Origin of the sequence: Sphingomonas phoenicis, from assembly GCF_047238005.1 — a bacterium.
Lineage (GTDB): Bacteria > Pseudomonadota > Alphaproteobacteria > Sphingomonadales > Sphingomonadaceae > Sphingomonas.
The window spans coordinates 1-53,974 of sequence record NZ_JBDFMC010000004.1 but is presented as its reverse complement, the minus strand read 5'-3'; the positions used below and the strand labels follow the sequence as shown (position 1 = coordinate 53,974).

The 53,974-nt window shown below is 64.4% G+C and carries 65 protein-coding genes and 1 pseudogene (1 of these 66 cut by a window edge); 40 read left to right on the top strand and 26 right to left on the bottom strand.

Going from position 1 to position 53,974, the window contains the following annotated elements; translation table 11 throughout:
- The 10 genes from ABC319_RS18690 to ABC319_RS18645 all read left to right on the top strand — a co-directional run.
- Positions 1–469, top strand: partial view of a VirB4 family type IV secretion/conjugal transfer ATPase gene (locus ABC319_RS18690; RefSeq protein ID WP_413071785.1) — the final stretch only. It extends 1,922 nt beyond the left edge of the window; the window shows 469 of its 2,391 coding nt (coding positions 1,923–2,391); its start codon lies off the left edge, out of view; its stop codon occupies positions 467–469.
- A 12-nt stretch (positions 470–481) separates the two neighbouring features.
- Complete coding sequence (locus ABC319_RS18685) at positions 482–1,195, top strand: type IV secretion system protein (protein WP_413071784.1); 714 nt, start codon at positions 482–484, stop codon at positions 1,193–1,195.
- Positions 1,192–1,497 (top strand): hypothetical protein, encoded by a 306-nt coding sequence (locus tag ABC319_RS18680; RefSeq protein ID WP_413071783.1) that lies wholly within the window; start codon positions 1,192–1,194, stop codon positions 1,495–1,497. Before ABC319_RS18685 ends, ABC319_RS18680 begins: the two co-directional genes overlap by 4 nt.
- 29 nt (positions 1,498–1,526) lie before the next feature.
- The gene (locus ABC319_RS18675; RefSeq protein ID WP_413071782.1) at positions 1,527–2,531 is read left to right on the top strand and encodes a TrbL/VirB6 family protein; all 1,005 of its coding nucleotides are present in this window, start codon (positions 1,527–1,529) and stop codon (positions 2,529–2,531) included.
- Positions 2,532–2,749: 218 nt separating this feature from the next.
- Positions 2,750–3,619: a VirB8 family type IV secretion system protein gene (locus tag ABC319_RS18670; protein WP_413071781.1), complete on the top strand. Its 870-nt coding sequence runs from the start codon at positions 2,750–2,752 to the stop codon at positions 3,617–3,619.
- Positions 3,616–4,455, top strand: coding sequence for a TrbG/VirB9 family P-type conjugative transfer protein (locus ABC319_RS18665; RefSeq protein ID WP_041043275.1), 840 nt, complete (start codon positions 3,616–3,618; stop codon positions 4,453–4,455). Before ABC319_RS18670 ends, ABC319_RS18665 begins: the two co-directional genes overlap by 4 nt.
- A gap of 1 nt (position 4,456) precedes the next feature.
- Complete coding sequence (gene virB10, locus ABC319_RS18660; protein WP_413071780.1) at positions 4,457–5,653, top strand: type IV secretion system protein VirB10; 1,197 nt, start codon at positions 4,457–4,459, stop codon at positions 5,651–5,653.
- Positions 5,650–6,660, top strand: coding sequence for a P-type DNA transfer ATPase VirB11 (gene virB11, locus ABC319_RS18655; protein ID WP_184116729.1), 1,011 nt, complete (start codon positions 5,650–5,652; stop codon positions 6,658–6,660). Before virB10 ends, virB11 begins: the two co-directional genes overlap by 4 nt.
- Positions 6,632–8,452, top strand: coding sequence for a type IV secretory system conjugative DNA transfer family protein (locus tag ABC319_RS18650; protein WP_413071779.1), 1,821 nt, complete (start codon positions 6,632–6,634; stop codon positions 8,450–8,452). Before virB11 ends, ABC319_RS18650 begins: the two co-directional genes overlap by 29 nt.
- Position 8,453: 1 nt before the next feature.
- Positions 8,454–9,191 carry an LPD7 domain-containing protein gene (locus ABC319_RS18645; RefSeq protein WP_041043271.1) on the top strand — a complete coding sequence of 246 codons (738 nt, stop codon included), beginning with the start codon at positions 8,454–8,456 and terminating at the stop codon, positions 9,189–9,191.
- A gap of 54 nt (positions 9,192–9,245) precedes the next feature.
- Here the strand turns inward: ABC319_RS18645 and ABC319_RS18640 are convergent, their stop codons facing one another.
- The 8 genes from ABC319_RS18640 to ABC319_RS18605 all read right to left on the bottom strand — a co-directional run bounded on the left by ABC319_RS18640 (position 9,246) and on the right by ABC319_RS18605 (position 16,639).
- Positions 9,246–11,069, bottom strand: a complete 1,824-nt coding sequence (locus ABC319_RS18640; protein WP_413071778.1) for a hypothetical protein — start codon at positions 11,067–11,069, stop codon at positions 9,246–9,248.
- A gap of 59 nt (positions 11,070–11,128) precedes the next feature.
- Positions 11,129–11,617 (bottom strand): ABC-three component system middle component 2, encoded by a 489-nt coding sequence (locus ABC319_RS18635; protein ID WP_413071777.1) that lies wholly within the window; start codon positions 11,615–11,617, stop codon positions 11,129–11,131.
- Entirely contained in the window at positions 11,614–12,702 is a 1,089-nt protein-coding gene (locus ABC319_RS18630) for an ABC-three component system protein (RefSeq protein ID WP_413071776.1), read from the bottom strand. Before ABC319_RS18630 ends, ABC319_RS18635 begins: the two co-directional genes overlap by 4 nt.
- A 126-nt stretch (positions 12,703–12,828) precedes the next feature.
- Positions 12,829–13,935 (bottom strand): relaxase/mobilization nuclease domain-containing protein, encoded by a 1,107-nt coding sequence (locus ABC319_RS18625; protein ID WP_413071775.1) that lies wholly within the window; start codon positions 13,933–13,935, stop codon positions 12,829–12,831.
- The gene (locus tag ABC319_RS18620) at positions 13,935–14,459 is read right to left on the bottom strand and encodes a hypothetical protein (protein ID WP_413071774.1); all 525 of its coding nucleotides are present in this window, start codon (positions 14,457–14,459) and stop codon (positions 13,935–13,937) included. The genes ABC319_RS18625 and ABC319_RS18620 overlap by 1 nt, the downstream gene beginning before the upstream one ends.
- Before the next feature lie 240 nt (positions 14,460–14,699).
- Complete coding sequence (locus ABC319_RS18615) at positions 14,700–15,707, bottom strand: ParB/RepB/Spo0J family partition protein (RefSeq protein WP_413071773.1); 1,008 nt, start codon at positions 15,705–15,707, stop codon at positions 14,700–14,702.
- Positions 15,704–16,444 carry a ParA family protein gene (locus tag ABC319_RS18610; protein ID WP_413071772.1) on the bottom strand — a complete coding sequence of 247 codons (741 nt, stop codon included), beginning with the start codon at positions 16,442–16,444 and terminating at the stop codon, positions 15,704–15,706. Before ABC319_RS18610 ends, ABC319_RS18615 begins: the two co-directional genes overlap by 4 nt.
- A 3-nt stretch (positions 16,445–16,447) precedes the next feature.
- Positions 16,448–16,639 (bottom strand): hypothetical protein, encoded by a 192-nt coding sequence (locus tag ABC319_RS18605; RefSeq protein WP_071838550.1) that lies wholly within the window; start codon positions 16,637–16,639, stop codon positions 16,448–16,450.
- Positions 16,640–16,735: 96 nt separating this feature from the next.
- Between ABC319_RS18605 and ABC319_RS18600 the strand changes: the two genes are divergently transcribed.
- Entirely contained in the window at positions 16,736–16,936 is a 201-nt protein-coding gene (locus tag ABC319_RS18600) for a YlcI/YnfO family protein (protein WP_413071771.1), read from the top strand.
- Here ABC319_RS18600 and ABC319_RS18595 read toward each other — a convergent pair.
- The 3 genes from ABC319_RS18595 to ABC319_RS18585 all read right to left on the bottom strand — a co-directional run bounded on the left by ABC319_RS18595 (position 16,933) and on the right by ABC319_RS18585 (position 19,922).
- Entirely contained in the window at positions 16,933–17,253 is a 321-nt protein-coding gene (locus ABC319_RS18595; protein ID WP_413071770.1) for a single-stranded DNA-binding protein, read from the bottom strand. The two genes, ABC319_RS18600 and ABC319_RS18595, sit on opposite strands and share 4 nt — an antisense overlap.
- 545 nt (positions 17,254–17,798) lie before the next feature.
- Positions 17,799–18,605 (bottom strand): helix-turn-helix domain-containing protein, encoded by an 807-nt coding sequence (locus tag ABC319_RS18590; protein ID WP_413071769.1) that lies wholly within the window; start codon positions 18,603–18,605, stop codon positions 17,799–17,801.
- Positions 18,606–19,061: 456 nt separating this feature from the next.
- Positions 19,062–19,922 (bottom strand): replication initiator protein A, encoded by an 861-nt coding sequence (locus ABC319_RS18585; protein WP_413071768.1) that lies wholly within the window; start codon positions 19,920–19,922, stop codon positions 19,062–19,064.
- Positions 19,923–20,275: 353 nt separating this feature from the next.
- Here ABC319_RS18585 and ABC319_RS18580 point away from each other — a divergent pair, with 353 nt between their 5' ends.
- Complete coding sequence (locus ABC319_RS18580; protein ID WP_085809863.1) at positions 20,276–20,854, top strand: recombinase family protein; 579 nt, start codon at positions 20,276–20,278, stop codon at positions 20,852–20,854.
- Between the two features lie 11 nt (positions 20,855–20,865).
- Here ABC319_RS18580 and ABC319_RS18575 read toward each other — a convergent pair whose 3' ends face one another.
- On the bottom strand, positions 20,866–21,273 hold the full coding sequence (locus ABC319_RS18575) for a MerR family transcriptional regulator (RefSeq protein WP_041043303.1): 408 nt from the start codon (positions 21,271–21,273) through the stop codon (positions 20,866–20,868).
- A gap of 47 nt (positions 21,274–21,320) precedes the next feature.
- Between ABC319_RS18575 and ABC319_RS18570 the strand changes: the two genes are divergently transcribed.
- Positions 21,321–22,088: a glutaredoxin gene (locus tag ABC319_RS18570; RefSeq protein WP_236116207.1), complete on the top strand. Its 768-nt coding sequence runs from the start codon at positions 21,321–21,323 to the stop codon at positions 22,086–22,088.
- A 415-nt stretch (positions 22,089–22,503) separates the two neighbouring features.
- Entirely contained in the window at positions 22,504–22,725 is a 222-nt protein-coding gene (locus tag ABC319_RS18565; protein WP_058733717.1) for a hypothetical protein, read from the top strand.
- 32 nt (positions 22,726–22,757) lie between these two features.
- Here the strand turns inward: ABC319_RS18565 and ABC319_RS18560 are convergent, their stop codons facing one another.
- From ABC319_RS18560 to ABC319_RS18520, 9 genes are all read right to left on the bottom strand, one after another.
- Positions 22,758–23,198, bottom strand: coding sequence for a DUF411 domain-containing protein (locus tag ABC319_RS18560; RefSeq protein WP_058733718.1), 441 nt, complete (start codon positions 23,196–23,198; stop codon positions 22,758–22,760).
- Positions 23,199–23,257: 59 nt separating this feature from the next.
- Positions 23,258–23,632, bottom strand: coding sequence for a DUF305 domain-containing protein (locus tag ABC319_RS18555; protein WP_174236673.1), 375 nt, complete (start codon positions 23,630–23,632; stop codon positions 23,258–23,260).
- A 75-nt stretch (positions 23,633–23,707) separates the two neighbouring features.
- Positions 23,708–24,307, bottom strand: a complete 600-nt coding sequence (locus ABC319_RS18550; protein WP_201279660.1) for a DUF305 domain-containing protein — start codon at positions 24,305–24,307, stop codon at positions 23,708–23,710.
- Positions 24,308–24,354: 47 nt separating this feature from the next.
- Positions 24,355–25,086 carry a PepSY domain-containing protein gene (locus tag ABC319_RS18545; RefSeq protein ID WP_041043257.1) on the bottom strand — a complete coding sequence of 244 codons (732 nt, stop codon included), beginning with the start codon at positions 25,084–25,086 and terminating at the stop codon, positions 24,355–24,357.
- Positions 25,083–26,261: a copper resistance protein B gene (locus ABC319_RS18540; protein ID WP_174236674.1), complete on the bottom strand. Its 1,179-nt coding sequence runs from the start codon at positions 26,259–26,261 to the stop codon at positions 25,083–25,085. Before ABC319_RS18540 ends, ABC319_RS18545 begins: the two co-directional genes overlap by 4 nt.
- Before the next feature lie 23 nt (positions 26,262–26,284).
- A complete protein-coding gene (locus ABC319_RS18535) occupies positions 26,285–28,255 on the bottom strand; it encodes a copper resistance system multicopper oxidase (protein WP_058733720.1) in 1,971 nt (656 codons plus the stop codon).
- Positions 28,256–28,321: 66 nt separating this feature from the next.
- A complete protein-coding gene (locus tag ABC319_RS18530; protein ID WP_041043254.1) occupies positions 28,322–28,891 on the bottom strand; it encodes an RNA polymerase sigma factor in 570 nt (189 codons plus the stop codon).
- Entirely contained in the window at positions 28,888–29,328 is a 441-nt protein-coding gene (locus ABC319_RS18525) for a periplasmic heavy metal sensor (RefSeq protein ID WP_041043253.1), read from the bottom strand. The genes ABC319_RS18530 and ABC319_RS18525 overlap by 4 nt, the downstream gene beginning before the upstream one ends.
- Complete coding sequence (locus ABC319_RS18520; protein ID WP_041043252.1) at positions 29,325–29,597, bottom strand: hypothetical protein; 273 nt, start codon at positions 29,595–29,597, stop codon at positions 29,325–29,327. Before ABC319_RS18520 ends, ABC319_RS18525 begins: the two co-directional genes overlap by 4 nt.
- Positions 29,598–29,717: 120 nt before the next feature.
- On the opposite strand from ABC319_RS18520, the gene copC reads away from it, so the two are divergent.
- Both copC and copD read left to right on the top strand, forming a co-directional pair.
- Positions 29,718–30,089, top strand: a complete 372-nt coding sequence (gene copC, locus ABC319_RS18515) for a copper homeostasis periplasmic binding protein CopC (protein WP_041043251.1) — start codon at positions 29,718–29,720, stop codon at positions 30,087–30,089.
- Between the two features lies 1 nt (position 30,090).
- Positions 30,091–31,020 (top strand): copper homeostasis membrane protein CopD, encoded by a 930-nt coding sequence (copD, locus tag ABC319_RS18510; RefSeq protein ID WP_041043250.1) that lies wholly within the window; start codon positions 30,091–30,093, stop codon positions 31,018–31,020.
- Positions 31,021–31,056: 36 nt separating this feature from the next.
- Here the strand turns inward: copD and ABC319_RS18505 are convergent, their stop codons facing one another.
- Together ABC319_RS18505 and ABC319_RS18500 are read right to left on the bottom strand one after the other, a co-directional pair.
- Positions 31,057–31,392 (bottom strand): four-helix bundle copper-binding protein, encoded by a 336-nt coding sequence (locus ABC319_RS18505; protein WP_041043249.1) that lies wholly within the window; start codon positions 31,390–31,392, stop codon positions 31,057–31,059.
- 59 nt (positions 31,393–31,451) lie between these two features.
- Entirely contained in the window at positions 31,452–31,841 is a 390-nt protein-coding gene (locus ABC319_RS18500; RefSeq protein WP_041043248.1) for a MerR family transcriptional regulator, read from the bottom strand.
- A gap of 72 nt (positions 31,842–31,913) precedes the next feature.
- Here ABC319_RS18500 and ABC319_RS18495 point away from each other — a divergent pair, with 72 nt between their 5' ends.
- The 18 genes and pseudogenes from ABC319_RS18495 to ABC319_RS18410 all read left to right on the top strand — a co-directional run.
- The gene (locus ABC319_RS18495) at positions 31,914–32,564 is read left to right on the top strand and encodes a cation efflux transmembrane domain-containing protein (RefSeq protein WP_041043247.1); all 651 of its coding nucleotides are present in this window, start codon (positions 31,914–31,916) and stop codon (positions 32,562–32,564) included.
- Between the two features lie 65 nt (positions 32,565–32,629).
- Entirely contained in the window at positions 32,630–32,926 is a 297-nt protein-coding gene (locus ABC319_RS18490; RefSeq protein WP_041043298.1) for a hypothetical protein, read from the top strand.
- Between the two features lie 61 nt (positions 32,927–32,987).
- Positions 32,988–34,265 (top strand): TolC family protein, encoded by a 1,278-nt coding sequence (locus ABC319_RS18485; protein ID WP_041043246.1) that lies wholly within the window; start codon positions 32,988–32,990, stop codon positions 34,263–34,265.
- Complete coding sequence (locus ABC319_RS18480) at positions 34,265–35,443, top strand: efflux RND transporter periplasmic adaptor subunit (RefSeq protein ID WP_058733721.1); 1,179 nt, start codon at positions 34,265–34,267, stop codon at positions 35,441–35,443. Before ABC319_RS18485 ends, ABC319_RS18480 begins: the two co-directional genes overlap by 1 nt.
- Before the next feature lie 3 nt (positions 35,444–35,446).
- Positions 35,447–38,692: an efflux RND transporter permease subunit gene (locus ABC319_RS18475; protein ID WP_058733722.1), complete on the top strand. Its 3,246-nt coding sequence runs from the start codon at positions 35,447–35,449 to the stop codon at positions 38,690–38,692.
- A 55-nt stretch (positions 38,693–38,747) separates the two neighbouring features.
- The gene (locus ABC319_RS18470; protein WP_041043242.1) at positions 38,748–39,236 is read left to right on the top strand and encodes an SRPBCC family protein; all 489 of its coding nucleotides are present in this window, start codon (positions 38,748–38,750) and stop codon (positions 39,234–39,236) included.
- A complete protein-coding gene (locus ABC319_RS18465) occupies positions 39,233–39,607 on the top strand; it encodes a hypothetical protein (protein WP_058733723.1) in 375 nt (124 codons plus the stop codon). Before ABC319_RS18470 ends, ABC319_RS18465 begins: the two co-directional genes overlap by 4 nt.
- Positions 39,608–39,652: 45 nt before the next feature.
- Positions 39,653–39,994, top strand: a complete 342-nt coding sequence (gene fliE, locus ABC319_RS18460; RefSeq protein ID WP_058733724.1) for a flagellar hook-basal body complex protein FliE — start codon at positions 39,653–39,655, stop codon at positions 39,992–39,994.
- Positions 39,995–40,025: 31 nt separating this feature from the next.
- Entirely contained in the window at positions 40,026–40,913 is an 888-nt protein-coding gene (locus tag ABC319_RS18455) for a bestrophin family protein (RefSeq protein ID WP_071838549.1), read from the top strand.
- Between the two features lie 5 nt (positions 40,914–40,918).
- On the top strand, positions 40,919–41,302 hold the full coding sequence (locus tag ABC319_RS18450; RefSeq protein ID WP_058733671.1) for a hypothetical protein: 384 nt from the start codon (positions 40,919–40,921) through the stop codon (positions 41,300–41,302).
- A gap of 3 nt (positions 41,303–41,305) precedes the next feature.
- The gene (locus ABC319_RS18445) at positions 41,306–41,992 is read left to right on the top strand and encodes a ZIP family metal transporter (RefSeq protein ID WP_037457577.1); all 687 of its coding nucleotides are present in this window, start codon (positions 41,306–41,308) and stop codon (positions 41,990–41,992) included.
- The gene (locus ABC319_RS18440) at positions 41,989–42,597 is read left to right on the top strand and encodes a cation efflux transmembrane domain-containing protein (RefSeq protein WP_041043238.1); all 609 of its coding nucleotides are present in this window, start codon (positions 41,989–41,991) and stop codon (positions 42,595–42,597) included. Before ABC319_RS18445 ends, ABC319_RS18440 begins: the two co-directional genes overlap by 4 nt.
- Positions 42,594–45,095, top strand: a complete 2,502-nt coding sequence (locus tag ABC319_RS18435; RefSeq protein WP_058733672.1) for a heavy metal translocating P-type ATPase — start codon at positions 42,594–42,596, stop codon at positions 45,093–45,095. Before ABC319_RS18440 ends, ABC319_RS18435 begins: the two co-directional genes overlap by 4 nt.
- Positions 45,092–45,841, top strand: coding sequence for an HAD-IIB family hydrolase (locus ABC319_RS18430; RefSeq protein ID WP_041043236.1), 750 nt, complete (start codon positions 45,092–45,094; stop codon positions 45,839–45,841). Before ABC319_RS18435 ends, ABC319_RS18430 begins: the two co-directional genes overlap by 4 nt.
- Before the next feature lie 114 nt (positions 45,842–45,955).
- A complete protein-coding gene (locus tag ABC319_RS18425) occupies positions 45,956–46,411 on the top strand; it encodes an MgtC/SapB family protein (protein WP_041043235.1) in 456 nt (151 codons plus the stop codon).
- 98 nt (positions 46,412–46,509) lie between these two features.
- Positions 46,510–46,887 carry a hypothetical protein gene (locus ABC319_RS18420; protein WP_058733673.1) on the top strand — a complete coding sequence of 126 codons (378 nt, stop codon included), beginning with the start codon at positions 46,510–46,512 and terminating at the stop codon, positions 46,885–46,887.
- Between the two features lie 12 nt (positions 46,888–46,899).
- Entirely contained in the window at positions 46,900–47,508 is a 609-nt protein-coding gene (locus ABC319_RS18415) for a DedA family protein (RefSeq protein WP_041043233.1), read from the top strand.
- Positions 47,509–47,958: 450 nt separating this feature from the next.
- Positions 47,959–48,216 (top strand): annotated as a pseudogene (locus ABC319_RS18410) (SOS response-associated peptidase family protein); the annotation flags it as partial.
- Positions 48,217–48,224: 8 nt separating this feature from the next.
- Here the strand turns inward: ABC319_RS18410 and ABC319_RS18405 are convergent.
- From ABC319_RS18405 to ABC319_RS18395, 3 genes are all read right to left on the bottom strand, one after another.
- A complete protein-coding gene (locus ABC319_RS18405) occupies positions 48,225–49,517 on the bottom strand; it encodes a Fic/DOC family protein (protein ID WP_184116739.1) in 1,293 nt (430 codons plus the stop codon).
- Positions 49,518–49,519: 2 nt separating this feature from the next.
- Positions 49,520–49,777: a hypothetical protein gene (locus ABC319_RS18400; protein WP_017980819.1), complete on the bottom strand. Its 258-nt coding sequence runs from the start codon at positions 49,775–49,777 to the stop codon at positions 49,520–49,522.
- 127 nt (positions 49,778–49,904) lie between these two features.
- Complete coding sequence (locus tag ABC319_RS18395) at positions 49,905–50,291, bottom strand: DUF3768 domain-containing protein (RefSeq protein ID WP_184116738.1); 387 nt, start codon at positions 50,289–50,291, stop codon at positions 49,905–49,907.
- Between the two features lie 291 nt (positions 50,292–50,582).
- Between ABC319_RS18395 and ABC319_RS18390 the strand changes: the two genes are divergently transcribed.
- From ABC319_RS18390 to ABC319_RS18365, 6 genes are all read left to right on the top strand, one after another.
- Entirely contained in the window at positions 50,583–51,242 is a 660-nt protein-coding gene (locus tag ABC319_RS18390; protein WP_058733676.1) for a hypothetical protein, read from the top strand.
- Positions 51,243–51,311: 69 nt separating this feature from the next.
- Positions 51,312–51,794: a hypothetical protein gene (locus ABC319_RS18385; protein ID WP_058733677.1), complete on the top strand. Its 483-nt coding sequence runs from the start codon at positions 51,312–51,314 to the stop codon at positions 51,792–51,794.
- Between the two features lie 72 nt (positions 51,795–51,866).
- A complete protein-coding gene (locus tag ABC319_RS18380) occupies positions 51,867–52,199 on the top strand; it encodes an ArsR/SmtB family transcription factor (RefSeq protein ID WP_041043227.1) in 333 nt (110 codons plus the stop codon).
- Positions 52,200–52,210: 11 nt separating this feature from the next.
- Positions 52,211–52,654, top strand: coding sequence for an arsenate reductase (glutaredoxin) (arsC, locus tag ABC319_RS18375; RefSeq protein ID WP_058733678.1), 444 nt, complete (start codon positions 52,211–52,213; stop codon positions 52,652–52,654).
- 4 nt (positions 52,655–52,658) lie between these two features.
- On the top strand, positions 52,659–53,738 hold the full coding sequence (gene arsB, locus ABC319_RS18370) for an ACR3 family arsenite efflux transporter (protein WP_058733679.1): 1,080 nt from the start codon (positions 52,659–52,661) through the stop codon (positions 53,736–53,738).
- The coding region (locus ABC319_RS18365; RefSeq protein WP_459565476.1) for a GNAT family N-acetyltransferase at positions 53,735–53,974 on the top strand (240 nt) is incomplete at its 3' end. The genes arsB and ABC319_RS18365, both read left to right, overlap by 4 nt.

Below are 53,974 nucleotides of genomic sequence, written 5' to 3'. Positions count from 1 at the left end.
CGTCGACGAGTTTTGGAAGGCGCTCGGCGACGATGCGTTCCGGAGCTTCGCGCAGGACGGCTTGAAGACGTACCGGAAGCGCAACGCGATGATGGTGTTCGCCACGCAGTCGCCGGCCGACGCGCTCAAGAGCGATATTGCGCACTCGATCCTCGAACAGGTGGCGACCCAGGTGATGCTTCCCAACCCCAAGGGAGCGCGCCGCGATTATGTCGAGGGCTTCTCCCTCACCGACGCGGAATACCAGCTCATCCGCGAGGAACTGTCGCCGGAATCGCGCAAGTTCCTCGTGAAGCAGGGCCATGACAGCGTGGTGGTTGAGCTGGATCTGACCGGTCTCGATGACGAGCTGGCGGTGCTGTCCGGGCGTGCCGAGACGACGCCGATCGCGGTCCAGGCCGCGGCCGAGTTCGGCCCCGATCCCGCCAACTGGCTTCCCGTCTTCCACCAACGTCGCCGTCCAAGCTGAAGGAGAAGGGACATGCGTAGACTCAAGGCAATCGCACTCGCGCTGTCAGGATCAGCGCTCACGCTGGCCGGCTCGGCGCACGCGCAGGGCATCCCCGTCCACGACGTCGGCTCGATCCTCCAGCAGATCGAGCAGGTGAAGCAGGGCGTTCAGGTCATCCAGCAGGGCGCCGATCAAATCCGCGAGGCGCAGAAGCTCTACCAAGACCTCAACAAGATGACGGACATCGGCAACGTCGCCCAGCAGCTCAAGAACGATGTGCTGCGCACCAGCAACGTGTCGTCCAGCTCCCTCGACGGCTACACCAACGGCGATCTCAGCGTCGTTGGCGGCCTGCGGGGCAAGGCGAACGACGTCTATCAGGATCTCATCGGGCGCGGCTCGCAAACGATGACGGCCGATCAGCGTGCCGCCTACGAACAGGGTTCACGCGAGGCGGCCGTGACGACGGGCCTGGCCGGCAACGTCGGCGATGCGGTGACGAGCCGGCGCCAGGGCCTCGAGGCGCTGCGCAGCCGCCTCAACAGCGCCAGCTCGGCCGCGGAACGTGCCGATATGTCGGCGCGGCTCCAGCTCGAACAAGCGCAGATGATGAACGATCAGATGGCGCTTCAGGCGATCGAGCTTCAGCGAAGGGCAAAGGCCGAAGCCGGCTATCAACGGTCTCTGGCGTCTAATCGATCGGAAATCGACAAGCTGCGGGCTGAGGCAGGGGTCAACCCATGACCAAAGCTCTTTGGCTCTTCTCCTGCCTTTTGGCGCTGGCGGCATGTGGCACGAAGGAGTCCGACTCCGACCAAGGCAAGCTTCGATCTGACATGCCGCTGCGCACCGCCAAGTATTTCACGGAGAACCAAGGTGAGCTGGCCGAGACAGACGCAGTCTGCACAACATGGAAGGCTTCACAGCGCCCTCCTGCGTCATGGCCTGCAGTAGTCGTGAACAACTGCAACAACGTGGATACCGCAAAGACCTTGCTACGAAACAAGGCCGATACGGATAGGCTTCGCAAAGAGGCAGGCATCTGATCGAGGCTTAGATATCCGGGATCAGCGTAATGGGCTTCAATATCTATACCGCGATGTTCAACCAACTTGACGCCGCATTGGCGGGGGTGGTTGCGGCCTACGCCGGGGTCATCGGTTGGATTTCCGGTCCACTCCGGGTTGGGGTGACAATCTACATCATCCTCCTCGGCTTCGCGGTCCTGCGCGGCGCTGTCGAATATCCGTTTCGCGAGTTCGTCTATCGAGGGATGAAACTTGCCGCGCTCGTGTTCGCGGTAACGACCCTCTACGGCGCGTCAGTCGGCCTTCTCGCCATGAATGGCCTGCCCAGAGAAGTCGCGAACGCCGTAGGCGCGCAAGACGTGAACGGACTTGGCGGCTTCTTCGACGCGATACTCAAGGGTGCGGTTCGCGCCATCGCGAACATTAAAGAGATTGTTCAAACTCACACAACGGAGGAAGGGACGAACCTGGCCGGCATCCCGAATAATTGGGATGAAATCATTGTCAGTGAAATCATCAACGTCGTCATAATGCTGGCTGCGCTGCTGGCGTCGGCCCTCGGTTTCGCAATCTGCGCCTTCGCTCTATTCGCCCTTTCCTTGTTGGCTGCAGTCGGACCTCTCTTTGTCGCCGCTCTCCTATTCGACTCCACACGACCGTTCTTCTTCCAGTGGCTCGGCAGTATCGTAAATTACGTCATCCTCGTTGCCTTCGCGTTGCTAGTGACGGTTTTCATCGCCAACGCGGCCGACGCCTTCATTGACGCGATCACGCAGGATGACTCGCTGATCCTAGCGGCGGTCAAGGCGCTCGGGTTCTACGCCCTCGGGTTCTTCTTCTTCCTTCAGATACCAGGCATGGCTGCGGGCTTGGGCGGCGGTGGCGCATCACTCGCCTCGCAGTTCGCTAACGCCGCGACCGGCGGGATCGCGCCGATGATCGGTCGCGCATGGTCAAACGCTCCACAAAGGGCAGTGAATCGCTGGCAGGCAAATCGCGCCCGCCGAGCGGAAGCGCGGGCTGCCGGCGGCACCCTTTACAACAACAGCTAATCGGAGACCCGGCATGAAGCTCGGTTCGGCCTTAGCCTTTCTCGCTCTCGCGGCTCTTACTGCTCCGGTTCCATCGGTCGCTGCGAAGGACGATAAGCTGCCCCGCTGCAACGGACGGCAGAAGCGTCCTGCAAACCTCTACGGGACGGCTCTTCCATCAATCCCGTCGCGCAACGCAACGTCGGCCGCTGCAGCACCGTCCGCTGGAGGTGTGCCACGTGGCACACCTCAATCAGCCCCAGCGCCGGCGACGAACCTATTCCCACCCGATGAAGCGGCGCCAGCTCCCCGAGGGTCGGACACGTCGCAGGCCAGCAAGGTGCCGGCGATCGGCGCACTCACTCCGAGCGCCGGCCCGACTGCCGCGCTCTCAACCTCCTATGCGAGCTGCTGAGATGGCGATCGGAGTGAAGGACAAAGACGAGGATCTGAAGGCCTATTTCGCGGAAGCGGAAAGCTGGGACCGAGATCGGTTCGTGGCCGCGGTTCGCTCGCGCCGGATCGCGTGGATCGTTGCTATCGTCGCGATCGTGTTCGCGGCGATCTGCGCGGCTGCGGTGCTGGCGCTGTCGCCGCTGAAGACGGTGGTCCCCTATGTCGTCACGGTCGATCGTTCGACAGGCGCAACGGAAGTCACCCAGGAGCTGCGCGGCGACAAGACGATCACCTATGACGAGGCAATCCGTAAGTATTTCCTCGCCGACTATGTGCGCGCTCGCGAAGGGTGGATTCCCCAGGCGCGGGAGGAGTTCTTCCGCAAGGTGCTGTCGCTCTCGGCGCGGGAGGAACAGACCCGTTGGACAGCCTTCTACAAAAAGGACAATCCGGACTCCCCGCAAAACCAGTTCACCGCCAATGACGCGGTGTTCGTGGCGATCCGCTCGGTCGCGTTCATCTCGCCGAACGTCGCGCAGGTTCGCTTCATCAAGAGGCTCCAGCGCGATCAACAGGTGATCGAGACGCCCGCTATCGCGACCATCACATTCAATGTGCTGTCGAAGCCGGAAACGGAAGCCGGTCGATACGCCAATCCGCTCGGGTTTCAGGTGAAGACATACCGGGCCGACGTGGAGGTTCCGACGCGATGAGGACGATCCTGCTTCTGGCCACAGCGATCAGCACCGTGGCGGCAGCGCCGGCACTGGCGCAGACCCCCGCGCAGCACGGTCCCGACGCGCGTATCCGCGAGGTCAACTATACCGACGGGAACGTGATCCAGATCCGGAGTGCGTTCCGGACTGCAACGCAGATCGAGTTCGCGCCCGGCGAGGTCATCAAGTTTGTAGCGATGGGCGACACGGTGTCTTGGGAGGTCGCCCCCGCTGACAACTCGCTGTTCGTGAAGCCGCGCGAGCGGGCTGGCGCCACCAACCTGATCGTCGTGACGGAATTCCAAGGCACCAAGCGCAACTACACCTTCGAGCTGTCGGCCGTCGCGACGGCTCGCTCTCGGGGCACTTTCTTCAAGGTCCGGCTCCGCTATCCGGAATATGAGGCGGCACAGGCCCGCTTGGCGCAACAGCGCGCGCAGCTCGCCGCAGCGCTCGCCGCGCAGAACGGCGCGATCAAAGCCGCGCTGGACATCGGTGTTCTCGAAGGCACCCGGAATCTCAACTACAAGGTCCAAGGCTCGTCGGAGCTGCAACCGTCCGAAGTCAGCGACAACGGGCAGTTCACCGTGATGCGCTTCCCGAACCAGCGCGAGATACCTGCGATCTTCACCGTCAACCCCGACGGTAGCGAGGCCACAGCCTCGTTCGACGTGCGCGACGAGTTCGTCGTCGTCCATGGCGTCTACAAGGAAATGCGTCTGCGCCGGGGCAAGGTGGTGCTGTGCATCTACAACGAAAGCCCGAGCTTCTACGGCCGCGATCCCAAGACGGACACGGCGTCGGAAGCGGTCGAGCGCACGACGGAGAACTGACGTGTCCGATAAGCGATTCGACGTCGACGCGACGCCCGACGTGAACGAGATTGATCGCGCTCCCCCTGCGGCCGATCGCCCGAACCGCATTCCGTCACTGAACGCTGTCCAATGGGACAACAAGAAGATGGTCGTGGGTGCGGCGCTGGCCGGCGCGGTTGTGTTCGGCGTACTGTCGCTCGTTTCCGGGTCTGGTGGCGACAACAAGGCATTGGAAGCCAGGAAGGCCCCGCCCCCGGCTGCCGAGGCGCCCTACGATCCGAACTCCGTCATCGCACCGACGCTCGCGGCCGCGCCCCGCGATCCGAACGCCCCGGTCCAGCTCACCGGCGAGCAAGTACCGGCCATCGGCCCTGACGGTCAGCCGATCACTCCTTACGGATCGGCAGGTGGGCAGCAGCAGAGCCGCGGCGTTAGCGAAGCGGAGCGGCGTGCCAACGAAGCCCGGGAGTTGCGCGACAATGCGCGGCGATCGACGCTGATCGCCTACAATGGCGACCAGACCGCCAGGCGCGTGCTCGGAGACGTCGCCGGCGCCGGCAACCCGCAAGGTGATGGCGAAAATGCGCCGTCCAGGACCAGTCTCGACAACCTCAAGCAGACCTCGGCGATCGGGACTGCCACGGCGCGCATGATCGGCGACCGCAACTATCTCGTCACAGCGGGCGCCATCATCCCGTGCACGCTGCAGACCGCGATGGATAGCAGCGTGCCGGGCTACACGACGTGCATCATCCCTCGGGATGTTTATTCGGACAACGGCCGCGTCGTGCTGCTCGAGAAAGGCACGCGCGTCTTCGGCGAGTACCAGGGTGGGTTGCAGCGCGGCCAAAATCGCCTCTTCGCGATGTGGACGCGGGCGGTCACGCCCCGCGGCGTCGCGATCGACATCGGCTCGCCGGCATCGGACCCGCTTGGTCGTGCCGGCGTCACCGGGAAGATCGATCGGTTCTTCTGGCAGCGGTTCGGCGCCGCAATGCTGTTCAGCGTGCTTGATGCGGGCGGGCAAATCGCCGGCCAGGCCGTCAGCCCGCAGGGCTCGACGGTGTTCCGCACTCCCGGCGACACGACATCGCAAATCCTCAACGACACGCAGCAAATTCGCCCGATCGTGCGCGTCAATCAAGGGACCGAGATGGCGATAACCGTCGCCAAGGATTTCGACTTCTCGCAGGTCTATGGGCTCGGCCTCAAATGAACGCGCCGTTCCGCAACACGGCGATCCTCGATCACGCTGTTCGCCCGCTGCGCCAGTATCTGGATGACGATGGTGTAACCGAAGTCGTCATCAACGAACCGGCGATCGTCGGCGTCGAGCGGCATGGAGGGTGGACCTGGGAGCATGAGGGCGATCTGACGCTCGATGCCCTCAACCAACTGGCCAGGGCCGCAGCCGCGTTCACCTCTCAGGACGTGACGCGCGAGAATCCGATCTGCTCGACGATCTTTCCGACCGGCGAGCGCGTCCAGCTCGTGCTTCCGCCCGTCGTGCCCGACGGCACCGTGTCGATCACGGTCCGCAAGCCGTCCACGAAGACGATGACGATGGCGGACTTCGAGGCGAACGGCCTGTTCGCGGAGACGAAGGTGGCCACCAAGCGGGTCAGCCCCGTCGAGGAACGATTGCTTGGCCTGCTCCATGCGGGTCGGCATGTGGAATTTTTCGAACTCGCGGTTCAGAACCGGCTCAACATTCTGATCTCCGGCGCGACGGGCTCCGGCAAGACGACGTTCTCCAAAGGCCTCATCAAGCTCATTCCAGAAAATGAGCGGCTACTCACGATCGAGGACACGCGCGAGTTGGTGGTGCCCCACAAGAATGTCGTCCATATGATCTACAGCAAGGACGGCACCGGCACGGCCAAGGTGACGGCCAAGGAGCTGCTGGAAAGCGCTCTGCGCATGCGGCCCGATCGCATCCTTCTCCAGGAGCTGCGTGACGGGACTGCGTTCTTCTACCTGCGCAACGTCAACAGTGGCCACCCCGGCTCGATCACGACAATTCACGCGGACTCGGCCGAGCTGGCGTTCGAGCAACTGACGCTGCTGGTAAAGGAGAGCGAGGGCGGCGCGGACCTGGCGCGCGAGGACATCCGCTCGCTGCTGAAAATTCTGGTCGACGTCGTGGTTCAGATGAAGAAGATCGACGGCAAATTCCGAATGACCGAGATCTACTATGATCCGGCAGGGCGCCATGCCGCCTAAAAAGGGCGCCATCCTCGCGCTCGGCATCCCGGTCGGGATTGTGGTCGCCTTCCTCATCACGTCGGTCGTCGCGTGGATCTACCTCGGACTCCCCAGCGCAAAGTTCGACATATTCAAGATGCCGGCGTTCTTCTGGTATTACCGGCATGACCCGGTGGTGCTGAAGGCCCTTGCCGGGGGTGCTCTGGTCGGCGTCATCATCGCCGGCCTGATGCTGTGGTGGGTCGCGAAGCAGAAGCCGCCCCTCCACGGTGCCGCCCGCTTCGCCAAGGAAGGCGAAATCCGCCGCGCCGGCTTTCGCGCCGATGACGGCATCGTCCTAGGTAAGAAGGGTGGCAAGTTCCTCACCTTCGGCGGCAGCGAACATTGCATCGTCGAGGCCCCTACCCGCTCGGGCAAGGGCGTCGGCATCGTCATTCCGAACCTCCTGTCATGGCAGGAGTCGGTCGTCGTCCTCGATGTGAAGCGTGAGAATTGGGACGCGACGGCGGGCTTTCGCAAGAAATACGGCCAAGCGGTTTACCTGTTCAACCCGACCGATCCGGAGGGGCGGACCTCCCGCTACAACCCGCTCGGCTACATCGATCGCACCGATCCCGACCAGGTAGTGATCGAGCTGCAAAAGATCGCAACGATGTTGTTCGTCCCTCCCGAACGTGGGGAACCGTTCTGGACGGACTCGGCGCGGACCGCCTTTGTCGGTGTCGGTGCTTACCTCGCGGTCGCCGACCAACCCTTCACCATCGGCTCGATCTATCGGCTGATGACGACGGGCGACACGCGCGGGTTCTTCAAGCGCGTCCTCGAGGATCGCTCGCTTGCTCTGTCGCAGGGGTGCCGCAACGCCCTCGCCGATTTCACGTCGGGGGCGGACAATACGTTCGCCGGGATCGTCCAGACCGTCACGTCCAAGCTGAGCCTGTGGCTCAACCCCCGCGTCGACGCGGCGACGGAGGAGTGCGACTTCGATCTGCGCGAGCTGCGCACCAAGCGCATGTCGATCTATCTCGGCGTTTCCCCAGACGAGCTGGATCGGGTCGCGCCGCTCTACAACCTCCTGTTTCAGCAGCTTGTCGACCTGAACGTGCGCGATCTGCCCGGTGCCAAGACGCCGCTCAAAGTCCTCGTCATCCTCGACGAGTTCGCGCGGATCGGGCGGGCACAGGTGATCGCCAGCGCCTTTTCCTACGTCGCCGGCTACGGCATCCGGCTCCTGCCCGTCATCCAATCCCGATCGCAGCTCCGCGCCGTCTATGGCGAGCATATCGCCAACGAGATCGTCGCCAACTGCGGCGTCGAGGTCGCGTTCACTCCCAAGGAGCTGCGGGTGGCAAACGAGCTGTCCGAGCGGATCGGCTACGTCGGGCAGGAATCCATCACAAAGTCGCTCACGATCCACGGCGTTCTGGCGAACCGCTCCAAGTCCATGTCGGACCAGCGCCGAGCCCTTCTGCTCCCGCAAGAGCTGATGCAATTTCCGGATAGCGAATTGCTGCTCCTTCGGGGCGGCATACCTCCGATCCACGGCGACAAGATCCGCTACTATGCGGACGGACTCTTTCGTGCGCGTGTCGAGCCGGCGCCGGAAGTGCCCCCGATCCCGCGCACGTTGCGCGACGACGAAGACCTGCCCGACTGCGCGATGCCGACATTCGACCAGCTCACGGACCCTGACCCGTTCACGTTCGCAATGGATTGCGTCGTTACCCAGGATCACCCCGACATGCTTATCGACGTGTCGGCCGAGCAGCGTGGCGACGAGGTCGTTGGTGTAATAGAACAGGAGCGGTGACATGGTTGAAAATGTCGAAGCTGCCGGCGCCGGCAAGGAAGGCGAGGCCCGCCGTAGGCGACCGATGGAAGTGCCGCCTGAGCTGGACTCACGGTTTCTGCGGGTCGGGAACAAGCTTTATCGGAGCGCACACGACAAGCAGCCGGTCGCGACGATCACGCCGGATCGCATCAAGGCCAAGGACCGGGACTCCCTCCCTGACCTGATCCGGCTCGCGAAAGAGAATGGGTGGACGTCGATCAAGGTCAGCGGCGACGCCGAGTTCCAGCGAGCGGCCTACCTCGCCGCCTCCGCACAGGGTATCAAGGTCGATGGCTACAAGCCCGACGACAAGACGAAGGCTGCTGCCGAACGCGAGCAAGCGCGGCAGGCCGGCCTTCCCGACAACCAAGGGCAAACAACGCGGACTGCCAACCAGGCGCGAGACGCGAGAGAACAGCCCGAGCCTCGAACCGATCTGGCGGAGCGGTTTCGCCGGCAGTCAGACGTCCAGAACGCAAAAGATCCGGAGCTGCGGAAGGCCCAAAGCCATGTCGCGCTCGCGATGACGGTTGCAGCCGACCGCTTCCCCAACGACCACGAGAAGCGGCGCGAGTTTGTGGCGGAACGCAAGGAAGATGTCGCGGCGCGGCTCGGTCGCGGCGAGGCCATCGCCGGCATCGAGGTGAAGGCTCGACAGGAGCAACAGGTGCGCGAGATGACCCAGGACCAAGTCTTGCAAAAATCGCGATCCCGGTGACTGGGCGCGAGCACAGCCGGGTGTGCCATGTGGCACACCCTGGCCGTCATGCCCCTAGTCTGATGCTGCAGGCTCCTCGCTTGCCGCCTGGGGCGCCGGGAACAAGCCGGCTCGACCCAACCCCTCGATCCCGGTGAACATCACTGCTTGGGGACTGGCTTTCACGTTCGCAGGGGGATCGGTATTCTCCACGATTAAAACCTGTCGGTCGCTCCCCCAGCTCTCGAAATACGAGTAGAAGTGATCGTTCAGATCCGTGCTGCGGAGGTCGTCCGCCGCTCCGTCAGGCTCCCGGTAGGACAGGAGTGGCGAGTCAACGACAAGGAAGCCGGGATGGGGCGTCTTTTCCGCCACGCAATACTCGAGGAGACCTGTCGAGAACGCTGTTTGCGTGATCGCACGAAGCCCCTTCCCGAATGAGGTACGCGCCTTCCCGTTGATGACAAGGTCGCGGACCTTCATATCGAAGTGAACACGATCCACGCCTGGGAAGTGCCACGCCTTCAACACGTCTCGAACGATGGTCGCAAATCTGTCGGCCGTGCTGGTTGATAGATCGACGTCCGCGGTGCTCGAGCTACCGGATCCGTCTGCCATTTCGCGTTCGAGCTTCGCCTTTCGATCCTCGAAATCCAGCAAGCCCCGATGGACTGCGATGCCTTCACGGACTTCACCGGTCTTGTCCGCGAGCTGCCGATAACTCGAACGGAGCTGCTTCAGATTGGGAGCGACCACCCGATCGATCTCACCTGCCACAGCGGTGAGCCGCTCTTCCAGACGTGGCAGTCGCCGTTCAAACTGAACAGCTTCGTTCCTGAGCGCATCTATCGTGGAATCGAGATCGGCCTGTCGGGACGTGATCTTCGCGATTTCAGCACGAGCCGCAGCGGCGATAAGGCTGGCATTACCCTCGCAATCATCGGTTTGCTTATGCTGGTCTGGAGCAGCCCCGCATAAGGGGCAGTCAACCTCGCCCAAAGCACCAAACAGCGTTCCAGCCTCGGCGATTGCTTCGAGTCGTGCGAGGTCGGATCGATAATGAGCGCCAAGCAGCAGAAAGCGTTCGAGGAGAACCGTGATCTCGGCGAGGCGGTTGCGCCCTTCTTCTACCCGTCGAGCCAGGTCGCGGCGCTCGGTCGACGCGGTGCGGAAGCTTGCTTCCGAAATCGCTAGCTGCTCACTTTGACCTTCCATGGCCGCCTCGAGCTTATCGAGCTGCTCCTGAAGCTCGTCCGACCCCGCGAGATCCTTCACCTGTTTCCGATAATCCGCGATAAGCTGATCGAGCAGCAGGATTTGTGCGTCCCGGGTTTGATCTTCCGGCGAACGCGTCTTGGCTGCGGCAAGCGAGGTGTCGTCCACTCCTGTCAGAAGCAGCTTGAACACCGACGTGTTCGCGGTGTCCCCCATCCCATACCCGCCGTCTGAAAGCGGAGATCTCTGCTGAATAATCTCTTCCTCGTTGATGACCACGAGTCGAGCGAGATTTCGAAAACTGAGGCTGTTCGTGTCTCCCTTCTTATTTCGGCGGACACGCTTGTGCGCCAAGCCCAGCTTCTCAAGCAAAAATGCCGACAGATTATCATCGCGCCTGTCGTTGTGCTGATCGGCGAGTACCTTCCCGTCGATCGACGGCATCTCCTCCGCAAACAAGCCTTCATAAAGGACGAAAGGGCCGCCATCGACGGCGCGGCCGATTGTGAACTGATCGCCTACGGTCGTCTCCATGCCCAAGAGCACATGTTTGTAGCCGACCCGCTCTGGGATGTCGCGAAGCGGGCCCTTACCCCCAAGCATGAAGTCGATCGTATCAACGATGAATGACTTCCCGGTGTTCGACGCACCATAGATCACGTTCATGCCGGGCTTGAACGTCACGACGGCAGGTTTCCGGAACGGGCCATGATAGCTCAACGAGCAAAGGCGCAACCGCACACTCATGCCGCTCCGCCTAAGCTTTGCTCGACATGCTGGAACTCCATAACCCACTGGTCGAAGAACCGGCGCATCAGCTTGTCGAACTCACCGTCTTCATACGAGCCAAGGTGGTCGACTAGCCAAGTGGCTCGGCTCTTAAGCTCCGTCGAATACGGCGATTGCAACGCGTCCAAGAAGGTCTCCGCGAGCTCTCCTGCCTGGTATACGATGCCGTCCTCACGCGCCGATCGAGCGACTAGGTCGCGTGTCATCATCAGGTGCAAGCCGTCCTGCACGATGCTCCGGCGCACCTGCGTAGCTGGCGTCGATATTGGGGTTTCAGGATGAAGATCCTCCGGCCCTCCTAACATCTCGGTATGCACCAAGAGGTAATCGAAGGCCGTCAGACGCTGGATGTCGAGTTCGCGTGGGAATGCCGCGGCGAGAATGGCTACCGCCCGCATCCCCGCCTCGAACGGGCCGTTGAAGGTCAGATTGCCGTTGCTCACGGCTGTGTCCATCGCAGACGATCGTCGTTGGCGAGCTGATGGCAGATCCCGTGACGATCCTTCACGAACGCGCTCGATCCAAGCGGGTGTGCATCGAGCGGAACGGTCTGAGACGCCTGAGTGACAGCCTTTACGCGCTCGAACCCGTCGACGAACGTGCCCTCGGCGGTATCAATGACGCCGTCGTGGATCTCGTCCTGCAGGCTTTCGAATGTGCCAGGGTCGACCTTCTCGCGAAGAAATACCCGGAACGCCTCGGCGTGGTAAAAACTCTCGCGCTGACGGTTCAGGTGATCGCTGAGCGGTTTCCACTTCTTGAGCGCCGCTATGTCGGCGATCGCTTCCTTCTTGTGTTCGGCATACGCGGCAAGAAGGTGCTCAACATAACGTTGTTCGTGACCCTGCACGGCTTCGGGTGGCTTCTCGGGAAGCGGACGCGCAGGTAGCTCCCCGCCAAAGCGCTCGAAGAAATATGGCGTCTTCCGATGCTGCTCGATAAGCTCTCGCGGCGAGATCGCCTTGAAGATCGAAAAATCGAACTCGTCGACGTACGCGGCAAAAGCGCCGGTTAGATCGACACTCTGTGTGCCAGTGATGCTCTCCGCTATGTTCTTCGCCCAAACCTTCTTCGTCTCAGCCTTAAGGTTAGCGGCGTGACCGAGCAGCAAGTTAAGCTTGGTCCCGACGCCGCGCGGCGCGACGAAATAATAGGCGCGTGGCGCAGTGTAGTGGCCGTTAAAGGAGAACCACAGGATTTTCCCAATCTCCGGCCACGCCACGGTTGGTGACAGGGGCTGGGCGTAGTGCTTGCACTGAAAGTTGTCCCAGACGCCGTTCAGGCCGTTTGCGTCGACGAACCCGGCAACGTCGATGCCTTTGTCGCCGCTGCCAGTGAACCGAGCAACCGACTTGTATGATGCGCTGAGCGCGGCCGAGACCCACTCTTCAATGAAGGTTTCCCAGTCGTCGGGGCTGTAGATCATCAGCCGTGCGATCGGGGCGATAGGAGGGCCGCTTTGAAATTGTCCGACGTTCGGGAGGGTTTTAGGCAGCGTTGGGGGCGACACTTCCTTGAAATCAGTCATCCAACCCCCTGCACCCCTTTGACGCGGGCCCTAAACGTCCACTCTCGCGGGTGGAAGAGGTATGCCGTTCTCGACGAATTGTCTCCCGATTCCACCACCGGTCTGGAGGCGTCGGGTCCGTGACGCTCATCGCCGCCTCGACGGAGGTGGAGGTGTGCCACGTGGCACACCCTGCTCCCGTGCCGGTTCGCTCCTGGCTCGCCTTTCCGCATCCCGCACGCGCGCCTCAGCCTCGCGCAGCATCCGATCGGGAACGGTGTCGATGCTGGCCCGCTCCTGAAGGAATTGCCGCACGTCGCGCGCGAGGTTGCGGTCCTCGCGATCGGGGCTGCGGTCGAGCCGTTCGGCCGCTGCCTCATAGCGCCGCTTGGTGTCCTGCCAACGCGCCCGCGTTTTGGACACAAAGGCGGGCTGCTGCGCCTTCCCAAGCGCGATCTGCATCGCCTCGCGCGCTTGCCGTAAATCGGCTTCAGTCGGCTGACGTGAAGCGCCGCTACGTATGCGTGCGCGGAGCTGCGTCAGCGCCATGCTGGTGCCAGCCCTTCCCTGGCCTCGCGTGTAGCGTGGCGTTGCCTCGGCCTCGACACCGCGGCTGCGGAGCGCCTCCGCGAATGCCTCCCGAAAGCGAAACAAATCCTCCCGCCTCGGATCAAAGCGCTTGCGATCAAGGCCCTCGGCCTGGACCGTGAGATGGACATGCGGGCGCGGCGTGTCCGTATGGAGCGCCATCAGATAGTCGTGGTTGTCGCCGATCATTCGCTCGGCCGCCTCACGAACCGCCTGCTTTACGGTCTCCGGATCGGTTCCCGCCGGCATGGAAAACACCATTGCCACGGCCGACACGGTCGTGCCCTGGCGCCAATATAGCGGATCGGACCACTCATCCGCGATCCGCTGCGCGTCCTCCTTCGTCGAGATCTGCTCGCCATCGCGCGTCTCGATCCGGATGTCGCCGTGACGGCCGATATAATCGAGATGTGCAGCGAGATGCTTGGCGCCCTTCTTCCGTCCGGTCACCTTGACGAGCACTTCGGGCGTGCATCGAACGACACGCGCCAGCGTAGCCCGGGCGTCTCCTCGATGATGCGACGCTGCCGGCGATCTAGACGCAAACGGCCCCGTGCCGTTGACGACGTTCCGGGCATATTTGACGTTCGGATCGCTGACGAGGCGCGGCTTGAAGCTCGGCTTCATCGCCTCCCATAATTCGTCCTCGCGATCCCCGAACGGCATCAGTCGGCGACCTCCCAGAAAGCGATCTCACCGCGCAGCACGTCCGCCAGCGAGGCGATCTGCACGTTGATCTCCTCCCGCATATCCGCGATCCGGCGCAGCTCGCGATCGATCTGCAGGCCACTGTCGGCCATCATCGCGGCGTTACCAGCCTTCATCGCCTGATTGAGATTGCGGCCGATACGCTGGAGCTGCATGCGGATCGGCGCCACGGCATCGCGCAAGCCGTCGTCCACGCCGGCCTTTAGCGCGATGTGTCGGCGCACCAGTGCCTTGATCCATCCAGCGCGATCTACGCCCCGCTCGGCCGCGCGATGATCGAGGACGGCCGTTTCGGCGTCCGTGAAGGTGAGCGACACGCGATTGCCGGCACTGTCGGCGCGCGGAGCGATCCGGGGGGCATCGGCTACATGCTTTAAGGCTTGCTGAAGTACGGTGCGGAGAAGCGCGCTGCGCCCTCCCCTGCCCTCGGCCACGGCGTCGAACGCGGCAAGCAGTTCGCGATCGACGCGCGCCGTCAACATCGCTGAATCTTTGGTGGGGGATGCAGATTGCGGCGCGAGCGACATGGCCCTGCAAGGGTAATGTAATACAGTGAACGCAGCAACACCTATCCTGCCATCCAACACCCCATACCAAAATCAGCCTTCAAGTGTGCCACGTGGCACACCCAATCCGTCTCCGAATTGAAGAAGTCGCGGAAGGAAGGATTGGACCTGAGCGTCAGTGTCGGTCGCTACCGACGCTCTCCGTCAGCTGGGCGATCAGCGCCAGCTTACGATGCGGGGTTCCGCCTCATCCTCAAAGTGGAGCAATGCCTCGACAACCATCGCGCGCTTGCCTTCGATCTCAATCGTTGGGCGCTCCACCCGCTGCTTGCTCGCCCTGGACTTAGATGGCGAGCGAAGCGCGGGTGCAGGGGCCTCGGCCAAAGCACTGTCTGTCAAAGCATGACCGACAGGCACCGGCGTTTCGTCCATTGCCCGATCGGCCTCGTCGTCCCGGATCACGTCCGTCGTCGCCGCCGCTTCGCCTCCTCCAGCCGCTGCCGGATCATCTTCGCCGGTAGGCGGTGTCGTTTCGGCTTGAGGGACAGGCGCGGGCTTCGGCGCCGACTTCTTTGCGCCAACCTCGCGCGCGAACCGCTCGCACGCCAGCACCGTCATATCCTCGATTGCGGTGTTGGCGACGAATGCGCGGGTTCCCGCATCGTCAGCCTTCGCGGCCTGAACAAGGGCAACGGCGCTCCGCATCGAAATGTCGGCAAACAGCGCAGCTATATAGTCCGGTGCCTTCGCGAGTCCTTGATAGCGGGTCAGCAGCGTACGGTTTCGGCCGGTCGCCCGGGCCAGCTCGGCGAGCGAGCGTCCATTTGCGACCTGTCCGGTGACGAACCGGATCATGTCGGCCGTCGACAGATCCTCGCGCTGGTCGTTCTCGATGAACTGATCGATCCGGACTTGCTCGACATCGTCCGTCTTGCTGACGATCGCGCGGACTTGCACCCCGAGCTTCTGGCATGCGCGCCAGCGCCGCTCGCCATACATGATCCGATAGCGCCCTTCGGCATCCTTCGGCGCAACGGTGATGGGCTGAAGTTGGCCACGCTCCTTGATCGTCTCGGCCATCTCGTCGATCTTGGCCGGATCGATCTCGCTGCGGACGTTCTCAGGATCGGGGTACACCAGCTCGGGATCGAGGAGCTGGACGCGATCGGCGTCCGCCACGGCCGCCTTCTCGCTGAAAACGTCGAAGCCGGAGAAGTCTGTCATTTGTGGCTCCCGATCCGGGTCATGGCTTCCTCGAGAAAAGCGCGCATGGGCGGGAGTGAGGTCCGCACATCCTTGTCGAACCGCCACACCGGCACATGCTCTTGGATGGCCTGGCTGTAGTGCGCTCGCTCTGGGAGGAAGTTGGTGAACAGGTTGCGCCCGATCTTCTCTTTGATCGCGGCCAGCATCTTCATCTGATGCGTGTCGTTGGCGCGTACCCGGTTGGGCACGAGTCCTACGACGTGGATCGGCGTTTTCCGACGCTGGTTCACGGTCTGGATCGAATCCGACACCTGCTTGGTCGCTGCCGGCCCGAACGGCCCCAGTTCGACAGGGACGATCAAGTGGTTGCACACCAACAGAGCCGCGAAATTGATCCACGACCAAGAGGGTGGCGTGTCGATGATGCAGAAGTCGAAAAACGGATCGAGCGTTGGAAAATTGGCGTTCAGAGCCGAGAGCGCGCGGGGGTAGTCAGCGTCATATTCCCCGCCCATGCGATTGGAGTAGATCGCGAGCCGGGGGAATGTAGCGGGGGGAGCATATTTCGGCTCGAATAGCGGCTTGCACGTGCCGAGGCTCTCGAATTCGGCGAGCGCGTCCGTCGCATTGCACTGGCGATCGAGATCGAGGAACAGCACACGATGACCGGCGTCGGCGAGCAGCCATGCCAAATGGCACGCGATCATGGTCTTGCCCGCGCCGCCCTTCTCGACATTGATGGCGATGGTCTTCACGCCCTACCAGCCTCGATCAGAATTGTTGTTCCAGTGCTCATAACCGCGATAGTTGGAATCCGTGCGGGTGTTGCGGCGCCCCTCCTCGTCCGGAGTGTCGCCACTCCAGATGCGCGGGGTAGAACCGCCACCGCCTCTTAGGACGGCCCACGCGATCAGGACGAATAGTCCGATCGTCAGCAGATTACCCAACATGGCCTTCCTCCGTCGCCTTGATGAAAGGCGCAGCCTGTAATATACGATACCGCAAATGCCGTCAATATGCGGTATCGGTAATTACTAGGGCAATGGATGACGTCTAGCAAGGTCCGTTCCGTTGGTCGCCCTCCGATGGAGGATCAGACGCTTGCGCGTTTTCCGAAGGGTACGCTTGGGCGCATCAAATCTGTCCTGCGCGAGAGCGAGAGCCAGGCCGACTTCATTCGCGAGGCGGTCGAGCTGGAGCTTCGCAGGCGGGAAGGGCCGCCGGTAGGCGGCCCCGACCGCGCCTAGTCGCGATCCTCCGAACTCTTGGCGAGAACCGCGAAGCCGTCCGCGATCAGCTCCACCGTGTACCGCCGGCCCTCGGCCGTATCGTAGGAATTTTGGCGGACGCGGCCTGCGATGTGGACCAGGTCGCCCTTCTGCGCCTTGGCGGCGCGCTCGATCAGCTTGCCGAACAGGGTCACCTCATTCCAGTGCGTGTCCGTCACCCATTCGCCATTCTCCTGGCGGTTGTAGTTGGCGGCGACGTTCACCTTCGTCACCTTGTCGTGCTCCGTGATCTTCCCGACCCGGCCGATGATCCGAAATTCCGCAATGTTCTGCATGGTCCTGTCCTTCCGATCGATCAGGCTCATTCCTGATGGGAATTGGACGGGCGTGCAGGCGCCGCGATCAAGCGAAAAAACGGAGGGTCCGCATCGCGGAAACCGTAGGCACAGCCGGTTATTCGCTTGATCGTAGAAGGCGGCCAGCGCCCATCTTTTCCCATCGTCCAGGGATAGCGGATCGGCAGGGCAGGCCTGAGATCAATGCGGCGCAAGTCGTCGACCGCGGTATCGCCACGGCCCAGCAAGTGACGGCCAAGTCGTTCGTCGCCGGCTTTGGCGGTAGGGCCGCATCACGCCGGGAGTTGAAGACGCTTCGGTCGAGCCACCCCCTACGCCTTGGCGCTACGGCCGCGCTCATGACCCAAAAACGGCTGCAGCAAGCACGAACATCGCGATTTGGAACCGACAGAAGTCGCTTGCTCCCACTGGGGAGCATTCGCGCCGGCGTAGCCGGTGCGTCCTTCGGTGTCGGAAGGTGGTGAGGGTGCTGGTTTGCGATGTCGGTGGTTCTTTTGCGCCGTCAGGCGAGGTGCGTTGGCCGACTAGGCCAACACCGTCTGCCCCTTATTATATGAATCTGTTAGCGGTTGCGGATCAATTTGAGCTTCACGCTCCCGACGATCGACAGCCGCGCCGAGCTTCGCGAGAATCTTGCCGAGCGAGCCACTGACGGTCGCCTCAGCGAGCTCACGGCAAGACAAGGATTTCAGCATGTGCCGGGTGTCGGCTTCGCGATCGGCGTGGCGCTGCACCTCGTCTTCGGGAAGCGGGGCGGGGCGTAGCCAACGCGGAAGGTAGGAGAGCACGCGTTCCGGAAGAAGCGGACGATAGGCGTTCGATGTCTGCTCGTAGCGCGGGCCTGGCCCCTGACCGGCAACACGATTGAACCGGCGCTGCCGGACCAGGAAGCCGATTGCCTCGAGGATCGCGAGTGCTCGCCCGATCGTCGCGCGTCCGAGCCCTGTTGCGTCGGCCAGATAATCGTAGCTCGGGAAGACCCTGCCGCGGTTCAGTCGGGCGAGCGTCAGGATTTCCTCGTAGACGCGCACGGCGCTTCCGGTGAGCCGCGCGATGACGCGCTCGGACGTGGTCAGGATTTTGGCGCCAAGGCGGGCGTCGCGGCGGAGGCGGCGCGCTGCGTCCAGCGTCTTGCGCGCGACATGCAGCAGCCGATCGGTCTCACCTTTCGCCGGCACGGCGAAGAAGGCGTCCTCAAATGTGCCGGCTTCCACACTATCGCGCAGCACAGGGGCGCCCGTGCGATGCACGGCGCCCGACCTGGCCGGCTTGCGCCGGATGGCGACGCCTGCGAGCGCCGCGAGGGTCGCATCCCCCACCGATAAAGCCATCTTCCACCCTCCTTTTCGGAGGCCGGGACCAGGCAAAACTCATCCGTGGCGCGAAGCGCGCTCCCTTGAACCGAGGCTCGGAAACCTCTATGTCAGGAGTGTCTAAGGTCTCCCGTTTCACGCTTGCCGGCGTGCGACATTGAGATTTCAGGGTGCCCGGCCTTCGTGCCGGGCATTCGTTTATGTGGTCACAGCCGTTCCCCGCTGTGCCGATCGCTGCATGCAACCGGCTCTTCACTATTTGTGCAGGATTAGCTGCGTCCTCGAAACAGCTACGATTCGTGCTTTCGGCGACCAGAGACTGGAAAAGTTCGTGCTTTCGGCGACCGCATCAACATGCGTTCGTGCTTTCGGTGACCCGGCTTCGTGCTTTCGACGACCGAAGTTCGTGCTTTCGGCGACCGGTGACCGAATCACCTTCCTGCCGATTCGGAAAACGCTAAGCGGCTCTGCCGATCAGCCGGCTTGCAGCAACGGTTGCGGCGTAATCCGGATGCTGTCCTTACTCCCCGATCGACGCGGACGCCGATCAGGCGCAGTCGAGCCGACGTCATTCAGCACGAAACTGAAGCCGGGAACGGCATTCGTGTCGACGATACCCTTCAGAACATAGCGGAATTGCTTGAGCGGGCTTTGGTAGCCGAGTTGCAATCGCAGGTCTTCAAGCTCGATTTCGACGGGACCATTGATGCAGGCAGAGCGCGCCACTTCATACAGACGGCGCTCTACGGGCCCGAGCTGGAAGTAGTTGGGGTCGTAATCCAGTACCCGCCGGTCGCGGAGGATCGCGCGGTAGAGCCAGTCGCAGAGGCGCACCTTCACCGCCTTCAAACGCTTCTCGCCGGTCTTGGTCTTCGAATAGTGGAGCTGCGCCTCGGACAGCCAGGAAAAGAAACCCGCTTGGCCCTCGCCGCCTGCTTCGATGTCCGTCTTGATCTGCGTGCCCTGCAGGCGCTCCAACGCGTCGGACAGGCGCGAGTAGGAGCGTGCCGAGCCGTTGACGCCGGTGACGCGGAAGAGATCGTGAGCCGTGAAGTAAAATTCTTGGCCGACCTGATGGCCAGCATCGAGCTTAGCGACCATCAAGCTCGCGATATAAAGCAGGATTTCCTTGTCGTAGATCGTCGCCACACCCTTCGAGGTGGCGACGATCTCGATCGACACGCTTTCGGTCTTGTAGGCGAGGGGCTTGGTCCACTTGCCCTTGCTCAGCGCGAAAAAGGGAAAGGCCATGAGGGAGCGTTCGCCGCGGACCTCGGTCAACAACGGGCTGTCGAGTGCGAACAGGTCCCCTTGCGGCTGCGACGCGTCGCTCATGCCGATCGGCTCGCGATCCGGGCCGAAGCCCGTCGGTCATTGAAAGCACGAAGACGAGGGCTCTCGGCAGGGCTGGAGGCCTCCGCAATCGCGCCGACCGGCGTGAAGTTCGTGCTTTCAATGACCCAAGCCTGGTGGATCGGCTTCCGCAGACCCGGCGCTGCAACCCGGTGCAAAGGCGCTTCGTGCTTTTGATGACCGGCACGCGGGACCACGATCCCGTGTCTCTCAAACGATCGATTTTGATCCGCAGCCATGTGAGAACGTCTAGCAGGCGTGGCGCGTGTATCAAAACACATTCTCGATTGCGATCGGTCGTGTTAGGCACGTGAGATGAGTTTTGAGAAGGTGCCATGCTGATCGGCTACGCGCGGGTGTCGACCCCCGAACAGGATCTGACGCCGCAGCTCGACGCCCTGCGTGAAGCGGGGTGTGAGCGGACCTTCAGCGACAAGGCGAGCGGTGCGAAGGCGAACCGGATCGGCTTGGCCGAAGCCCTGTCACACGCTCGCGCCGGCGACGTGCTGGTGGTCTGGAAGCTCGACCGGCTCGGCCGAACGATGAAAGGCCTGGTCGACCTTGCGGCGGAGTTGGCGGACCGGGGCATCGGTTTCCGGTCGCTGACGGATGGCATCGATACCGCCGGCACCGCCGGCAAGCTCGTCTTCCACATCATGGCGGCGATGGCGGAGATGGAGCGGGACCTGAACCGCGAGCGCACGACGGCCGCACTGATGGTGGCGAAGCGCGAGGGCAGGGTAGGCGGCCGCAAGACAGTGATGACGCCCAAGCGGCTCGAGGCGGCCCGTAAGCTCCTGGCCTCCGGAATGCCGATGCGCGAGATCGCGCCGGCGATCGGCGTCTCGGTCCCGACGCTCTACCGCCACCTTCCCGCGCCGGAACAAGAGGCGATCAGCGCGGAAGGGGTATAGCACCGACCGGATCAGTCGGCGTCGAACGCGGTTAGAATGGGGCAGGGGCCTTCCGAGCCCGACCCACATTCATGAGCAAGCCGCTGGAGTGATGCGCGGACGCGCTTCAGCTCCTGGATCTTTGCATCCAGCGCCGCGATCCGCTCGTTGGCAAGCTGGCGTGCCCGAGCGCGATCGTCGGTCGCGTCCAGCGCCACCAGTTCTCCGATCTGCTCCAACGTGAAGCCAGCGGCCTGCGCCGATCGGATGAACCGGAGCCGGCGAACATCGTCTGCTGTGTAGCGGCGAATACCGCCATTCGAGCCCGATCCTTCAGGCCTCTCCGGCGTCTCGAGCAACCCTCTGCGCTGATAATAGCGGACCGTTTCTACACCGACGCCGCCCTCGCGCGCGAGCCCCGCAATTGTCACGTCGGCCATGCCTTGACTCCGTACCATGGTACGGCCCCTATATAGGTGTCGCGAACATGGTGGAGAAGAACATGGCGACCGCGGCGCCCAAGAAGGCAACGATCTACCGCATGGTGATGCCGACGCACACCTGCCCCTACGGCTTGAAGGCAAAGGACCTGCTGCACCGACGCGGCTACGAGGTCGAGGACCATTGGCTGACGACGCGCGAGGAAACCGACGCATTCAAAGCCGAGCACGGGGTCAAAACGACACCCCAGACCTTCATCGGTGGCGAGCGGGTAGGCGGCTACGACGATCTGCGCCGGTTTTTCGGCAAGACCGTGGCCGACCCCAAGGCGGTGACCTACCGGCCGGTCGCGGTTGTGTTTGCGATGACGGCATTAATGGCGCTGGCGGCCAGCTATGCCGTGCTCGGCACACCCTTCACGGTACGCGCCGGTGAGTGGTTCATCGCCTTCTCCATGTGTGTGCTGGCGCTGTTGAAGCTCCAGAACGTCGAGAAGTTCGCGACCATGTTCCTCAACTACGACTTGCTCGCGAAGCGCTGGGTGCCATACTCCTATATCTACCCCTACGCGGAAGGCGCGGCGGGCGTGCTGATGGCGGCCGGCGTGTTGACCTGGTTGTCGGTGCCGATCGCGCTGGTGATCGGGACGATCGGGGCGGTCTCGGTCATCAAGGCCGTGTATGTCGACAAGCGCGAGCTGAAATGCGCGTGCGTGGGCGGTGACAGCAATGTGCCGCTGGGCTTCCTGTCGCTCACCGAGAACGTGATGATGGTCGCCATGGCTATCTGGATGGTGCTGGGCGTCGCGCACTGATCTGGTGCAGCGTCCCGGCGCAGCCTAGAAGGGCCGCATGAGCTTCGGCCGCCTCGCCCGCACACTCGCTCTGCTCCTGCTGGGCGCGATGCTGTTCGTGCGGATGGGCCCAATGTGCGAGGCCATCGCGCAGGCTGCTCCGCCTGCGGAGGCGCATGCCGGAATGGCCGATTGCGATCGAGCGCCGCCCACGCCCGTGAAAAAGGCCCCTTCGGTGGACTGCGTAGGAGCCTGCATCGCAACGGCCCTCGACGTTCACACGTCTCCCGCGCCGCAGCTCGCCGTGCGGACGGATCCGCCCGCACCCGAGCCTCATGCCCTTGTTGGTCGCTCGGGCGGTCCTGCACCGCCACCTCCTCGAACCGCCTGATCGACGTGGATTCCGATCAATCAGTGCGTTTGAGGAAAATTACACATGAAGACCATCAAGTTCATCGGCGCGGCTATCGCGCTCGCGCTCGTTCCCGCCACGGCCTTTGCCGCCGCTGACTGCTGCGCGGGGAAGGAGTGCTGCAAGGATGGCGCCGACTGCTGCAAGGACAAGGACGGCGCGAAGAAGGATTGCTGCGCCGACATGAAGGACATGAAGCACGGCGAGCACGCCGGTCACGACATGTCGGGCATGCAGAAGAAGTAAGCTGGGAGGGGAGGCGTTCGCGCCTCCCCTTTTCAATGGCGGGCGAACACCCTGCGGCCGCTCGGCCCGAACGCGATCACGTCATAGGCCTGGGCCTTCATGCCCGGCATTTCCATGCCCGGTGAGCCCATCGGCATCCCGGCGACCGCGAGGCCGGTGACGCCCTTCGGATGCGTGGCCAAGGCGCGCTTCATGTCGGCAATCGGAACGTGCCCTTCGAAGGTCATGCCGTCGATAATGGCAGTGTGACAGGAGGCGAGGTCTTGAGGCACGCCGCGTGCCTTCATGAACGCCGGCCGGTTCGCATCGTCGACGACGCGGACGGCGCGGCCGAACTGCTCCTTCACCTGCTGCGCCCATTTCTCGCAACAGGGGCAACCCGGGTCGCGATGCATCAGGACGGGACCCGCGGCGAGAGCCCCCGCAGGGGTAGCGCACGCCAGCGCGGCGGCGAGAAGGCGAAAGCGATCCATATCTGAGTTCCCGGGTGGCCATCCCCCCGCACGGTGACGGGGGGAGGGACGGTAGTCGATTACTGGGCGCTCTTGCCATGCGCCCGCAGCCAGGCGTTCAACTCGCCGATCTCGCGGGTCTGCTCTGCGATCGTCTTGGTGGCCATCTGGCGAACCTTGGGGTCCTTGGTCTCGCGAAGCACGATACGCGACATGGCGATGCCGCCACGGTGGTGCTCGACCATCTTGCGGACCCACGTCTCGGTGGCATCGGCACCCATCGCCGACATCATCTTCTGATGCATGTCCATCTCGGCCTGCGGGTACGGGTTCGCCGGCGTCGGCCGCATCATCTGCCCGTGGTTCATGCCGGAATGGTCCATGCCCTGCATCTGGGCGACCGCGGGAGCCGCGCCGAGGGCGGTCGCGACGGCCATAATCATCATCTTCTTCATCGTGTCGCTCCTGCGTCAAAACTCCCGCTCAACAGGGATACGGGCTCAAACCGATTAGCCCTCAAGCGATGTTGCTCAGCGGATCGGCTGAAGCGTGTTGACGCCGACGCTCTCGTCGGTTTCGGGGGGCGGGGGAGGCACCTGCTTGTCGCGATAGGAGGGGAGGTCGGGCGCATTGTCGGGCGTGGGGTGCGCCTCAAGCCGGGCGATGTAGCGCTTCATCTGCGCGATCTCGCGGACCTGAGCGTCGATGATCCCGTCCGCGAGTTTCCGCACCTCGGGGTCTTTGATGTGAGCGCGCTCGCTGGTCATGATCGCGATCGAGTGATGCGGGATCATCGCCTTCATATAAGCAACGTCTCCGACCGTCTCCTGGCTGCGGACAAGCCACAAGGCACCGGCGAACACCGCGATCGAGGCCGCCACGATGCCGAGATTGGCCCGTCGGTCGGGATACATGCCCCACATGAAGCCGATCATGATGAGCGCCATCACGGCGCCCATGACGATCGCCATCCACGTCCGGGTCTGACTGTATTCGACATGGGCGAGCGCGTAAGTGTTGAGGTACATGAGCCCGAACATCACGACCGTCGACGTCGCGATCATCGCGGCGAAGCGCCCGTAGCTCATCCCCATACCGCCCTGTTTGGAGCCGGGGTCGTCGTGGTTCATGATGCGCTCTCCTGTGCGGCCCCACCCACTGAAGGATACGCAGCTCTCTAGCGGACCCCTTGAGCTTTTCTGCGACGTCGACGGGGCCAGCGCATGAAGAGCAGGATCGCCCCGGCGACAGCGAACACGAGTCCGCCCGCTGCGAAAGCGTTGAGCCACGGCGTGTTGAACCGCTCGTGCTCGGTCCAATCCATGATGTGAAGCCCCCAGAAGAAGTCGTAGAGCCGCCACGTGCCGGTCCGGACCGATGTCAGCCGCCCCGTCTCGGCGCCCACGTAGATGCGGGTCCCGTCGTCATCGGCGAAGGAAGCACGCCAGGCGGGGAGGGCACCGCGGTACTCGGTGCTGAGGCGCTCGATCCGCTCGACGACGGGCGCCGAACCAGTTTCGCCGCGATACGCCTGCCTTGCGATCAGCGCTGCGGCCGGGCCGTCGACCGGGGGCAGCGGCTTTGCGGTGCGGGCGTCCAGCAAACGCACCTTGCCGTCGCCGAGCTGGGCTTCGACGATCGGCCGCCCCAGCAGCATCCGGTGCTGGAGCTGACGCACCGGCGCTCCGGCCGATGCGAGAAGGGCAGGGACGGGCGCGAAATCCTGAGTGGCGATCAGGGCCGGTTCGACGTTCCGGTCGATCCGGTGATCGCCATGCACGGTGTCGATCGGCAGCAGGCTCATGACGAGCCCGCTGGTGAACCAGACGATCGCCTGCGCCCCGATCAGGAGCGCAAGCCAGCGGTGAACCTTGCTTGCCCCGACATGGAGGCGGAGCCGCGGGCTCAGAACCAGGTCCTCACGCCCGCGACGAAGCTGAAGCCGCCCGTATTGTCACCGCGTGCGCGGGTGAAGCGCGCGGTGTCGCCGAACTGCCGCTCCCACGACACGCCGATGTAGGGCGCGAACTCGCGCCGGCCCTCGTAGCGAAGCCGAAGCCCGGCCTCGAGGTCCGTGAGCCCGGAGCCGGTGCCGGTTTCGGGCACGTCCTGCGCGGAGAAATTGGCCTCCACCCTAGGCTGGAGCACGAACCAGTTGGTGATGCGCTGGTCGTAATAGCCCTCCGCACGGCCAAGCACGTCGCCCTTGTCGGAGAGGAACAATGCGCCCTCCACCTCGAACCAACCGGGGGCCAGCCCCTCGATCCCTACCGTCGCGTAGGTGCGCGAGGGGTTGGGCTTGAAGTCGTAGCGAACGCCCGCCTGAAGGTTCCAGTATGGATCGAGCGCGCGGCTGTAGAGCGCCTGCACCTCGGCCTGTTCGAGCGGCTTGCCGAACGTGCCTTCGCCCTCGCTCTTTAGCGTAAAGCGATTGATGTCGCCCCCGATCCAGGCCTCGCCATCCCAGCGATAGCCGTCGCCACCCTTGCGAGCCTGATATTCGGCGAGATTGAAGAGGATCTGATAGACGGTCATTCCGCCATGCTCGCGGCGTAGATCGTTCTCGCGCGAGCTGGCCATGGCGTCCGCGCCCCAGAAACGATCGGCGAGGTGGTCCCCGGCTGGAGCGGGAGCGGGCTTGTTGCCGGGGGGAAGGTCGGTTCCGACCTTGGCAGCGGGCTGATCGCCGGGCATCGCCATGCCCGGCATCGTGCTCATGTCGTGGCCGGCATGCGGGTCCTGCCCCGCACCTGTCGATGCTGCCATGCCCGGCATAGCAGACATATCGTGCCCGGCGTGCGGGTTCTGGGTGGGCGCAGCCTGCTGCTGACCGCTCATATCCATTCCCTGCATCCCGCTCATGTCATGCCCGGCATGAGGGTCGGCAGCCTGCGTCTTCGCCGGTTGCGCGCGCCGCGGCGCGGTGCGTCGGACGGGAGCCTTACGCTTAGTCGCGGACTTGGCCGCGGCTTTCGCCTTCGGCTTGGCGGCCGGCTTTGCCGGCATCGTCATGCCCGGCATGTTGTGCATGGAATGGTCCATGGTCTGCCCGAATGCGGGTGTCGCAAGGCCGAGCGGCGCCATACCGGCGAGGAGGAGCGACCGGATCACGCCGCGGCCTCCCCGGCCTTGCGGACCTGGACAACGCGCATCATGCCCGCGTGCATGTGGTAGAGCATGTGGCAGTGGAAGGCCCAGTCGCCTTCCTCGCCGGTCACGTCCCAGCTCACCGTGCCTCCCGGCTGCACCAGCACCGTATGCTTTCGGGGGGCATAGGCGCCCTTGCCGGTCACCAGGTCGAAGAAGTGGCCGTGGATGTGGATCGGATGTCCCATCATCGTGTCGTTGATGAGCGTCACCCGTACCCGCTCGCCGTGAAGCAGCGTGATCGGGTCGGGGTTCTCCGACAGCTTCTCGCCGTCGAAGCCCCACATATAGCGCTCCATGTTGCCGGTGAGGTGGAGCTTGATCTCCCGCTCCGGTGCGCGTGTGTCCGGGTTGCGGTCGAGCGCCATCAGGTCGCGATAGGTGAGAACGCGATGCCCGACATTCTCCAGCCCCTGCCCGGGATCGCCGGTCCGATCGACCGGCATCGGCGAGATGGTCTGCACGCCCGGTCCCTTTTTAACCTCGGGGGCATTGCTGAAATCGCGCATGGAATGGCTCATGCCGCCCATGTCCATCCCGCCCATCTGATCGCCGTTCATCGCCGGCATCGTGCCGGAGCCATGGTCCATACCGGCCATGGCGCCGCCCTGAGCCTGGCCGTGGTCCATGCCTGCCATGCCGCCTGCCGCGGTGCCGGCCGCGCCGTGGTTCATTTGGGAATGATCCATACCCGCCATCGCGCCGGTGCCCGCGCCATGCCCCATCGCAGCATGGTCCATGCCGGACATCGAACCCGCAGCGCCGCCCATGGCGCCATGATTCATGCCGCCGTGGTCCATCGTGCCATGATCCATGCCGCCCATGCCCATGTCCTTCATGGTCGCGAGCGGGCGCTTGCGGAGCGGGGGCACCTCGGCCGCCATGCCCTCGCGCGGAGCGAGCGTCGCGCGGGCCATGCCGGAGCGATCGATGCTCTCACCGACCAGCGTATAGGCGCGCAGGTCGGGCGGGGTGACGATCGCGTCATAGGTCTCGGCCGGGCCGAACTGGAACTCGTCGATCTCGACCGGGCGCACGTTCAAGCCGTCGGCCGCGACGATCGTCATCGGCAGGCCCGGAATGCGGACGTTGAAGGTGGTCATCGACGAGGCGTTGATGAAGCGCAGCCGCACCCGCTCGCCGGGGCGGAATAGCGCGGTCCAATTGTCCTTGGGGCCGTAGCCGTTGACCAGGTAGGTGTAGACCGAGCCCGTGACGTCGGCGACGTCGGCGGGGTCCATCCGCATCTTGCCCCACTCCAACCGCTCTTTCAGCGACTGATCCTTGCCGGCGAGAAGCCCGGCCAGGGTCTGGCGCTGGCGGTTGAAGTAGCCCGACTCCTTCTTCAACCGATCGAAGAGGTAGTGCGGGTGGTGGAAGCTGTGGTCGGACAGCACGATCACGTGCTCCCGGTCGAACTTCACCGGATCGGGGTTCTTCGGGTCGATCAGGATCGGGCCGTAATGCCCCTCCTGCTCCTGAAGCCCCGAATGGCTATGGTACCAGTAGGTGCCGCTCTGGATGATCGGGAACTCGTAGGTGAACGTCGATCGCGCCGGAATGCCGGGGAAGGCGATCCCGGGAACCCCGTCCATCTGGAAGGGGAGAAGCAGCCCGTGCCAGTGGATCGAGGTTTCCTCGTCGAGCTCATTGACGACGTGGAGGCGGACGTTCTGCCCCTCGCGCAAGCGGATGAGCGGAGCGGGCACGGTGCCGTTGATGCCGATGGCGTGGCTCTGCCGCCCGTCGATCATCATCATCTGATGCGCGACCTTGAGCGTGATGTCCTCGCCCGACACCGTGGGCAACGGCTTGGCGATGCCGGCCGAGACGGGCTGTGCCCATGCCGGCATATAGGCCGACAAGGCGAGGCCGCCGCCTGCCAGACTGGCACCGCGCAGCACCTGGCGGCGGTCGAGAACGCGCGACATGCAAGCTCCTAAGAATGGGGCCGTGAAGGGCCGTCGACCCTTCTACGCGGCCGATCTGTCCAACCCTCAGCGGTTCCCTAGTTTTTCGAGCAGCCGCGCCCGCGCGCGATAAAGGCGAGTTTCCACCGCCTTCTGGCTGATCCCCAGCACCTCGGCCGTTTCGGCCTGGCTCAGCCCTTCGATCGTCCGAAGTACCAGAGGCTCCTTCAGGTTAGCCGGCAGGGTCGAGATGGCGCGCGTCACGCGGTCGAGTTCCTGCCGATCGCCGGCTGCGTCGTCGATCGGCACCTGTTCGTCGACGATGCTCTGGACCTGTTCGTCGTTCGGCAGCGCGAACGACAGAAACCGGCGCACGGCACGCTTACGCGCCCAATCGCGGCATTTGTTGACGGCGATGGTCGTTAGCCACGCCTGCATTGATCGGTTGGGGTCGTAGCGCGACAAGGCCTGATGCGCGGCCACAAACGCTTCCTGCGTCACGTCCAGCGCTTCGTCGGCATCGCCGAGGAAGGCGCGCGAAAGCCGGAACATCGGCTGCCGATAGCGTCGCACGATCTCGGCGAAAGCGGCTTGTCGGCCGGCGATGCTGAGCGTCGCCAGTTCGCCATCCGACAGCGCGGTCCAATCGAGGCTCACCCCTGGCCGTCGGTGAGCGCCTTCACCACCGCGTCATCGAATTGAGAGGTCTGATCGGGCCGGAGAAGCTGACGCATGGCGAAGATGTGCGCCAGCGTCGCCTTCTGCAGCTCGCCCATCGCGGCATGGCTCTGGTCGACCGCGGCGGCCACTCGCGGACCATTGCCGTGCTCGGCCTCGATCGCCTCGGCAAGGCGGGCATTGGCGGCACGCATCTCCAGCTCGAGGGCGCGGCGTTGCACCGCGAACCGGTCTTCGAGCACCTTCAATCGGGCCTGCTGGTCGCCATCGAGCGCGAGCTTGTGGTGCAGCACCTCGTGGAGCGCCGCACCGGGTTGCTTGGGCTGCGGCAGCAGCGCGCGCCCGATAAAGACACCACCAATCGCTGCCAGGAAGGCGAGCAAGGCGCACAGGACAACCCGCTTGGTCGAGGTCATGGCTCGCCGATCAGCAACGCGGAAGGAGCGAGGGGGGAGGCTCCGCCGAGCGGCGCGAGCGAGACGGCAGGGCTTGCCGTCGCGGGCAGCTCGGCACCGACGATCCCGACACCGAGCGCCGCGGCGGTTATCACACCGATCCCGAGCCCGGCTCCGCGCACGGCGGGGCGGCTGCCGATCCGTCTGAGGACTTGGTCCTCGATACCCTCCAAAGCGGCCGGGGCGGGTGCGCCCGCTAGTCGCGCCAATGCTCTGTCTAGATCGTCCATGCTTTCCACTCCACCCCTCTATCATCGGATACGCATCGCTGCCCATCATCCCTCAACCGCCGGTGAGGGGTCGGGCAGCGCGCCGCGTAGAAGGGTGCACGAACCTCGTCGGAGTACCCCATGCGTAGTCTCGCCCTTCCTGCCGCCCTCACTCTCCTGAGCCTCGCCAGTGCGGCGCAGGCTCACCCGAAGCTCGTTGTGGCCTCACCCGCGCCCAACGCGACCGTTGCCAAGCCCGCGCGTGTCGCTTTGCAGTTCAGCGAGAGGCTGATGCCGAAATTCTCCGGTGCGGACTTGATGATGACGGGCCATGGCGGCACCACGCACCCACCGATGAAGGTTGCAACCACCACCCAGGTTGCACCCGATGGCCGAACGCTGGTCGTGGTGCCCAAGTCGCCGCTCGGCGCGGGCCGCTACAGCGTCGCATGGCACGTCGTCTCGGCCGACACGCATCGGGTGTCGGGCAACTTCGCCTTCGCGGTGAAGTAAGGTGGATGCCGACTGGCCGTTGATCGGGGTCCGCTTCGCGCTTTATGCGACGTTGAGCGGGCTGTTCGGCCTGTCGGCGTTCAGCCTCTACGGGCTCAAGGCCGGGGAGCGCGCAGACGCACTCGCCTTGCGCCCTTGGCTGGTGGGGAGTGGCCTGCTCGGCCTTCTGTTTTCAGGCATTGCGCTCGTCCTGCTCGCCGCGGCAATGGCTGGAGCGCCGCCGTGGCCGATCGATCGGGAAGCGATCGGAATGCTGATCACCGGCTCCGCGACGGGCACGGCGTGGGAAGCGCGCATGGTCGCGCTGATTGTGGCCGTGATCGCCGCGCTGATCGCGGCAGGACGTACCGCGCCGCTCGGCATGGTGGCGCTCGCGGCGGGCATTGCGCTCGCGACGCTCGCCTGGACAGGCCATGGCGCGATGGATGAGGGCGCGACGGGCTGGGTCCATCTGCTGGCCGATATTCTGCATCTGTTGGCGGCCGGAGCCTGGGTCGGCGCACTGCTCGGGTTGACGCTGCTCGTGGTGCGACCGGCAGTTCGCGTCGACGTCGCGCATCTCAGACTGACCCACCGGGCGTTGCACGGCTTCGGTCTGGTCGGCACGCTCGTGGTCGGCACGATCGTTGTGACGGGCCTGGTCAATGGCTGGCTGCTGGTCGGTGCCGGCAATTTACCGAGACTTCTGACCACCCTTTACGGCCAGCTCCTCCTCGCCAAGCTGGTACTGTTCGGCGCGATGCTGGGGCTGGCCTCCCTCAATCGTTTCCGGCTGACGCCGGTTTTCGAGCGCTCGGTTGCCGCGGGCGATCATCGGGCCGCGCTTGGTGCTCTGTGGCGCAGCCTCGCGATCGAGACGAGCTGTGCGGTCACGATCCTCGCTCTGGTCGCCTGGCTGGGGATGCTCGAGCCCCCCGCAACGGCGATGTGAGGAGCGGGCGGCCGATCGCCACCCGCCCATCACCGATCAGGCGGCCATCTTCTCGCATGCATCAGCACAGCGCTCGCACGCGGCGACGCACTCTTCCATGCCGTCGAGCCCGCGGCAGGTCTCTGCGCAAGCTCGGCAGATCTGGGCGCAGATGCCGCATACGAGCTTATGCTGGTCGGACCCGCGCGCCATGAAATCGAGTGAGGTGGCGCAAATTTGCGCGCAATCGAGCATGATCTTGATGTGGTCGGGCGCGGCATGTGCGCCGCCCACCTGAAGGCAGTGCTGGGTGGTCATCGACAGGCAGGTGACGTGGCAGTGATGGCAGGCGTCCATGCAAGCCTGCATCTCGGCGCTCATATGATCGTGCATCGGTGATCTCCGCGTGAGCCCCCGCTCAAAGAGTAATACGCGGCTTGCTACTTGTACCCTCAAGCGTGCGAGAGGGCGTCTATGACGCGGCAATCAGCGATGATCGTGGCAGTGCAGGCGCCGCCCCACTGCGCGATCTCAGCACGGAGCGCAGCAAGGTCCGCTAGCTTGCGGTCAATCTCCTGAATGTGAACCGTAGCTATCGCGTCGGCCTCTGCGCAGGAACCGCGAGGATCGTCCGCCAAGCGAAGGAGGTCGCGCACCTGGTCGAGGGTGAAACCCAGATCACGCGAGCGTTTGATGAACGCGAGACGATCGAGATGCGATTGCCCGTAGAGCCGATAGTTTCCACCGCTGCGCTCCGGGGGCGCGATCAGACCCTCGGCCTCGTAGAATCGAACCGTCTCGACCTTCAGCCCGGTCCGCTGCGCGATCTCACCAATCTTCATCGCTTACCTCTTGACCCTCTAGTAGGATGAGGGTTCATATAGAGCGTCTGATCCACGAATCGAGCTTCGATAATGGCAGACGCTTGTTGCTCAGCGAAACGCGACACGATCGCGGAACTCGGTCGCAAGGCCGAGCAGCGCCGCGTGCTAATCATCGTGATGCTCATCAATCTCGCGATGTTCGTGGTCGAATTTGGCGGCGGCGTTGTCGCGCGTTCCTCCGCCTTGATGGCGGATTCGGTCGACATGTTCGGCGACGCGGTGGTCTATGCGCTCAGTCTCTATGCACTGCATCAGGGGGCGCGCTGGGGAGCGGGCGCGGCGCTGGCGAAGGGCGGCATCATCTTGGCTTTCGGCGTCGCGGTCATTTTCGAGATCGCGGACAAGATTGCGAACGGCGTTCCTCCGGCATCGGGCTTGATGCTCGGGGTTGGCAGCGCCGCGCTGGTTGCGAACCTCATCTGCCTGGCGCTGCTCTGGCGCTTCCGCCGCGAGAATGTGAATATGTCGAGCACGTTCGAGTGCTCGCGCAATGATGTCGCGTCGAACGTCGGGGTTCTCGCGGCTGCCGGATTGGTCGGCCTGACCGGCTCGGTTTGGCCGGACATCATTGTCGGCGGATTGATCGCCGCGATTTTCCTGCGCTCGGCATGGCGCGTGCTTCGCGAAGCCTGGCCGGCATGGCGTGCCGCGAAGGCACCGGCTCGCGAGTTATTGCAATGACATGGAAACCTCTCCGTGGTAAGGGCGGGTTCGTGCGAGCCTTTTTGCCTCTCCTGACATGCCTGATGCTGGTTCTCACCAGCTTCTCCGGCATGGCTCATGCCGCCGATTTGGCGGGGGGAAGCATCGCGGGCGTTGAGTTTACCGTTCATACCGCCGGTGACATCGACGAGGTTCCGTCGGATGCGGACAAGAACGTCCCGCACCATCACAATTACTGTCACGGGCATGATGTTGGTGCGCCTGCGCGCACGACGATCGAATATACCCACGTCCTCACGATGCCCAAGCCGACAATCTCCGCCTCTGCGTCGCTCGATGGCCGCACTGGCATGGTCCATTTGAGGCCTCCGCAAGCCTGACGTCCGATTTGGGCGCGCGTTGGGCGCGCCCCTGTCGATCATCGTCAGGAGTCCTATTTTCATGTATCGTATCCTCGCGGCCATGCTGGCCGCAGCGTCGTGCGTCACTATGGCGCAGGCGCAGGTCGGACCGTCCGCGGCTGTTACGCAGGACGTGCCGATCTACACTCTTGACCAAGCGGTCAGTGCAGCGGGTGGTTCGGCCCCTGCTGCCGAAGCGGCGACAGCCGCGATTGACGCGGCCCGTGCGGGCCGTACGGTCGCCGGATTGCGGCCCAACCCGGTTGTCCAGGGCCAGGTTGAGAACGTCATCGGCTCGGGGCCGTATCGGGGTGTCCGCAGCGCGGAATCTACGGTCGGCTTTGCGATCCCGATCGAGCTAGGCGGCAAGCGCGGCGCCCGCGTCGCGGTCGCCAATGCGCAATTGTCCCGGGCCGAGATCCAGGCCGCGATCATCGCAGCCGATGTCCGGCTTCAGGTGACGCAGCTCTATGTCGAAGCGGTCGCAGCCGACCGGCGGGTGGCGACGGCGCGGGATCAGGCCCGGATCGCCAGCGACGCGCTGCGCGCTGCGAGCGTCCGGGTGCAGGCGGGACGTGCGTCGCCGCTGGAGCAACAGCGCGCGGATGTCGCGCGCATCAATGCCGATGCCAATGTGGAGCGGCAGCTTCGCTTGGCAGAGGCCGCCCGCGCCAATCTGGCGCGTCGGATTGGCCGACCGATCGACGGCGCGCTCGATGACACGCTGCTCGATCGCCTGCCGGGGGCGAACGTCTATGGGCCGGTGGCACCGGTCAACACAACCGGCACGCTCGCGCTGGCGGCGGCGAACGCGGATTTCTCGATCGCGGAAGCCGGCGTGCGGCTCGCGCGCGCCAATCGCGTCCCTGACCTCAATGTCGGGCCTGCGATCCGCCGCCTGGAAGCGACCAACGATATGGCGGCGGTGTTCACCGTGTCGATCCCGATCCCGGTGTTCAACAATGGTCGCGCGGCGATCGCGCAGGCGACCGCGCAGCGGACACAGGCGGATGCACAGCGTCGCGTGACCGCGCTCGACATCGAACAGGCGATCACGGACGCGCAGGCGCAAGCGGCCAATGCCGCAACGACGGCTCGTGCGGCGTCTGGGCCGGCGCTGGCGGCTGCACAGGAGGCCGCCCGCATCGCGCGGATCGGTTATCGCGAGGGCAAGTTCGGCCAGCTCGAATTGCTCGATGCGGAACGCACTCTCGCTGAAACGCGGGTCGCCGCGATCGATGCGCTTGCCAACTACCAGAATGCCCGCGCGCAAGTGGAGCGACTGACCGCTCCTGCGCCCAATGGGGGAAATCAGTGATGAAGAGCTTCTATCTCGCGGGCGCGGCGTCACTCGCCCTGCTGTTGGCTGCCTGCGGTGGCAAAGACACCGGGAACGAGGCGGCCGCCAATGGAGCAGCCGGCAATGAAGCGGCTGCTGGTGCGGAAAAGGGCGGTGCTGAAGGCGGTCACGCTGATGAGGGCGTCGTCCTATTGGGTGCCGATCAGATCGCTGCGGCGGGCGTCCAGGTCGGACGGCCGATCATCGGCGGAGCCGGAACGATCGAGCTTCCCGCGATCATCGAGGGCGATCCCCAAGGCACGCAAGTCGTCTCGGCCGCGATCGCGGGACGGGTGGTCGCACTGACGCGCAACCTTGGTCAATCCGTGGGGCGCGGCCAGACTATTGCGGTAATCGAGAGCCGCGAGGCGGCGCAAATCAAGGGCGAGGTCGAAGCGGCACGGGCACGGCTTCAGCTCGCCAATTCGAACCTCGCACGCGAGCAACGGCTGTACGCGCAGAAGGTGTCTCCTGAGCAGGATCTGATTGCTGCCCGCACGGCGGCGACGGAAGCGCGGATCGCGCTGACGCAGGCGCGGAGCATGGTGTCGGCCGCCGGTGTCGGCGGCGGTGGTCTCAACCGGCTCGGCATCGCCGCGCCGATCTCGGGACAGATCATCGCGCGCCCCGTGACGCTGGGACAGACGGTTGCGGCGGACGCCGAACTCTATCGCATTGCCAACCTGAGCCAGGTGTCGATCGCGCTCAATCTGAAGGCTGAGGATGCGGGCCGGGTACGCCCCGGCAACACGGTACTGGTCAAGGCGGCGGGCCGTCAGGCGACCGCGCGCGTGACCTTCGTGTCGCCAGCACTCGATCCGCAGACGCGGCTCGTGCCCGCCCTTGCCACGCTCGACAATCGCGGTGGTGAATGGCGGGTCGGCGAGCCGGTGACGGCTGCCGTCCAGCTCACGGGCAGCGGCGGTAGCGGCGCAATCCGCGTGCCGACAACGGCGGTCCAGAGCTTCGAGGGCAAGTCGGTCGTGTTCGTTCGCACGCCTACGGGCTTCAAGGCGACTCCGGTCCAGCTCGGCGATGCATCGGGCGACACGGTGATCGTCCGCTCGGGCCTGACCGGCAACGAACAGATCGCCACCACCGGAAGCTTCACGCTCAAGGCCGAGATCGGCAAGGGCGAAGCGAGCCACGAGGATTAAGCCATGATCGCCCGCATCGTCACATGGGCGGTCGAGAAGCGCTGGCTTGTCCTGCTGCTCACCGTCATCGTCGCCGCCATCGGCGCGTTTTCCCTCTACCGGCTGCCGATCGACGCGGTGCCGGACATCACCAATAATCAGGTCCAGATTAACGTCCGCGCACCCGCGCTCTCGCCCGAGCTGGTCGAGAAGCAGGTGTCGTTCCCGATCGAAACCGCGCTCGCCGGCACTCCAGGCCTTGAATATACGCGCTCGCTGAGCCGCAACGGCTTCGCGCAGATCACCGCGGTCTTTTCGGACGCCACGGACATCTATTTCGCCCGTCAGCAGGTGGGTGAACGTCTGCAGGGCGTGCAGGAGAACCTGCCCGATGGCGTAAACCCCGAAATGGGTCCGATCGCGACCGGCTTGGGCGAGGTGTATATGTACACCGTTCGGCTCGAGCATCGCGCAGACGACAAGCACAAGCCCGGTGAACCGGGCCAACAGCCCGATGGCAGTTATATCACGCCAGAGGGCGAGCGACTGACGACCGAAGAGGACAAGGCGACCTACCTGCGCACTGCGCAGGACTGGATCGTCACGCCGCTTCTCAAGAACACTCCGGGCCTCGCCGGCGTCGACTCGATTGGCGGTTACGCCAAGCAGTTCCTCGTCGTGCCCGATGTGCAGAAACTGGCCTCGCTCGGCATCACGCTGACCGACCTGGGCAATGCGCTGGAGCGCAACAACACCAGCGTCGGCGGCGGCTTCGTCAATCGCAATGGCGAAGGTCTGGCTGTCCGCTCGGATGCGCTGGTGCGCAATGCCGGCGAGTTGGCCAGGACCGTGATCGCGACACGTAACGGCGTGCCGATCACGGTCGAACAAGTCGCGACCGTGAAGACGGGTCAGGCGATCCGCATGGGTTCGGCCTCGGAGAATGGCACGGAAGTCGTCGTCGGCACCGCGATCATGCGGATCGGCGAGAACAGCCGCGTCGTGTCGACCGCGGTCGCGGAGAAGCTTAAGACGATCAACGCGTCGCTGCCCCCTGACGTCGTAATCCAGCCGGTGCTCAACCGCACCGAACTGGTCAACTCGACGATCAAAACGGTTGCCAAGAACCTGTCGGAAGGCGCGGTACTGGTCATCGTCGTGCTCTTCCTGCTGCTCGGAAACTTCCGTGCGGCGCTGATTGCGGCGCTGGTCATCCCGATTACCATGATGCTGACCGGCTTCGGGATGCTGCGTGCTGGCGTCTCGGCCAATCTGATGAGCCTCGGCGCCCTAGACTTCGGTCTGATCGTCGATGGCGCCGTCATCATCGTCGAAAACGCACTGCGCCGGCTTGCCGAGCAACAGCATCATGAAGGCCGATTGCTCAGCGTCAAGGAACGGCTCGCAACCGTGGCAGCCGCTGCGCGTGAGATGATCCGTCCCTCGGTGTACGGGCAGGCGATCATCATTCTTGTCTATGTGCCGCTGCTCACATTGACAGGCGTGGAGGGCAAGACGTTCGTGCCGATGGCGCTCACCGTCATCATCGCGCTCGCCTTCGCCTTCATCCTCTCTCTCACCTTCGTGCCGGCGATGATCGCGATCTGGCTATCGAAGAAGGTTGAGGAGAAGGACGGCCGCATCATCACGTGGCTGAAGAAGCGCTACGAACCTGGTCTTGATCGGGCCATGAAGCGTCCGACCGTGACGATCGGGGCGGGTGTCGCGAGCCTTGTGGTGGCGGCGCTGGCCTTCACCACGCTCGGCTCGGTGTTCCTGCCGCAGCTCGATGAAGGCGATTTGCTAATCCAGTCGCTCCGTATTCCGGCGACGTCGGTCCAGCAGAGCCAGGCGATGCAGGTGCCGATCGAGCGAATGATGTCGAAGCAGCCGGAGGTGCAGTTCGTCTATTCCAAGACGGGCACCGCCGAGCTGGCGGCCGACCCGATGCCGCCGAACGCAACCGACATGTTCGTTATCCTGAAGCCGCGCAAGGATTGGCCGGATCCTGAGCTTCCCAAGGAGGAGCTGGTCAGCCGGATCGAGGGTAAGCTCGCGAAGATCCCGGGCAATGCCTACGAGATCACCCAGCCCATCCAGATGCGCTTCAACGAGCTGATCGCCGGCGTGCGCGGTGACATCGCGGTGAAGGTGTTCGGGGACGACTTCAACCAGATGAACCGGACGGCCGAGCAAATCGCTGCGACGCTGCGTAAGACGCAGGGTGCCGCGGACGTGAAAGTCGAGCAAACGACAGGTCTTCCCATGCTCGACATTCGCGTCAATCGTGACGCGATGGCGCGCTTGGGCGTTACGGCGCAAGACGTGCAGGACACCGTGACTGCCACGATCGGCGGGCGAACCTCGGGCCAGATCTTCGAGGGCGATCGTCGCTTCCCGGTGGTGATCCGCCTGTCTGAGGCGCAGCGCGCCGACATCGGCCTGCTCCAGCAGGTGCAGGTGCCGGTCGCAGGCGGCGGCTATGTGCCGCTGTCCAGCGTCGCCGAGATCAAGGTGGTCGACGGTCCCAACCAGATCAGCCGCGAGAATGGCAAACGGCGCGTGGTGGTGCAAGCCAACGTGCGTGGCCGCGACGTCGGATCGGTGGTTGCGGATGCGCAGGCAGCGATCGCCAGCCAGGTTCGGCTGCCTGCCGGTACCTATCTCGAATGGGGCGGCCAATTCGAAAACCTGCAATCGGCAAGCGAGCGGCTGAAGCTGGTTATTCCGGCCTGCTTCATCCTGATCCTGTTGCTGCTCTATGGCGCATTGGGATCGGTCCGCGATGCCGCGATCGTCTTCACCGGCGTGCCCTTCGCGCTGGTGGGCGGTGTCCTGCTGCTCTTCTTGCGAGGCATGGACTTTTCGATTTCGGCGGCGGTGGGCTTCATCGCCCTGTCGGGCATCGCGGTCCTCAACGGCCTCGTGATGGTCAGCTCGATCCAGGATCTGATCCGGTCGGGGCTATCGCGCGAAGAGGCGGCCCATGTCGGCGCAATGCAGCGACTGCGGCCCGTGGTCATGACCGCGCTCGTCGCCAGCCTCGGCTTCGTGCCGATGGCGCTTGGCGAGGGCGCGGGTGCGGAGGTGCAGAAGCCCTTGGCGACAGTTGTCATCGGCGGCTTGATCTCGGCGACGCTGCTGACGCTGTTCGTGCTGCCGACCCTCTATGCCCGCTTCGGTCAGAAGGTGATCGAGAAATCCGAGCACTACAATGAGGAGCATGAAGGGGACGACCACGGTCAGACCTTCGTGAACAACTTGGCCTGATGGGTGAGCGGGGGCGATCCGCGATCGCCCCCGCTCATCTCTGGGAGATGAGGATATGCCTCGCACCATAACCAGCTCAATGCTTCACGGCGGGCCACTGCGGATCTGGTCGGCACTCACCGACCCGGATCATCGCCGAGCTTGGAGCCCGCTGGTACTCCTCGATAACCCGGGTCAGCTCGGCGACACGAGAGGAACCTTTGCGATCCAGGGCATCAACCGGCCGATTCGGACGCCGGCACGGATCGATCAATTCGATAAGCCGCGAGCCTTCGCTTGGTCCTGCGGCATCCCTTATCTGTTCACGCTCGAAGAGCGGTACGAGCTGGCAGGGGACGATGGTGGCACCAGGCTAACACATAGCTGCACGCTGCGCGGGGCGCTGTCTCTGCCGTTCGCGGCGATGATGTTGCGTCGCCTGCGGTCCCTGATGATCGAGGCTGACGATCGCCTCGCAACCTATCTGCGCTGGCGGGTGGGTCAGCCTGCCCTTGGGATCAATCGTCAGCGCGTCCCCTCCCGCTACAGGAGGAAGGCGCGATGATGCCGTCGAAGCGGGTACTGCCCGCCCTCATCCTCGTTGTCGGGCTGGCGGCTTGCACGGAAGGCAAGCCGCCAGCCCCGCCAACGGAGCAGCAAATCCATTCGTCCGACAGCGCCGTGGCGACCGGGGAAATGGGGCGCCATCCCTATCGCTGTTCCGACGGGGAACCGCTGTTCGTCGACTACAAGGACAACGGCCTGCAGATCGATTTGCGGCGCTCCAGCAGCGCCGTGCCCATAACGCTGACCGCGCCAGCGCAGGGCCTCCAATATGTCGGCGAGACAGCCACCGCGACCTTCAAGGGGTCGCAGCTCACCGTCGTGGAAGGCGAGGGCCGCACCCGAATCTGCGAACGGGAGGGCACCCGATGAACCGTCCTGTCTTCCGACATGTCGCACTGCAACGGGAGAGAAACGATGTCTGACACGTCGATCTCGAATGTGATGGCCATTCGCGCCGAAGTGATCGCGCGAAGCCGCGCTTTGCGTGAGGCGCAGCCGACGGCACCACCCGGCGTGACGCCGACCGCTCCGGTGTCGAACTTCGCCGACACCCTCAATGCCGTGGTCGCGAAGGTCAACGAGACCCAGGAGCAAGAGGATGTCGTCACCGAAGCATATGAGCGTGGCGAAACCACCGACATCGCAACCGTCGCGCTCATCCAGAGCCGCGCATCCATTACTTTCGAGGCGACCCTGCAAGTCCGGAACAAGCTGCTGTCCGCTTATCGGGACATCATGAACATGCCGATCGGATGACGATCGCTACGAGATTTAGGGCGTAATTGATATGATAGTCGGCGCGAGGCCTCGTTTTAAGCAGATCATTATCGAGGTTTGGAAGCCTCTCACGATCCTGTTCGTGTGGGACGTGGCGGTGACGGCATTCCACATGATGACCCCGATCAAGGAACCGCCTTTGCCGACGGCGCTGTTTGGCACTGCCATCGCGCTCTTCATGGGGTTTCGGACCAACGCTGCTTATGCTCGCTGGTGGGAAGCGCGAACCCTTTGGGGCGCGCTCATCAATGCGTCGCGCAGCCTGGCTAGGATCACACGCAGCCTGACCAAGGGAGAACCCGAGGGCAGCGAGATGCGGCACAACATCATCCTGCGGCAGATCGCCTTCGCGCACTCGATGCGCTGCCAGCTTCGCCGACAGTCGCCCTATGAAGAGATTGGCCGGATCGCTGGAACGGACGTCGCCGATATGGCGGTCGCTCGCCTGAACCCTGCGAACGCACTCTTGGAGGACATATCGGGCATCTACGCCGACGCGCTCGCGGAAGGTCGGATCACCGAAATCCAGCAGGCGACTGTAGAGCGCGTCCTGATCGACATCGCCAATGCGCAGGGCGGCATGGAGCGGATCAAGAACACGCCGCTGCCCAATGGCTTTCGGTTCTTTCCGAACCTCTTCACGCGCGTGTTCTGCGTGCTGCTCCCGATTGCGCTGGTCGAATCCCTGGGGCTCGCCACGCCGATCGGATCGACGCTGATCGGACTCGTCTTCCTTGCGGTGCTGAGCATCGGCGAGGATCTGACTGATCCGTTCGCCAATAGCGTCCACGATGTCCCGCTCACGGCCATGTGCCGCACGATCGAGATCGACCTTCTTCAGACGGCTGGACTGCCAGCCCCTGAGCCGGTGACGCCCGATCACGGCGTGCTGTGGTGAGGGCGATGCACGCCGTGCGGCACCTGCCTGGCCTGACAGCCGCGCGCATCGGCGCCGTTCTGTTCGCGGGTATGGTCGTAGGGGCGTGCAATCCCGCGCCGAGCGGACCGACTGAGCCGGCGCATGAAAAGCATCTGACACCTCGATTGATTGCGCAACGCATCATGTATTGCGACGACGGATCGCGCGCCGATGTCGACTTCATCGACGACGGCCTGAAAATGGCTGTCACCTGGCTGCCCAGGGGCAGAACTGAGATCCTGCGCGCGCAACGTACTGGCGAGGAATTTCGCGGCGACCGGTCGCGGGCAGTCGTGGCCGGCGGGTCGATCGCCTTCACGCAGCGCGGGAAGATCCGCGTCTGTCATCGAACCCCGGAGGAATCATAGGATATGCAGGCATTGCTGTACACGCTTGCGCCTGTGCTGGCGGTCGTGCTCGGCGCGATCATCGCGAGCCGGACCAAATTAAATCCTGGCGTCGTGGCGGGCCTCCAGCATCTCGCTGCCGGCGTCGTGTTTGCGGCGGCAGCGACTGAAATCCTGCCGCAGGTCAAGCATGAGGCTTCACCTAGCGCTACGTTGATCGGCGGGGCGGCGGGCGTTGCGACGATGCTGGGTCTCAAGGCTTTCGAGGCCCGCTTCAAGGGGCCAATGGCACTGCTCGCCGCGATCGGCATTGACATTCTGGTCGATGGTCTGGTGCTCGGCCTCGCGTTCGTCGCGGGTGAGAAGGCGGGATTTCTGCTGACGATCGCGCTGACGCTCGAAGTGCTCTTCCTTGGTCTGACACTGACCGACGAGCTGGCGGAAACCTATCGCTCGCGCCTGCGCATCATCGTGACTGTGTCGGCATTGGCGCTGCTGCTGCCGATCGGCGCACTCGCGGCTGTTCCTGTCGCCACGCTCTCACCGGTAATGGTCGCTGGCTTCCTGAGTTTTGGTCTGATGGCGCTGCTCTACCTCGTCACGGAAGAGCTGCTGGTCGAGGCGCACGAGAAGCCTGACACCCCACTCATCAGCTCGATGTTCTTCGTGGGATTCCTTGCCCTGCTGACGCTTGAGGAGATCATGGGATGATTTCGAGCAACGACAACAATGGCGGGCAAGAGCGTCGCACACTTTGGATCGTCCTGCTGCTGAACGCGGCGATCGCGGGGGGTTTCTTCGTCTCAGGATTTTTCGCGGACTCGAGCGCTCTGATCGCCAACGGCGTCGACAACCTGTCCGATACGGCCGTGTATGCGCTGAGCCTTGTGGCGCTCACCCGGGGCCAGACGTGGAAGACACGCGCCGCGGTCGCTTCGGGCGTCATGCTGCTGATCTTCGCGGGCGGCATCCTGATCGACGTTGGCCGGCGCTACCTTCAAGGCAGCGAACCGATCGGACCGACCATGATGGTCATGTCGGCGATCGCCGGCGTCGTGAACTACCTCTGCCTGCGGCTGCTCCAGCGGCTCAAGGATCCGGACGTCAACCTTCGGGCCGCCACCACCTTCAGCTTCAATGACTTCATTTCCAATGGCGGCATCCTGATTGCCGGCGTGCTGGTGCTGTGGCTGGGCACCAACTGGCCGGACCTTCTGGTCGGCTTCGCTACCGCCATCATCGCCATCAAGGGCGGTGTCGAAATCCTGCGCGACGCGCGCGCCGAAACCAAGAAAAGCGAAAGGAGGTCGTCATGAACGACAAGCTCGAACTCGATATTCCAGTATTGTTGCCGGACCTTCCTGACGCGGCCGACGCTTGCCTGGACCGTCTCGTATCGACCCTGTCGAAACGCGAAGGCGTCGAGCGAGCGCATGTGATCTGCCTCGAAGGCGACACGCCGGCGGCCCTGTGCATCCATTTCGACGCCGCCAAGCTGCCGTTGCCACGATTGCGCGAAATGGTGCGGGCCGCAGGCGCAGAAATCACCGAACGCTACGGCCATGCGATCTGGCAGGTGACAGGGATCAGTCACGAACGGCGGGCGCGCACGGTCAGCGATGCGCTATGCGCGTTGCCCGGGGTGGTACAGGCAAGCGCCAGCACCAGCGGGTCGGTCCGGGTCGAATATGATCGCCGAGAGACCACAGAAGAGGAAGTGCGCGCTGCTCTTCGCAAGCTGAAGGTGAGGGTTGGCAAGCGGGTCGCCGCCGATGACCATGCCGGCCACGACCACGGCCCCGGGGGCCACGACGCGGGCGAAGAGAAGCACGGCCCCGGCGATGGTCACGACCATAGCCACGCCGAATTTCTAGGCCCCAATACCGAGCTGATCTTCGCGCTTGCCTGCGGCGCGCTGCTGGGGATCGGCTATGCGATCGAGAGGCTGGTTGTTGGCGCACCGGAGTGGCTGCCCACGGCCTGCTATGTCGCAGCCTATTTCTTCGGCGGATTCTTCACGCTGCGCGAGGCGATCGACAACCTTCGGATGAAGAAGTTCGAGATCGACACGCTGATGTTGGTCGCTGCCGCCGGCGCCGCTGCGCTGGGCGCATGGGCCGAAGGCGCGCTGCTGCTATTCCTGTTCAGCCTTGGCCATGCGCTTGAGCATTACGCGATGGGACGCGCCAAGAAGGCGATCGAGGCGCTGGCGAAGCTCGCGCCCGAAACCGCGACCGTGCGACGCGACGGCCAGACCAGCGAAATCCCGGTCGAGCAAATGGTCGTTGGGGACATTGCCATTGTCCGCCCGAACGAGCGCCTGCCTGCTGACGGCTTCGTCACCAAGGGCACCAGCGCGATCAACCAGGCCCCGGTGACGGGTGAAAGCATCCCGGTCGACAAGGTGCCGGTCGCCGATGCCGCAGCGGCGCGGGCAAAGCCTGATGCAGTGGACGCGGAAAGCCGGGTTTTTGCCGGTACGATCAACGGTGGCGGCGCGATCGAGATCGAGGTGACACGCCGTTCCAATGAAAGCGCGCTCGCCAAGGTCGTGAAGATGGTGAGCGAAGCGGAGACGCAGAAGTCGCCGACGCAGCGCTTCACCGATCGGTTTGAGCGGATCTTCGTGCCTGCTGTCCTGATCCTGTCGGTGCTCCTGCTCTTCGCATGGGTGGTCGTCGACGAGCCGTTCCGCGACAGCTTCTATCGCGCGATGGCGGTGCTGGTGGCGGCAAGCCCGTGCGCGCTCGCCATTGCAACGCCGAGCGCTGTCCTGTCTGGCGTTGCCCGTGCAGCGCGGGGCGGCGTGCTCGTGAAGGGCGGTGCACCGCTCGAAAACCTCGGGTCGCTCAAGGCGATCGCTTTCGACAAGACGGGCACGCTGACCGAAGGTCGTCCGCGCATCACCGATGTCGTGCCCGTCGATGGCGCCGATGAAGGCGAGCTGCTGGTGCTGGCCGTCGCCGTCGAAGCGTTGAGCGACCATCCTCTGGCCCAAGCGATCGTCAAGGACGGCCGCGAACGACTGAACGATCGTGCCGTGCCGACTGCCGGCGACCTCAAGAGCCTGACCGGTCGGGGCGTCACCGCGAGCGTGGATGGCGAGACGGTCTGGATCGGCAAGGCCGAGATGTTCGGGAGTGAGGGCATTCCGGCGCTAGGGCAGGGAGCGCAGAACGCGATCGCGAAACTGCGCGAGAACGGTCGCACGACGATGGTGGTCCGCAAGGGGGACCGCGACCTGGGCGCGATCGGCCTGATGGACACGCCCCGCGAAGCGGCAAAGACCGCGCTGCGCCGGCTGCACGAGATGGGCGTGTCGCGGATGATAATGATCTCTGGCGACCACCAGAAAGTCGCCGAAGCGATCGCTAACGAAGTCGGGATCGACGAGGCGTGGGGCGACCTCATGCCCGAAGACAAGGTTGCCGCGATCAAGAAACTCGCCGGCGAAGACAAGGTCGCAATGGTGGGTGACGGCGTGAACGATGCCCCGGCGATGGCAAGCGCCACGGTCGGCATCGCGATGGGCGCGGCGGGGTCGGACGTTGCGCTGGAGACAGCCGACGTCGCCCTGATGGCTGACGATCTGGCGCACCTGCCATTCGCGGTGGGCCTAAGCCGGCATACGCGTGGAATCATCCGGCAGAACGTCTTCGTCAGCCTGGGTGTCGTCGCCTTTCTCGTTCCTGCCACCATCCTTGGCCTCGGTATTGGGCCAGCAGTGGCGGTTCATGAGGGATCAACGCTGCTTGTTGTCATCAATGCGCTCAGGCTGCTCGCCTACCGCGATCCGGCGGGGAAGGCGGCATGAAGTGGATGATCGCCTTCGACCTCGACGGCACACTTGCCGAGAGCAAGCGGCCGCTATCGGAGGATATGGCCGCAACCCTCGCCCGATTGCTCGCCGTCACGGATGTGGCGGTGATCTCGGGCGGGGACTGGCCGCAGTTCGAAAAGCAGGTCGCCTCGCGTCTTCCTGCCGGCGCCGCGCTTGACCGTCTCTGGTTGATGCCGACCACAGGCACAAAACTCTATCGGTTCATCAATGGCGCTTGGCGCGCGGTATATGCCGAGCTGTTCGACGACGCAGAGAAGGCGACGATCCGCACGGCCTTCGATCAAGCCCTGACCGATGCCGGCCTCGCCGACGAACGTATCTGGGGCGAACGGATCGAGGACCGGGGCAGCCAGATCACCTTTTCGGGGCTGGGGCAGGCAGCGCCGCTAAAGGAAAAGGAAGCGTGGGATCCCGACCGAAAGAAGAGGACCGCTTTGCAGGCCACGTTGCGCGCGACGCTGCCGGACCTCTCGATTAATCTGGGTGGCACGACATCGATCGACGTGACCAGGGCAGGGGTGGACAAGGGCTATGGCCTGAACCGCCTGAGTGCTGAAAGCGGCGTCCCGCTCGACGGGATGCTGTTCATCGGCGATGCGATCTTCCCCGGTGGGAATGACTATCCCGCCGCTGAAATTGGCCTCGATACGGTGAGAGTGCGCGACGTTGCGGAAACCACCGCCGTCGTGACCGCCATCATCGCATGTCTGCACCGGTAGGGATCTCCGGTGTTCACGATCCCCGCCTTGGGCCTGAACGTCTGTGGGACTCCCCGCCCGACCTTACCCCTTTACCTCCGATCTGGAGCAATCGCGTAGAACAGGCAGGCCGGCATGTTTCAAAGCTCGTGGTGGGAGATAACCACCCATATCATCAGTCTCGCCGTCGCCTACGCACTCGCCCTTCCTGTTGGCTGGGATCGCGAGAAGGACGCCCGCAGTGCAGGCATCCGTACATTCCCGTTGGTTGCAATCGCCAGTTGCGGCTTCGTGCTGGTGGGCATCGCGATCCTCGGCCGCACGTCTCCAGCGCAAGCCAGGTTGCTTGAAGGTCTGATTACGGGCGTCGGCTTCATCGGGGGCGGCGCGATTCTGAAGAAGGGCGACAAGGCGTCAGGCACGGCGACGGCGGCCAGTCTGTGGGCGACTGGGGCACTCGGCGCGGCCGTAGGCTACGGCCTATACGACATCGCTTTCATCCTGAGCGCCACCACCTTCCTCACCCTGCGCTGTTCTCGTCCGCTTAAGCGCGCCACCAATGGCGACGTCGGCACCTCGGCGAGCCCATGACGAGCCCTTGGGCGAGCCGATGGATGCGGCCTGTGCGATGCCTTACCCGGCGCTGGGCACCGGTGAGGACCATCGCGGCGCGGGACCGCCAACATCGCTTGCTGCGCTGGGCGACGCTGCTGGAGCGCAACCCCCACCAGATCATCGGCCTGCTGTCCCCCTCTTGGGCGGGCGGCGACGCGCGCGGCACGATGGTCGATCGGCCGAGCGCGATCGATGTCGCATGGAGCGACGTGGTGCTGCGGGTGATGGGGTTGGCGGGGCGATCGCGCGGTGAAGCAAAATCGTTCTTCGGGTTGTCGGATGCCGAGCTGGATCGGATTGCCGCAGGTTCGTGGCGGTGTCCGGTTCGACCCGCTTGGCAGCTCGCCGTGCGGATCAGGAACGTCGAATGTCCGCGCCTGGAAAATCGGATCGTTGGGTCCGTCGTCGCCCTCCTGCTCGTGATTTGCGCGATCTCCTATTGGATCTTCTGACGAGGCTGGTTTGTGTTCGACATTATAACATCGATCCTCGCGTCACTAGGCGGCCTTGGCGTCTTCCTGTTGATGCTGGCGGAGAACGTCTTTCCGCCGATCCCGTCGGAAGTGATCCTGCCACTTGCCGGCTACACCGCTGCGCAGGGGCGCGGCTCGCTGTGGGTAGTGGCAATCGCCGGCACCCTTGGATCGGCTGCAGGGGCAGTGCTGTGGTACTATGTCGGCCGCTGGATCGGCATCGATCGATTGAAGCGCTTTGCTTCCCGCCACGGCCGATGGCTGACGTTGACGCCCGGTGAGGTCGATCATGTCGACCGCTGGTTCGACCGCTACGGTCGTTGGGCGGTTCTGTTCGGGCGCATGGTCCCGGGAGTCCGGACCCTGATTTCGGTGCCCGCTGGGGTCAGCGGGATGCCCCTTGGTCCATTCTTGGTCTCGACGCTCGCCGGCTCGGCCATATGGACCGTGATCCTCGTGCTGGCGGGCTATGAGCTGGGCGAGCGCTATAGCCAGGTGGCGAGCGTCATCGAGCCGGTCAGCAACGCCGTGCTCGCGCTGGCCGTCATCTGGTATCTTTGGCGGGTCGCGACTTTCGGGCGATCAAGGGGTGGCCACTGATGGCTGGCCTGCTGCCCGTGCCTCCTGCCGGCCTTTGGCTCATAGCGGCTTCGATGCTTGTCCGCATCACACGCTTCGCACGTGCCTTTAGCCTGATCTCGCCAGCTAGCGCGATCGTTCTCATCAAGTGGGTTGCACGGCTTCACCGCAACGGATTTCACGCATGGCGTCGCAACGGAGGGAAGTGGCGTTGGGCCGTAACATGGAGAGGATCAACATAATGAGAAACAGTAAATAGCGGGTGCTCATCGCCGCTGGACCCTTCTCGCCTTTGCGGACGCAACCGCCCATCGCGAGCGCCTGTCTCGACACGAAGCGTCGCAGAAGAGCCCGGCCTAATCACCGGCTCCAGGAGATCCGGTGGCTCGCTACGCGACGTCGTTTGGATGGGGATACCTGACGCAAGGTGAAACCGCGCCCATATGTCGAACGAGCCCGAAACCCTGTGGGGATCAGCCGGTGTTCGCAGTTGCCGGGTTCTAGCAGCGCACAGAGGACGGCAACGGCTTCACGATGGTGACGTGTGCCCCCAACACGCTCGTTGCGCCGATCCATCCCAAGGCGATGATTACGATCCTGGAGCCTGAGGATGTCGATACTTGGCTGCGCGGCTTCTATGACGAGATCGTCGCCCTGCAGAAGCCCTATGACCCCGCCAGGATGACGGTACGCGGGCCGGTCTTTCCGACCCGACGCCCCGAACGCTAAGGCGAAGCCTAGCGGCTCCGATCCTTGCCACGATCCGGGGGCGGCGTGCTCCGGTCGGGCGGCGGGGCGGACGCCCCTTCGAGCGCGGCCCCGATCTTGATCCGGTCGGCGACAAGCTGGCGAGTGGATTCCCCGACCGTGTTGACCATGCGCGCGCTTTCGCCGCGCTCGCGCGCCTTCTGCATGGCGTCGTCGACGATCGTCTGGGCGGGCGCGAGACGTGGGTCGGCGTGGTTCTTCTCGGCCGTGTTCTTCAGGAACAGCTCGGCGAGCCGCTCCTGGCCTGGCGAAGCCCCAGGCGGCAGGATCGGTCGCTCCAGCGAGCGGACGGCGCGCTGGAGCTGCGCTGGCTGCTGCGAATTGATCTGGACGCCGAGAGCCGCGCCGATCTCGCGCACGCGCTCAAGCGGGGTCTGCTGGGGCGTGATGACGGCATCGACCTGACGCACGCCCAGATAGGTGAGAAGGTGCGATTGGTAGATCGGACCTTTGGCGTGGCGAACATAGGCCAGTTCGGTGCGTGCGTTGGCGATGACAGGGGATGGGGCGCCATCCCTAACGAGGCTGCGCAGCCGGTCGGCCGCCTGCTGGCGGGCGGCGGGAAGGTAGCGGTCCAGTTCCTCGCGTGCCTTAGTCAGCGTCACCCGGTAGCGCTGCCCTTCGGGCGGCGCGCGTTGAGGCAGCAAGGCGATCCCGGCAGGGCCGATCCGCGCCTCGGGCGCGAGGTCACGACGGATCGCCGCCTCGGCGAGCACGGCGGCCATAGGCCGATGATCGCCGGTGAGGAAGCCATGCCGGGACGCGTCCATCCACGCGGTCTTATCGATCGACGCGATCCGTATGGGATGGCCGGCATCGCGGGCGAGCTGCGCCGCATGGTGGCGCATCGTCCGCCCGTTCCCCTCGCGGAAAGGGTGAATTGCATTGATCTCGTTGATGTGGTTGCCGAGCCGGTCGAAAAACTCATCGCGGGCGAGGCCCTTCAGGGCGTCGCCCGCGCGCGCGTCGGCAAACCGCTTGTCGAGCTCGCGCGCGATGTAAGGCACGTGCGCGAAACTGGAGCCGCCCTTGGCGATGTTGACGGTGCGGTCCTGACCCGCCCAGTCGTAGAGGTCCTGGAAGAGGTGCCGATGCAGGGCGCGATAGCCGTCGGCCGTCGCTGGAAAGGTCAGGCGCGCGGCTTCTGCGCCGCGCGCCAAGGTCAATCTCCGCTCGGCCTCCATGAGGGTCTTGTCGTCCGTGATCCCAAGCCGGTTCCGGAGCGTGTCCGTACCGGGGTAGGTGTAGGGATCGTCTGCCAAGGTCAGGCTGCGATCTGGTGGGTTCCTGGCTTGTAGAGGCCGAGGATGATGGACGGCATGAGCGAAGGGGGAACACCCTCATCGAGCATCATGGCGAACATGGCATCTTCGTCACCGGTCGGCGTCATGTCCTCGATGACGAGGTTGGCGCGCGCCTCTGCTACGTCCTCGCGCCACAGCGCGATCTGCTCGGGGGTGCCGCGTTGGAAATCCATGGAGCGGATGCGCTCGCGCAGCGTGTCGAGATTGATCTGGGCCATCGCGTCATCCTTTCGCCGTTAACCCTACGCGCTCCCCCGCGATTTCTCAACAAATCACGTTGGCGCAGGTCCGTTTCGGCACGGTTGATCCGCGCGCAGTCGAGCGCGGATCGCTACGCCATAGGCGTTAGTATTCGCTGGCCAGCATGATCGTCAGCACCCGTTTAGTCTGCTCGGAATTCCACGGAGCGTCACTGCCGTAGGTGAGGCTCGTGTCGTAATAGTCGATCTTCCAGAACACCGTCTGCCCGACCGCCTTTGCATCGTCGGGGCGGTCCTGCGTCCACGCGCCGCTTGCGAGTTTATAGACCGCGCCGAAATCGTGCTCACCATAAGGGTCGTTGTCGCCGTCAAACTTCGTGAACCGGGTGATCGCGACCAACGCGGCGAAACGGTCCAGCTCGGGGAGGGCCTGGAATCCCATCGTAACGTTGGCGAGGCTCGCGAGGCCAGGGTGGGTACGCGCCGCATCGTTGAGACGCCGGATGGTGTCGATCTGCTCGGGGGTCGGCATGGGTGATCCTCCTTGTTGGCATGGGCCGCAAGGCCGTTCGGCCTCACGGCCCTGCCTGTCCGGCGAGGACGGGATGGGGAGGGGAACGAGAATCTTGGTAAGCTGGCGCGGGCGAGCCGCCCTAGCGCGGCCGGCACCGACGGGGCCGGGCGCCGCGCTTGGCGGCTTACACGGGCGGCAAGATTGTCGTTCGGGAACGAAAGGGCGGCGCCCTTGGCGTTCCCCGGCGCGGGTCGCCCCGCGCCAGACAAACGGATAAGGTTCGGGAGGGGACTTCGGGGGGAAGCGCGAATGTCGAACTGGGCGGAGCGGGCGTCGGCGTCGTTGCTACCGCTCAGCCGCGCGAGCACCCTTGGCGCCGCGCTCAAGGAGTGGACCTATACGGGGCGCTTCTTCGACCTCGAAGCGGCGGACGGCACCTGCGAGCTGTGCGGGCAGCAGGAGCTTCGCTACCATTTCGAGATCGAGAACGACGGCACGTCCGCGTCGTTGCTGGTCGGCTCCGAGTGCATCAAGCGCTTCGAGATCGCCGGCATTGACGAGCAAGGGCGACGGCTCGATGCACGCGATACGGGAAAGCTGGTGGACCGTCACCGCCGCGGCCTGGTGGAGGACGCGCGCAAGCAACGCGTCATGACCGCGCTGCTCAAGCTCGGTCGCAAGGCACCCGACTTCGACGCGCAGAACTTCATCGCCTTCGTCGACGACAAAGGTGCGTTCACCCCCAACCAGGTGGCGATGATCTTCTGGCGGCTCGGCTCGGCCGGGGTGGAGTATCGCCCGGCCGACTGGAAGGTGCGGCTGCGCCGCGACAGCGATATCGGCCAGCTCCGAACGATGAAGCCGGCCGCTTTCAAGCGAGTCATGGCGGCGCTCACCGCGGCGCAGCGGCGCCGGATCGACGAAATCGAGGCTCGCTTAGCTCAGTATGGGCAGCGCTGGCGCGAGTGATGTGCCGCCCGCGGTGCGGACCGTGATTTTCTGCTTTCGTTCCGCTCGGCCCTGACTCATAGAATCGTCATGCCGATCATGCCGGAACATCGCTGGCTGTACCCGATCGACTGGCCCGAGCTGTCCAGGCTGATCCGGTTCGGCCGCGCTAAAGGCCGCTGCGAGCATTGCCGACGGCCGCACGGTGCGCGCGTCTTCCATCTTGGCGATGGTCGCTGGTGGGATGCCGATCGCCGACAGTGGCGCGACGGGCGGGGACGGCGCATCCGTGTCGTCGGGGCAGACGTCGCCGCGATCGTCCGGCTCACGCGGGTGTATATCGCCTGCGCGCACCTCAATCACGACCCGACCGACAATGCGCCGCGCAATCTCGCCGCGCTCTGCCAGCGCTGCCACATGATCCACGACGCGGCCGAGCATCGCCGGCGCCGGTGGTACAACGCCTATCGCAGGCGTGCGCTGGGCGATCTTTTGGCTCTGCTCGATGGGCTGCCGACGATCGGGGCGGGGCAGGGTGTGCCACGTGGCACACCTGCGCGTCACACCGCCTAAGCCCCCCATTCACTCGAACCGCGGTAAGGGAGAAGGCCTATCGCTCTATGATATATCTGCTATGCTGGATATATGGAAAACGAGTTAGCGATCGCGGCACTGGGGGCGTTGGCGCAGGGCACGCGCCTCGACGTGTTTCGTCTGCTGGTGCGGCACGAGCCTGACGGGTTGGCTGCAGGCGAGATCGCCCGCCGGCTGGATGTGCCGCAGAACACGATGTCGGCGCACCTTGGTATTCTGGCCCGTGCCGGCCTCGTTCGCTCCGAACGGCACAGCCGGTCGATCATCTACCGCGCCGACCTCGACGGGCTGCGCGCGCTAACGCTGTTCCTCGTCAAGGATTGCTGTGCCGGCAACGCCGAATTGTGCGGGCCGCTCATCGCCGAACTCGCTCCCTGCTGCTGAAAGGACGCCCCATGAGCCGGACTGACTCGGTCGTCGACATCGTCATCTACCACAATCCCGAGTGCGGCACGTCGCGCAACGCGCTCGCCATGATCCGCAATGCCGGCATCGAGCCGCACGTGGTCGAATATCTGAAGACCCCGCCGTCGCGCGCGCTGCTGGTCGAGCTGATTGAGCGGGCGGGCATCTCGCCGCGCGAGCTGCTGCGCGAGAAAGGCACGCCCTATGCGGAGCTGGGGCTCGGCGACACCACACTGTCCGACGAGGCGCTGGTGGACGCGATGATGGCGCACCCGATCCTCATCAACCGCCCGCTGGTCGTCTCACCCTTGGGCGTGAAGCTCTGCCGCCCGTCCGAAGCCGTCCTCGATCTGTTGCCGAGCGGGCAGCTCGGCGCGTTCGCCAAGGAGGACGGCGAACAGGTGGTGGACGCGTCCGGCGAGCGGGTCGGCTGAGCCCATGTCGACGATCGCCCCTGTCGCCGGACCTGCGCCGGCGCGCGCCGGCATCGGCACCTTCGAGCGCTACCTGACGCTCTGGGTGGCGCTCTGCATCGTTGCCGGCATCGGCTTGGGGCACCTTTTGCCCGGCCTGTTCGCGCGCGTTGCCTCGGCCGAGGTAGCGCGCGTCAACCTCATCGTCGCGGTGCTGATCTGGCTGATGATCGTACCGATGCTGCTCAAGATCGACTTCGGCGCGCTCGGGTCGGTCCGCCAGCATTGGAAGGGGGTGGGCGTCACACTGTTCATCAACTGGGCGGTGAAGCCCTTCTCGATGGCAGCGCTTGGCACATTGTTCATCGGTTGGCTGTTCGCGCCGCTTCTGCCCGCAGGGGAGGGGCCGTCCTACATCGCTGGCCTGATCCTGCTCGCTGCGGCACCGTGCACGGCCATGGTGTTCGTGTGGTCGAACCTGTGCGAGGGCGAGCCGACCTACACGCTGTCCCAGGTCGCGCTGAACGACGTCATCATGGTGTTCCTGTTCGCGCCGCTCGTCGGGCTGCTGCTCGGCGTCGCTTCGGTGACGGTGCCGTGGGACACGCTGCTGATCTCGGTGATGCTCTACATCGTCGTGCCGGTCATCGCCGCCCAGCTCGTGCGCCGTGTCGTGCTGACGAACGGCGGACAAGCCGCGCTCGACCGGCTGCTCGGTCGCTTGGGGCCGGTGTCGCTCGTCTCGCTGCTGGCGACGCTCGTCCTGCTGTTCGGCTTCCAGGGTGAGGCGATCGTGGCGCAGCCGTTGGTGATCGCACTGCTTGCGGTGCCGATCCTCATCCAAGTCTATTTCAATGCAGGTCTAGCCTACTGGCTCTCGCGCCGCTTCGGCGTTGCCTGGTGCGTGGCGGCGCCTGCGGCGCTGATCGGCGCATCCAACTTCTTCGAATTGGCCGTGGCGGCCGCGATCTCGCTGTTCGGGCTCAAGTCGGGCGCGGCGCTGGCCACGGTCGTCGGCGTGCTGGTCGAGGTGCCCGTGATGCTGTCGGTCGTCTCGATCGTGAAAGCATCCCGGGGCTGGTACGAGCGCGGGGCGCACGCATGACCGGCCTCCGCGTCACGTGTCTCGCGCCGGGCGAGCTGGATGATCTGGCCGGCGCGCTGGCAGCCGCCAAGCTGCCGACCGCCGATCTCGCCGAACCCGGCCGCGCCTTCGTCCGCTTCGACGACGACGCTGGGTTGGTCGGGTTCGGCGGGATCGAGGGCGAAGGGTCGGACCGCCTGCTCCGCTCGCTGGTGGTCTTGGCCGATCGCCGGGGCGCCGGCATCGGCGGTGCGATG

What these genes read in the sequence shown, in the direction of transcription:
- ABC319_RS18685 (WP_413071784.1), top strand. Translation starts at nt 482, where the DNA reads ATGCGTAGACTCAAGGCAATCGCACTCGCGCTGTCAGGATCAGCGCTC.
- ABC319_RS18680 (WP_413071783.1), top strand. Translation starts at nt 1,192, where the DNA reads ATGACCAAAGCTCTTTGGCTCTTCTCCTGCCTTTTGGCGCTGGCGGCA.
- ABC319_RS18675 (WP_413071782.1), top strand. Translation starts at nt 1,527, where the DNA reads ATGGGCTTCAATATCTATACCGCGATGTTCAACCAACTTGACGCCGCA.
- ABC319_RS18665 (WP_041043275.1), top strand. Translation starts at nt 3,616, where the DNA reads ATGAGGACGATCCTGCTTCTGGCCACAGCGATCAGCACCGTGGCGGCA.
- virB11 (WP_184116729.1), top strand. Translation starts at nt 5,650, where the DNA reads ATGAACGCGCCGTTCCGCAACACGGCGATCCTCGATCACGCTGTTCGC.
- ABC319_RS18650 (WP_413071779.1), top strand. Translation starts at nt 6,632, where the DNA reads ATGATCCGGCAGGGCGCCATGCCGCCTAAAAAGGGCGCCATCCTCGCG.
- ABC319_RS18645 (WP_041043271.1), top strand. Translation starts at nt 8,454, where the DNA reads ATGGTTGAAAATGTCGAAGCTGCCGGCGCCGGCAAGGAAGGCGAGGCC.
- ABC319_RS18630 (WP_413071776.1), bottom strand. Translation starts at nt 12,702, where the DNA reads ATGACTGATTTCAAGGAAGTGTCGCCCCCAACGCTGCCTAAAACCCTC.
- ABC319_RS18625 (WP_413071775.1), bottom strand. Translation starts at nt 13,935, where the DNA reads ATGCCGTTCGGGGATCGCGAGGACGAATTATGGGAGGCGATGAAGCCG.
- ABC319_RS18620 (WP_413071774.1), bottom strand. Translation starts at nt 14,459, where the DNA reads ATGTTGACGGCGCGCGTCGATCGCGAACTGCTTGCCGCGTTCGACGCC.
- ABC319_RS18615 (WP_413071773.1), bottom strand. Translation starts at nt 15,707, where the DNA reads ATGACAGACTTCTCCGGCTTCGACGTTTTCAGCGAGAAGGCGGCCGTG.
- ABC319_RS18605 (WP_071838550.1), bottom strand. Translation starts at nt 16,639, where the DNA reads ATGTTGGGTAATCTGCTGACGATCGGACTATTCGTCCTGATCGCGTGG.
- ABC319_RS18600 (WP_413071771.1), top strand. Translation starts at nt 16,736, where the DNA reads ATGACGTCTAGCAAGGTCCGTTCCGTTGGTCGCCCTCCGATGGAGGAT.
- ABC319_RS18595 (WP_413071770.1), bottom strand. Translation starts at nt 17,253, where the DNA reads ATGCAGAACATTGCGGAATTTCGGATCATCGGCCGGGTCGGGAAGATC.
- ABC319_RS18590 (WP_413071769.1), bottom strand. Translation starts at nt 18,605, where the DNA reads ATGGCTTTATCGGTGGGGGATGCGACCCTCGCGGCGCTCGCAGGCGTC.
- ABC319_RS18585 (WP_413071768.1), bottom strand. Translation starts at nt 19,922, where the DNA reads ATGAGCGACGCGTCGCAGCCGCAAGGGGACCTGTTCGCACTCGACAGC.
- ABC319_RS18580 (WP_085809863.1), top strand. Translation starts at nt 20,276, where the DNA reads ATGCTGATCGGCTACGCGCGGGTGTCGACCCCCGAACAGGATCTGACG.
- ABC319_RS18575 (WP_041043303.1), bottom strand. Translation starts at nt 21,273, where the DNA reads ATGGCCGACGTGACAATTGCGGGGCTCGCGCGCGAGGGCGGCGTCGGT.
- ABC319_RS18570 (WP_236116207.1), top strand. Translation starts at nt 21,321, where the DNA reads ATGGTGGAGAAGAACATGGCGACCGCGGCGCCCAAGAAGGCAACGATC.
- ABC319_RS18565 (WP_058733717.1), top strand. Translation starts at nt 22,504, where the DNA reads ATGAAGACCATCAAGTTCATCGGCGCGGCTATCGCGCTCGCGCTCGTT.
- ABC319_RS18560 (WP_058733718.1), bottom strand. Translation starts at nt 23,198, where the DNA reads ATGGATCGCTTTCGCCTTCTCGCCGCCGCGCTGGCGTGCGCTACCCCT.
- ABC319_RS18555 (WP_174236673.1), bottom strand. Translation starts at nt 23,632, where the DNA reads ATGAAGAAGATGATGATTATGGCCGTCGCGACCGCCCTCGGCGCGGCT.
- ABC319_RS18550 (WP_201279660.1), bottom strand. Translation starts at nt 24,307, where the DNA reads ATGAACCACGACGACCCCGGCTCCAAACAGGGCGGTATGGGGATGAGC.
- ABC319_RS18540 (WP_174236674.1), bottom strand. Translation starts at nt 26,261, where the DNA reads ATGGCGCCGCTCGGCCTTGCGACACCCGCATTCGGGCAGACCATGGAC.
- ABC319_RS18535 (WP_058733720.1), bottom strand. Translation starts at nt 28,255, where the DNA reads ATGTCGCGCGTTCTCGACCGCCGCCAGGTGCTGCGCGGTGCCAGTCTG.
- ABC319_RS18525 (WP_041043253.1), bottom strand. Translation starts at nt 29,328, where the DNA reads ATGACCTCGACCAAGCGGGTTGTCCTGTGCGCCTTGCTCGCCTTCCTG.
- ABC319_RS18520 (WP_041043252.1), bottom strand. Translation starts at nt 29,597, where the DNA reads ATGGACGATCTAGACAGAGCATTGGCGCGACTAGCGGGCGCACCCGCC.
- copC (WP_041043251.1), top strand. Translation starts at nt 29,718, where the DNA reads ATGCGTAGTCTCGCCCTTCCTGCCGCCCTCACTCTCCTGAGCCTCGCC.
- ABC319_RS18505 (WP_041043249.1), bottom strand. Translation starts at nt 31,392, where the DNA reads ATGCACGATCATATGAGCGCCGAGATGCAGGCTTGCATGGACGCCTGC.
- ABC319_RS18500 (WP_041043248.1), bottom strand. Translation starts at nt 31,841, where the DNA reads ATGAAGATTGGTGAGATCGCGCAGCGGACCGGGCTGAAGGTCGAGACG.
- ABC319_RS18495 (WP_041043247.1), top strand. Translation starts at nt 31,914, where the DNA reads ATGGCAGACGCTTGTTGCTCAGCGAAACGCGACACGATCGCGGAACTC.
- ABC319_RS18490 (WP_041043298.1), top strand. Translation starts at nt 32,630, where the DNA reads ATGCTGGTTCTCACCAGCTTCTCCGGCATGGCTCATGCCGCCGATTTG.
- ABC319_RS18485 (WP_041043246.1), top strand. Translation starts at nt 32,988, where the DNA reads ATGTATCGTATCCTCGCGGCCATGCTGGCCGCAGCGTCGTGCGTCACT.
- ABC319_RS18480 (WP_058733721.1), top strand. Translation starts at nt 34,265, where the DNA reads ATGAAGAGCTTCTATCTCGCGGGCGCGGCGTCACTCGCCCTGCTGTTG.
- ABC319_RS18475 (WP_058733722.1), top strand. Translation starts at nt 35,447, where the DNA reads ATGATCGCCCGCATCGTCACATGGGCGGTCGAGAAGCGCTGGCTTGTC.
- ABC319_RS18470 (WP_041043242.1), top strand. Translation starts at nt 38,748, where the DNA reads ATGCCTCGCACCATAACCAGCTCAATGCTTCACGGCGGGCCACTGCGG.
- ABC319_RS18465 (WP_058733723.1), top strand. Translation starts at nt 39,233, where the DNA reads ATGATGCCGTCGAAGCGGGTACTGCCCGCCCTCATCCTCGTTGTCGGG.
- fliE (WP_058733724.1), top strand. Translation starts at nt 39,653, where the DNA reads ATGTCTGACACGTCGATCTCGAATGTGATGGCCATTCGCGCCGAAGTG.
- ABC319_RS18455 (WP_071838549.1), top strand. Translation starts at nt 40,026, where the DNA reads ATGATAGTCGGCGCGAGGCCTCGTTTTAAGCAGATCATTATCGAGGTT.
- ABC319_RS18450 (WP_058733671.1), top strand. Translation starts at nt 40,919, where the DNA reads ATGCACGCCGTGCGGCACCTGCCTGGCCTGACAGCCGCGCGCATCGGC.
- ABC319_RS18445 (WP_037457577.1), top strand. Translation starts at nt 41,306, where the DNA reads ATGCAGGCATTGCTGTACACGCTTGCGCCTGTGCTGGCGGTCGTGCTC.
- ABC319_RS18440 (WP_041043238.1), top strand. Translation starts at nt 41,989, where the DNA reads ATGATTTCGAGCAACGACAACAATGGCGGGCAAGAGCGTCGCACACTT.
- ABC319_RS18435 (WP_058733672.1), top strand. Translation starts at nt 42,594, where the DNA reads ATGAACGACAAGCTCGAACTCGATATTCCAGTATTGTTGCCGGACCTT.
- ABC319_RS18430 (WP_041043236.1), top strand. Translation starts at nt 45,092, where the DNA reads ATGAAGTGGATGATCGCCTTCGACCTCGACGGCACACTTGCCGAGAGC.
- ABC319_RS18425 (WP_041043235.1), top strand. Translation starts at nt 45,956, where the DNA reads ATGTTTCAAAGCTCGTGGTGGGAGATAACCACCCATATCATCAGTCTC.
- ABC319_RS18400 (WP_017980819.1), bottom strand. Translation starts at nt 49,777, where the DNA reads ATGGCCCAGATCAATCTCGACACGCTGCGCGAGCGCATCCGCTCCATG.
- ABC319_RS18395 (WP_184116738.1), bottom strand. Translation starts at nt 50,291, where the DNA reads ATGCCGACCCCCGAGCAGATCGACACCATCCGGCGTCTCAACGATGCG.
- ABC319_RS18390 (WP_058733676.1), top strand. Translation starts at nt 50,583, where the DNA reads ATGTCGAACTGGGCGGAGCGGGCGTCGGCGTCGTTGCTACCGCTCAGC.
- ABC319_RS18385 (WP_058733677.1), top strand. Translation starts at nt 51,312, where the DNA reads ATGCCGATCATGCCGGAACATCGCTGGCTGTACCCGATCGACTGGCCC.
- ABC319_RS18380 (WP_041043227.1), top strand. Translation starts at nt 51,867, where the DNA reads ATGGAAAACGAGTTAGCGATCGCGGCACTGGGGGCGTTGGCGCAGGGC.
- arsC (WP_058733678.1), top strand. Translation starts at nt 52,211, where the DNA reads ATGAGCCGGACTGACTCGGTCGTCGACATCGTCATCTACCACAATCCC.
- arsB (WP_058733679.1), top strand. Translation starts at nt 52,659, where the DNA reads ATGTCGACGATCGCCCCTGTCGCCGGACCTGCGCCGGCGCGCGCCGGC.